Raw genomic sequence first — 54,197 nt, forward strand, 5'->3', positions numbered from 1 at the left:
TCGACGCCGAGACGACGCGACTTGCGGGTGACGGGTCCGGTATAACGAGCCATTTTCTAAATCTCCTCTAGACCCGGCGCCGCTTGGGCGGACGGCAGCCGTTGTGCGGCTGCGGCGTGACGTCGGAAATGGCGCCAACTTCGAGGCCGGCTGCCTGCAGTGAACGGATCGCGGTCTCGCGGCCCGAACCCGGGCCCTTCACGAAGACGTCGACCTTCTTGACACCGTGTTCCTGCGCCTTGCGGGCGGCGTTCTCGGCGGCCAGCTGCGCGGCGAACGGCGTCGACTTACGCGAGCCCTTGAAGCCCACGTGACCCGACGATGCCCAGGCGATGACGTTGCCCTGCTGGTCGGTGATCGAGACGATCGTGTTGTTGAACGTGCTCTTGATGTGAGCGGCGCCGTGCGGAACGTTCTTCTTTTCCTTGCGGCGCGTCTTCTGGCCCTTCTTGGGACCAGCCGCTCCACTCTTCTTGGCCTGTGCCATGTGCTTACCTGGCCTTCTTCTTGCCGGCGATGGTGCGCTTCGGGCCCTTGCGGGTGCGCGCGTTGGTCTTGGTCCGCTGGCCACGCACCGGGAGGCCGCGACGATGCCGCAGACCCTGGTAGCAGCCGATCTCGATCTTGCGTCGGATGTCGGCCTGCACCTCGCGGCGCAGGTCACCTTCGACCTTGATCTCGGAGTTGCTTTCGATGTAGTCGCGCAACTGCGACACCTGATCGTCGGTCAGGTCCTTGGTACGCAGATTGAAGTCGATGCCGGTGGCCGACAAGATTTCCTGCGAGCGGGTACGGCCGATGCCGTAGATGTAGGTCAGCGCGATCTCCATGCGCTTGTCACGCGGGAGATCGACGCCCAGTAGACGTGCCATCAGGCAGTGATTCCTTTTCGTTGCGGAGGTCTTGTCCCAGTCCGTTCCCCTCGCGGGGCCCGGCCTCCGTGCCGGGCGTGTAATGAGCAGCTCATCTGCTCACTGGTACTGGGATTTCATCATTCAGTTGTTGCGGTGCTGCGTTTGCGCGACGCGCAGACGACTAGCCCTGACGCTGCTTGTGGCGCGGGTCAGAGCAGATCACCATGACCCGCCGGTGGCGACGGATCACCCTGCACTTGTCGCAGATGGGCTTGACGCTCGGGTTCACCTTCACGGCGGTCGATCCTGTCTTGGTGTAGTTACTTGTAGCGGTAAACGATGCGGCCCCGAGTCAGGTCGTAGGGCGACAACTCCACCACGACGCGGTCCTCGGGCAGAATGCGGATGTAGTGCTGCCGCATCTTGCCGCTGATGTGCGCGAGCACCTTGTGTCCGTTCTCCAGCTCAATGCGGAACATCGCATTGGGCAGGGGCTCGACCACGCGGCCCTCGACTTCGATGGCACCGTCTTTTTTAGCCATGTCCTCCGTAATTCCCTGTCTGGCGCCGCAAGGGCCGCTCCGACTTCAAAACGTGAGCCGGATTCGTTAAATTCCAGGACAGGGCACGCAAGGAGCCGGCGCGGAAGCCGCACCGTTGGTCAATGGTACCCGCTCGTGCGCGCTCCCCAAAATCGCCGTCACCAGCAACGGCCGGGGGATGGCAAGATCGTTCGAGGGTCGACCGAAGGCCCGCGACGACGACGCTATACGAGCCCCGGGGGAACGTGTGACAGCTGCCTACCTCGCGGCGTTCATCGTCGGCGGGATAGCCGTGCTCTCGGCACTGTTGCTCGTCGACGTCGGCCACGGTGTCGGCCATGACGGCCTGCCCTTCCTCAGCCTCACCGGGCTGTCCGCCGCCCTGCTCGGCGCGGGGGCCGGCGGTCTGATCAGCTCCTGGGGCGGCCTGGGCGCCGTGGGCTCCGGGCTGGTCGCGGTCGGTGCAGCCGTCGCCCTGGTGCTCCTCTTCCAGGGGCTGCTACTGCCCTACCTGAGACGGCAGCAGTCGAACTCGCAAAAGTCGAGGACCTCCTACATCGGTCTGCTCGGCACCGTCACCTTGGACGTGCCCGTCGGCAGTTGGGGCGAGGTCGCGTTCGTCGACTCCGACGGCAACCGGGTGCGGGCGAGGGCCGTCACCGAAGAACCCGAAGCGCTGGTGAAGAACACCAGCGTCTACATCGCCGACGTCGACGCCGACTACCTGCACGTCGTCGCGGTACCCGACCACTAGCGCAGTCCCCGACCCACCAACGGAAGGCACCGACGTGTCCGTTTTCCTCATCGTCGCGATCGCGGTCATCGCCGGGCTCCTGCTCCTGGTGGTGCTGCCGATGATCTACGTGAAGAACTACATCAAGGTGCCACCCAATGAGGTAGCCGTGTTCACCGGTCGCGGTCAGCCCAAGGTGGTCCGCGGCGGGGCCCGCTTCCGGGTGCCGGGCATCGAACGCGTCGACATCATGAGCCTCGAGCCGTTCAACGTGAGCATCAACCTGCAGAACGCCCTGTCCAACAACGGCGTGCCGGTCAACGTCGAAGCCGTCGGCCTGGTGCGCATCGGTTCGGCCGACGAGGCCGTGCAGACCGCCGTGCAACGGTTCCTCACCTCCGACCTCAGCGAGCTGCAACGCCAGATCAACGAGATCCTGGCCGGCAGCCTCCGCGGCATCACCGCCACCATGACCGTCGAAGACCTCAACTCCAACCGGGACACCCTGGCCCGCAGCGTCGTCGAGGAGGCGGGCAGCGACCTCGCCCGCATCGGCATGGAGGTCGACGTCCTCAAGATCGCCGGGATCAGCGACGCCAACGACTACCTCAAGTCGCTCGGTCAGCGGCGCATCGCCGAGGTGAAGCGCGACGCCACCGTCGGCACCGCCGAAGCGGAGCGCGACGCGCAGATCCAGTCGGCGAAGGCGCGCCAGGCCGGGTCGGTCGCCCAGGCCGAAGCCGACACCGCGATCGCGATCGCCAACCAGAAGCGCGACGTCGAGCTTGCGCGGTTGCGCGCCCAAACCGAGGCCGAGAACGCTCAGGCCGACCAGGCGGGACCGCTGGCCAACGCAAGGGCCCAGAAGGACGTCGGCATCGCCACCGAACAGGCCGAGGCCGCCCGCATCCAGGCCCGCATCGAGGTGGAGCAGCGGCGCAGCGAGCAGGCCCAGGCCGCCCTGCAGGCCGACGTCATCGCCCCGGCCGAGGCCCAGCGCTCGGCCGACATCGCCCGTGCCGAGGGGCAGCGTCAAGCGGCGATCCTCGGCGCCGAAGCGCAGGCCGAGTCGGCGCGCCGCGCCGGCCAGGCCGAAGCCGACGCCCGGAAGGCGGCGGCCGACGCGTTGCGCGTGGAGAAGCAGGCCGAGGCGGACAGCCTGCAGGCCAAGCTGGTCGCCGAGGCGGCAGGCAAGAAGGAACTGGCCGACGCCACCCGGGTGGAACAGCTGGCCGAGGCGGCCGGCATCGAGGCCAAGCTGGTCGCCGAGGCGACCGGCAAGAAGGAGATCGCCGCGGCGCTCAACGGTTACACGTCCGAGGCGGCGCGCATGCTGATGCTCCCCGACGTGCTGGCGTCGGTCGTCAAGGCCACCGAGGCGGCGGCCGCGCCGCTCGCCGAGATCGACCGGCTGTCGATCATCGGCGGGTCGGGCGACGCCCAGGATGCGATGGGTGGACTGTTGGGCATCAGCCCCCTGGCCGTGGCCAAGATCGTCGAGGCGCTAAAGACCTCGGGAATCGACGTCGCCGGGATGCTGAATCGGTTCGGCGGCGAGAGCTCCACACCCGTCGCGGCTGCGGCGAACTCGCATCCGATTGCGCCCTCCGAGTAACCGGCACGTCTCCCCGTCGTCCAGGGTGAAATTGGGTGGACGACCAGCGCATAATTGATCTCGATGACCGGACCCACTTCGCAGCCCCGCCATCCCGTGATTCTGACGGTGGACGACGATCCCGCAGTGTCGCGCGCCGTCGCGCGCGACCTTCGCCGCCATTACGGCGAGCGGTACCGCATCGTCCGCGCCGAAAGCGGGCCCGACGCGCTGGCGACCCTCAAGGAACTCAAGCTGCGCGGTGACACCGTTGCCGTGCTCGTCGCCGACTACCGGATGCCGCAGATGAGCGGCATCGAATTCCTCGAAAAGGCGATGGACCTGTTTCCGCTGGCGAAACGGGTGCTGCTGACCGCATACGCGGACACCCACGCCGCCATCGACGCGATCAACGTCGTCGACCTCGACCACTACCTGCTCAAGCCGTGGGATCCGCCGGAGGAAAAGCTCTATCCGGTGATCGACGGGCTGCTCGAGGAGTGGCGCGCCGTCGGCGACCGCGCGATGCCCTACACCAAGGTGATCGGGCACCGCTGGAACCAGCGGTCGTGGGAGGTGCGCCAATTCCTGGCGCGCAACCAGTTCCCGTTCCGCGCCTACATGGCCGACGAACCGAAGGGCCTGCAGCTTCTCGACGCCGCGGGCCTCGACGGCCGTGACCTGCCCGTCGTGATCACCGAGAAGGGCGAGGCGATCGTCGAGCCGACCGACGGCCAACTGGCCGAGCTACTCGGCTTGTCGACCGAGCCGTCGCTGCCGATGTACGACCTCGCGGTCATCGGCGGCGGCCCCGCCGGGCTGGCGTCGGCGGTGTACGGCGCCTCCGAGGGGCTCGAGACCGTCCTCATCGAACGCACCACGACCGGCGGACAGGCCGGTCGCAGCTCGCGGATCGAGAACTACCTGGGCTTCCCGATCGGCGTGTCCGGAGCCGAGCTGACCAACTCCGCCCGCAGGCAGGCCGAACGGTTCGGCGCCGAGGTCATCACCACTCGCGACGTCGTCAAGCTTCACGTCGGCGAGGCGGCGCCGACGATCGAGTTCGAGGACGGCAGCACCATCGGCGCCCGCTCGGTCATCCTCGCGACCGGCGTCGAGTACCAGGAACTCAAGGTCGTCGGCTGCTGGAGTGACCCCGCCGATCCGGACGGCTGCAACTACGTCGGCCGCGGCGTCTACTACGGGGCCTCGGTGTCCGACGCCGAGGAGTGTCGCGGCGAGGACGTCTACATCGTCGGCGGCGCGAACTCGGCGGGCCAGGCCGCGATGTTCATGTCCAAGACCGCCAAGTCGGTGACGCTGCTGGTGCGCGGCCCCTCGCTGGAGGCGTCGATGTCGCACTACCTCATCGAGCAGATCGAGGGCAACGACAAGATCGACGTCAAGACCTGCACCGAGGTGGTCGACACGGTTGGCGAGGACGGTCACCTGTCCGGGCTGGTGCTGCTAAACCGGCAGTCGGGTGAGCGCGCCACGGTGCCCTCGGGACGGCTGTGCTGCTTCATTGGCGCGAGCCCTCGGACCGAGTGGCTCGACGGCGTTCTCGCCCTCGACGAGCGCGGCTTCGTGCTCGCCGGGCCCGACCTCAAGGACGTCTGCGGCTGGAATCGGGAACGTCCGCCGCACCACTTGGAAACAAGTGTGCCCGGTGTGTTCGTTGCAGGAGACGTGCGCTCTGAATCCGCGAAGCGGGTGGCGGCCGCCGTCGGTGAAGGGTCGATGGCCGTGATGCTGGTGCACCGCTACCTGGCCGAAGCGTGAGTGCCGGCGCCGCCGGCGAAGCCTAGAGAGAAGGATTGTCCCCATGGGCGAAACGTGTCTGCCCGACGAGCTTCGGACTCTGTTCCTGTTCGAGAAGCTGACCGACCGCCAGCTGCAATCGCTGTGCGCCCACGGACACCTTGCGCGGTTCGAGCCGGGTCCGATCTGCATCGAGGGTGAGGCTGCGACCTGCTTCTACGTCCTCATCGAGGGCGAGCTGGCGATGTCGAAGCGCTCCGGCGGTCTCGACATCGAAACCAACCGGACCTCGCAGCGCGGCGTGTACTGCGGTGCGTGGAGCGCCTACGTGGACGGCGTACCCCAGGTCTACGAGTCCTCGGTGCGCGTGACGAAGCCGTCGAAGTTCTTCGTCCTCGACGCGACCGCGTTCGGCGAGTTCGTCAAGGCCGAGCTTCCGATGGCGGTGCATCTGCTCGAGGGCCTCAAGGTCGGCGGTCTGCGCCAGCGGCAGATCATCGACCAGCGCGAGAAGCTCCTGGCGCTCGGTCAGCTGTCGGCGGGGCTGACCCACCAGCTCAACAATCCGGCCGCAGCCGCCGCCCGGGCGGTCTCCGATCTGCGCGAGAAGATCGCGGGCATGCGGCACAAGCTCGCAATGCTGGCCGACGGCAAGTTCAGCCCCGAGGGGTTGCGCGTCCTGGTCACCATCCAGGAGGAGGTGGCCGAGCAAGTCGCCAAGTCCAAGGCCCTCGAACTCACCGCGCTGGAGGCCTCCGATCGGGAGGACGCGATCGGCGACTGGTTGGAGGACCACGGCATCGTGGGGGCCTGGGACTACGCCCCGACCTTCGTCGAGGCCGGTCTGGACATCGACTGGCTGGAGCGCATCTCGGCCTCCGTCGACGCGGTCGACGCGACCGCGTCCCTGCAGGGAGCGATCGGCTGGCTGCGGTACACCATCGACACCGAGTTGATGATGAACCAGATCGCCGAGGCCAGCAGCCGCATCTCGGCGCTTCTGGCCGGCGCCAAGCAGTACTCGCAGATGGACCGCGCGCCGTATCAGAGCGCCAACGTCCACGAGCTGCTGCGCAGCACCATCATGATGTTCGGCGAGAAACTGGGCAAGGACAAGCCGGTGAAGCTGGTCAAGGAACTCGACCAGACGCTTCCCGAAATTCAGTGCTACCCAGGCGATCTCAACCAGGTCTGGACCAACGTCATCGACAACGCGATTCAGGCGATGGGTGGGCACGGCACGCTGACCATCCGTACCTCCGCGGTCGGTGAGGACGCCATCAAGGTGGAGATCTGCGACGACGGACCCGGCATCCCGCCCGACATCGCCGACCGCATCTTCACGCCGTTCTTCACCACCAAGGCCTTCGGGGAGGGCACCGGCCTCGGGCTGGACCTGGCCTGGCGCATCGTCGCCCAGAAGCACCACGGCAACATCCGGGTGGAGTCCAAGCCCGGTGACACCCGCTTCATCATCGTGCTCCCGCTGGTGGCTCCAAAGCCGGAGGAAGCTCCCGCCGACGCCGACGAATAGCCAAGCCTTCGGCTCAGGCTGATCGTGGCGGAATAGGCGCGACGACGCAACGGGTTGACCCAACCATGGCGAAACCAGAACTCGGCAAATTCGGCGTCTTCGGTCACTACGCGCAGTGGCAGCAGGTGCCACCCGACCAGCTTCGCGAGATCGAAGCCCTCGGTTACGGCGCCATCTGGGCCGGTGGGTCGCCGCCCGCCGAGCTCGACTGGGTGGATCCCATCCTGGGCGAGACCGACAAGCTGGCGTTGGCCACCGGCATCGTCAACATCTGGACCGCCGCGGCAGGCCCCGTCGCCGAGTCGTTCCACCGCATCGACGCGGCATACCCGAACCGGTTCCTGCTGGGCATCGGCGTCGGCCACCCCGAGGCCCACGCCGAGTACAAGAAGCCCTACGACGCCCTCACCGAGTACCTCGACGAGCTCGACCGGTACGGCGTCCCCAAGGATCGCCGCGTCGTCGCCGCCCTCGGACCGCAGGTGCTCAAGCTCTCGGCCCGTCGCAGCGCGGGCGCTCACCCGTACCTGACCACGCCCGAACACACAAGGCAGGCAAGGGAATTGGTGGGCCCCGACGCGTTCATCGCACCCGAGCACAAGGCCGTCCTCACCACGGACGCCGAGCAGGCCCGTGCCGTGGGACGCAAGGCACTCGAGATCTACCTCAACCTGGCCAACTACACCAACAACTGGAAGCGACTCGGCTTCACCGACGCCGACGTCGCGAAGCCGGGCAGCGACGCGCTGGTCGACGCCGTGGTGGCCCATGGCACTGTGGACGTCGTCGCCGCACGGCTCACCGAACACCTCACCGCGGGTGCCGACCATGTTCCGGTTCAGGTGCTGACGGGTACAGACAAGCTGGTGCCCGCGCTCGCCGAGTTGGCTGGACCGCTAGGGCTTCGATGACCGACCCCATCCGAAGGGACCGTTTCACGCATGACTGACGCAACCGATCTCAAGCCCAACCTCGGACGCTTCGGCGTCTGGACCGCAGGGCCCGTGACCCCCGAGCAGGCCAAGGAGATCGAAGGGTTGGGGTACGGCGCGGTGTGGGTCGGCGGCTCGCCGGCGGCCGACCTCGCCTTCGTCGAACCCCTTCTGGAGGCCACCAGCACACTGCAGGTGGCGACGGGCATCGTCAACGTCTGGTCGTCGCCGGCCGCCGAGGTCGCCGCCTCCTACCACCGCATCGAAAAGGCCTACCCCGGCCGCTTCCTGTTGGGCGTCGGCATCGGACACCCCGAGCACACCGACGACTACCGCAAGCCCTACGACGTGCTGGTCGAATACCTGGACGCCCTCGACGCCGCCAACGTCCCGACCAGCCGCCGCGTGCTGGCGGCACTGGGCCCGAAGGTGCTCAAGCTGGCCGCCGACCGCAGCGCCGGCGCCCATCCCTACCTGACCACGCCGGAGCACACCGCCCAGGCTCACGCGCTGATCGGCAACGCGGTGTTCCTGGCACCCGAGCACAAGGTGGTCCTCGCCAGGGACGCCGCCCAGGCACGCGAGATCGGTCGGCAGACCGTCGAGTTCTACCTCGACCTCAGCAACTACGTGAACAACTGGAAGCGCTTGGGGTTCACCGACGCCGACGTGCAGAAGCCCGGCAGCGACAAGCTCGTCGACGCGGTGGTGGCTCACGGCACCCCCGACGACATCGCCAAGCGCCTGCAAGAACACCTCGACGCGGGCGCCGACCACGTCTGCATCCAGGTGCTGGGCGGCCAGGACGCGTTGATCCCGACGTTGGCCGAACTGGCGGGACCACTGGGGCTCTCGCCCGCCGAGTAGACCGCGGCACCCGCTAGGTTCGTCACCATGCGATTGCTGGTCACCGGGGGTGCCGGTTTCATCGGTGCGAACTTCGTGCACGCGACCGTGCGGGAGCATCCGGAGGTTCGCGTCACCGTCCTCGACGCCCTGACCTACGCGGGCAGCCGCGAGTCGCTGGCACCGGTGGCCGACGCCGTGCACCTGGTGCACGGCGACGTCAGCGACGCCGATCTGGTCGAAAAGCTGGTCGCCGAGTCCGACGCGGTCGCGCACTTCGCCGCCGAGACCCACGTCGACAATTCGCTGGCCGACCCCGAGGCGTTCCTGCGCACCAACGTCGTCGGCACGTTCACCATCCTGGAAGCGGTTCGCAGGCACGGCATTCGACTGCACCACGTGTCGACCGACGAGGTGTACGGCGACCTGCCGCTGGGTGATTCCGTCCGGTTCACCGAGACCACGCCGTACAACCCGTCGAGCCCGTACTCGTCGACCAAGGCGGCGTCGGACATGCTGGTGCGATCGTGGGTGCGGTCTTACGGCGTGCGGGCGACGATCTCCAACTGCTCCAACAACTACGGGCCGTATCAGCACGTGGAAAAGTTCATCCCTCGACAGATCACCAACGTCCTGACCGGGCGACGCCCGAAGCTGTACGGCCTCGGCGCCAACGTCCGGGACTGGATCCACGTCACCGATCACAACCGTGCCGTGTGGCGAATCCTCTCGGACGGCGAACTGGGGAGGACGTATCTGATCGGTGCCGACGGTGAACGCGACAACCTCACGGTGATGCGCACGCTGCTGCGGCTGATGGGACGCGACCCCGACGACTTCGACCACGTCACCGACCGCGCCGGACACGATCTGCGGTACGCGATCGACCCGTCGGCGCTCCGCGACGAACTCGGGTGGACACCACTGCACGACGACTTCGAGTCCGGCCTCGCCGCGACGATCGCGTGGTACCGCGACAACGAATCGTGGTGGCGCCCCATGAAGGACGCGTCCGAGGCCATGTACGAGGAGCGCAACCAATGAGCTTCCGCGAGCTGTCGATCCCGGGCGCCTGGGAGATCACCCCGACCGTCCGCCCCGACCCCCGCGGCCAGTTCTTCGAATGGTTCACCGACGACGAGTTCACCGCGATGACCGGTCACCCGCTGAACCTGCGTCAGGCCAACGTGTCGGTGTCCGCGGCGGGCGTGCTGCGGGGCCTGCACTTCGCGCAACTGCCGCCGAGCCAGGCCAAGTACGTGACGTGCGTGCGGGGCGCGGTGTTCGACGTGGTCGTCGACGTCCGGGTGGGCTCGGCGACGTTCGGCCAATGGGATTCGGTGCTGCTCGACGACCGCGACCACCGAACCGTCTACCTGTCGGAGGGGCTCGCGCACGGATTCCTTGCGCTGGAAGACGATTCGACGGTGACCTACCTGTGCTCGGCGGGCTACTCCCCCACCCGCGAGCACGCCATCTGCCCTACCGACCCGGCGATCGGCGTCGACTGGCCACTGGTCGACGGGGCGGTGCCCAACCTCTCCGAGCGTGACGCGGCCGCTCCGAGTCTGGCCGACGTCTTGGCGGCGGGACTGTTGCCGACATGGGACGACGCGCAGGCCTTCGTCGAGGGCCTCGCGAGGCCCTAGCACCAGCAGCTGACCTCACGACAGCGTCCGTTCCTTCAGCGCGAGCGCCTGCTGCCCCTTGGTGTAGGACACCTCCCTGATCCCCAGCGCGTCGTGCAGTCGTCCCGGGGGCAGCGTCAGCGGCTTGGGTGCCGGCCCGTCACCGGGATGCGGCAGCGGGTACGCGGTGGTGGTGCCGCTGAAGAACGTGACATTGCCCTCGGTCTTCGAGAAGATTTGGTGCACATGACCGTTCAGGCATGTGACCGAGGCGAATCGGCGCAGGTACGACAGCGCCTCGACGGAGTCGTCGGTACCCCAACCCCAGTCTGGGTACATCGCGAACAGCGGGATGTGGCTGAACACGACGATCGGGGTGTCACTCGACAGGGGCGCCACGTCCTTCTTGACGAAGTCGAGTTGGTCCCGGCCGAGGTGCCCCAGCTTCGTCATGTTCAGCGTGTTCACCAACGCGATCACGTGCACTCCGGCGATGTCGAAGCTGTACCAGCCGTCGCCGCGGGTGCCTGCGCCGAATACGCTGCGGTATTTCTGGCCTGCGTCGTCCACCGAATCGTGCTCTCCGGGAACGGTGAACACGTGCGGCGTGCCGAGGCCGCTCATCATCTGCTTCACCTGGTCGAACTGCCCAGGTGTCGCGAGGTGGGTCAGGTCGCCCGTGTGGATGACGAAGTCCGGGGTGTAGCCGAGGCCGTTGATCTGCTCGACGGCGCGGGTGAACGAGCCGGTGACGTCGGTGTTGGCGGCGCCGGTGAAGCCGATGTGGCTGTCGCTGACCTGAGCGAACCGCAGCGTCGGCCTGTCCGGCGTGATGTCGGCGGCGCCCGCGACGTGGGAGATCACCTCACCGCCCACGACCGCCAGGCCGACTGCGGCACCGAACCACGCGCCGTGCCTGATGAGTTGGCGCCGGGTCATGGTGGTGGGGCTACGGTCCTCGGTCATGCGGTCACCACCACGGTGCCGTGCATGAACGGGTGAATCGAGCAGACGTAGTCGAACGTTCCCGGACGGGGGAAGGTGAACGAGAAGGTGCCGCCCGAGCCGAGCACCTGCGAACGGAAGGAGCCGTCGCCTGCCACGACGGTGTGGGGATCCTCGTCTCGGTTCGTCCAGGTGACGGTGTCTCCCACTCGAACCCCGAGAGACGCAGGGAGGAAGGCGAATCCGTCGATGGCGACCGCGTCGGGTCCCGCGGGCGGTGCGGATTCGGCCACCTGGGTCTGCGACGGCGCCACGCTGATGCCAGGCATGCTGCCCGTTCCCGCCATCCCGGGCGTGATGGACACGTCGCTGCTGAATGTCGGACTTGGTTGAGCTGCAGGATGATTGGCGGCGAAGCAGGCCGCCGTGAGGAATGACCCCATGGCGGCGGTGGACAGCGCGACGACGATGCGCTGAATTCGTCGGGACACGACGGTACCTCCGTTGTCGGTTGACGAGACCGCGGGCTGCGGATCTCTCGTCAACAGATAGGGAGGCGGGTTACACGGCTCAGGTCTGCTGATTGCCGCTCGGCGGCGCGAACACTTCGATGTTGCCGTTCACTTCGCGAACATTCAACGCCGGCAAGGGCTTCGGCGAAATCGGCAGCTGGTGGGCGAGCACTTGGCCGTCCTTCGAGAAGGACGTCGAGTGGCACGGGCAGCGCAGCCGGTCGTCGGGTGCGTCGAACCAGAGTTTGCAGCCCTGGTGGGTGCAGATGCCCGAGATGCCCTCCGGACGACCGTCGACCCGCCGGACGAAGCCCACGATCGAGCCGAGGTCGAATGGGCGCATCGCCCCCTCGGGCACCTCGGCGCTCGACGCGACCCGCTGCCACGCGCCCTTCGTCGGGACCAGATCCTGCGCCACGTCGACGTCGTCACCGTCGCCCGCCCCGAGTAGTCGGTCGACCGCCACCGCCGCCGTGGCCGCCGCCGACGTGCCCACGATGACCTGACGGCGGTTGGCCGCCAACCACGTCGGCGGAGCTTGCGTGGCGGCGGGCTCGTCGTCCATCTGCTCGGCGAGCCTGGCGTGCAGATCGTCGAGGAAGCCGGGACTGGGCTCGTCGGCGTGCTCCCGGGTGGCCGTGAGCTCGATGGCAGTGCGCATCTGTGCGGCCTCGAAGTCGTCCGGGGTGAAGCCCTTGGGCCTGCGGCCGCGCAGGAGGTCGTCGACGTACCTGTTCAACCCCTTCGCGTTCATGAGCCGCCCTTCTCGTTGACCTGTCCGGCGAGCCGAAGCGCCCGGTGTTGCAACACCTTGGCGTTTGCGACGCTGACGCCCATCTCCGTGGCCGACTCCTTGATCGTCCGGTTCTGCAGGAAGCGCAATTCCAGTATGCGGCGGTAGTTGTCGGGCAGGCAGCCCAGCACGGCCGCGACACGGCCGGGCGCGGTGCTGATCGCCTCCTCACTCTCGGGTGGCGCGGCGACGTCCTCGATCTCGGTGATCTCGCGACCCATGGTCTGCCGCCAGTGCGCCGCCAGCACCGTGCGCGCGGTGGCGCGCAGATACGCCCGCACCTCGGCGACACTCGCCGTCAGCCGCAACGGCCTCAGCGCCGCGAGGAACACCTCGGCGGTCAGGTCCTCGGCGTCGGCCCGGTTGCCGACCCTGGCGTAGATGGTGCGGTAGACCCACGTCGCGTTGTCCTGATAGACCGCCTCCCAGTCCGGGTAGCGACCGCCCGACACCACCAGGAGGGGGCGTGGGTGCGCGGGATCGCGTCGTGCCGTCACGTGTCGCCTGTCTTCGTCCGAGTTGGCCGTCCGACAAGGAATAGGGGCACGGGTTACAACCCGACTCGTCTCAGCGAAGCAGAGGTCGTGGTGGTGGGGGCCGGCGTGGTTCGGACTCCCAGCACCTTCACAGCGGGTCGAACCCCTTGCACGGTGCGCTGAATTTTTACTAGGATGTCCTAGTAATCGAATACCGTCGAAGGGCAGTCGTCATGACCACACAGATTCCGCACTTCATCGACGGCCGCCGGGTCGAGGGCCAGTCCGGCCGTACCGCCGACGTCCTCAACCCCAGCACCGGCGAGGTCCAGGCCCAGGTGCCGATGGCGTCCACCGCCGAGGTCGACTCCGCCGTCGAGATCGCCGTGGCGGCCCAGCGGGAGTGGGCGGCGTGGAACCCGCAGCGCCGCGCCCGCGTCATGATGAAGTTCGTCGAGCTGGTGAACGCCAACGCCAACGAGCTCGCCGAACTGCTCTCCTCCGAACACGGCAAGACCGTCGCCGACTCCCTCGGCGACATCCAGCGCGGCGTCGAGGTCATTGAGTTCGCGATCGGGATTCCGCACCTGCTGAAGGGCGAGTACACCGAGGGCGCCGGCGGCGGCATCGACGTCTACTCGCTGCGCCAACCGCTCGGCGTCGTCGCCGGCATCACCCCGTTCAACTTCCCCGCGATGATCCCGCTGTGGAAGGCGGGCCCGGCGCTCGCGTGCGGCAACGCCTTCATCCTCAAGCCCAGCGAGCGCGACCCCTCGGTGCCCGTCCGGCTGGCCGAGCTGTTCCTCGAGGCCGGGCTGCCCAAGGGCGTCTTCCAGGTGGTGCACGGCGACAAGGAGGCCGTCGACGCCATCCTCAACCACCCCGACATCCACGCCGTCGGCTTCGTCGGCAGCTCCGACATCGCGCAGTACATCTACTCGACGGCCGCGGCCAACGGCAAGCGCGCGCAGTGCTTCGGCGGCGCCAAGAACCACATGATCGTGATGCCCGACGCCGACCTCGACCAGGCCGTCGACGCCCTGATCGGGGCGGGTTACGGAAGCGCCGGCGAGCGATGCATGGCGATCAGCGTCGCGGTGCCGGTGGGCGAAGACACCGCAAATCGCCTGCGCGCCAGGCTCGTCGAGCGCGTCAACCAGCTGCGCGTCGGCCACAGCCTGGACCCCAAGGCCGACTACGGCCCGCTGGTCACCTCCGCGGCGCTGGCCCGGGTGAAGGACTACATCGGCCAGGGCGTCGAGGCCGGCGCCGAGATCGTCGTCGACGGTCGTGAGCGCGCCAGCGACGACCTCACCTTCGGTGACGCCAGCCTGGAGGGCGGCTACTTCATCGGGCCGACGCTGTTCGACCACGTCACGCCCGACATGTCGATCTACACCGACGAGATCTTCGGGCCGGTGCTCTGCATCGTGCGCGCCGACACCTACGAGGAGGCGCTGGCCCTGCCGTCGGAGCACGAGTACGGCAACGGGGTGGCGATCTTCACGCGCGACGGGGACACCGCCCGCGACTTCGTCTCGCGCGTGCAGGTCGGCATGGTCGGGGTCAACGTCCCGATCCCAGTTCCAGTGGCCTACCACACCTTTGGCGGGTGGAAGCGGTCCGGTTTCGGTGACCTCAACCAGCACGGCCCGGCGTCGATCATCTTCTACACCAAGGTCAAGACGGTCACCCAGCGTTGGCCCTCCGGCATCAAGGATGGCGCCGAATTCTCCATCCCCACCATGAAGTAGCGCCGGTTCATGGACTACTTCGGCCTCGACCCCGACGAACGCGTCATCGCCGAGACGGCGGCGGAGTTCACCGAGAAGCGAATCACGCCGTACGCCGTCGACTGGGACGCCACCAAGCACTTCCCGGTCGACGTCCTGCGGGCCGCCGCCGAGTTGGGCATGGCGGCGATCTACTGCTCGGAGGACGCGGGCGGCAGTGGTCTGCGCCGCCTCGACGGCGTACGGATCTTCGAGCAGATGGCCACCGGCTGCCCGACGATCTCGGCATTCCTGTCCATTCACAACATGTGCACCTGGATGGTCGACACCTACGGCACGGCCGAACAACGCAAGGCCCTGGTGCCGCGGCTCGCGTCGATGGAGCTGGTCGCCAGCTACTGCCTCACCGAACCGGGCGCCGGCTCGGACGCGGCAGCGTTGCGCACCAAGGCAATTCGGGATGGCGAGCACTACGTGATCGACGGGGTGAAGCAGTTCATCTCCGGAGCCGGCGTGTCCGACGTCTACGTCGTGATGGCACGCACCGGCGGTAGCGGACCGCGCGGCATCTCGGCCTTCGTCGTCGACAAGGACACGCCCGGCGTCGGCTTCGGCGCCGAAGAGGTCAAGATGGGCTGGAACGCCCAGCCCACCGCGCAGGTGGTGTTCGACGGCGTCCGGGTGCCCGCCGAGGCGATGCTGGGCGGCGCCGACGGCGAGGGCACCGGCTTCGGCATCGCGATGAACGGGCTCAACGGCGGCCGGATCAACATCGCCGCGTGCTCGCTCGGTGGTGCGCAGGCGGCCTACGACAAGGCGGTGTCGTACCTGGCCAGTCGCGAGGCGTTCGGCATCACCCTGCTCGACGAGCCGACCATTCGATTCACCCTCGCCGACATGGCCACCAAGCTGGAGACGTCACGGAACCTGTTGTGGCGGGCGGCGACCGCGCTCGACACCGGCCATCCCGACAAGGTCGAGTTGTGCGCGATGGCCAAGTTGTACGTCACCGACACCTGCTTCGAGGTGGCCGACCAGGCGCTGCAGTTGCACGGCGGCTACGGATACCTCCACGAGTACGGCATCGAGAAGATCGTCCGCGATCTGCGGGTGCACCGGATACTCGAGGGAACCAACGAGATCATGCGGGTGGTGATCGGGCGGTCGGAATCAGCCCGACGCCGCGCGTCTTAATTCAGGAGGTCTAGATGGCGACGATCGCGTTCTTGGGGCTGGGCAACATGGGTGGCCCGATGGCCGCCAACCTGGCCGCCGCCAACCACACGGTGCGCGGTTTCGATCTCGTCGCGTCGTTGAAGCACGCGGCAGAAGCCAAGGGCATCAGCGTGTTCGACAGCGGAGCCGAGGCCGCCAGTGAAGCCGAGGTGGTGATCACCTCGCTGCCGAACGGTGCCATCGTCAAGGCGTGCTACGCGGAGGTGCTGCCCGCCGCCAAGCCGGGCACGCTGTTCGTCGACACCTCGACCATCTCCGTCGACGACGCCCGGGCCGTCAACTCCCAGGCAGAAGAACACGGCCACGCCCAGGTCGACGCACCGGTCTCCGGTGGCGTCAAGGGCGCGACGGCCGGCACGCTGGCGTTCATGGTCGGCGGCACCGACGCCGCCGTCGAGCGTGCCAGGCCGGTGCTGGAACCCATGGCGGGCAAGATCATTCACTGTGGCGGCTCCGGCAACGGTCAGGCCGCCAAGGTGTGCAACAACATGGTCCTCGCCGTGCAGCAGATCGCCGTCGGCGAGGCGTTCGTCCTGGCGGAGAAGCTCGGCCTCTCGGCCCAGTCGCTCTTCGACGTCATCACCGGGGCGACGGGCAACTGCTGGTCGGTGCACACCAATTGCCCGGTGCCAGGGCCGGTTCCGACGTCGCCGGCCAACAACGACTTCAGGCCGGGCTTCGCGACCGCGCTGATGAACAAGGACCTCGGACTGGCGATGGCGGCCGTGAACTCGACCGGCTCGGCGGCACCGCTGGGCACCCACGCCGCGGAGATCTACGCCGAGTTCGCGACCGACCACGCCGACAAGGACTTCAGCGCCGTCATCGAGCTGCTACGCGGCAGCTGACCGGCTCCCCCGCACCCACGGCTCGGCGTGCAGCCGCCGGCAGTCGGCGACGCGCAGACCGTCGTAGTCGGCGCGGGCACCGGCCACCTCGGGGTCGACCAGCACCGCGGGCATGCCGGCAGCGGCCGCGCCGCGTACCCCGTCGCCGGAGCCGGTGAACGCCAGTGAATCGTGTGCCGGCGCACCCATCTCGGCCAGCGCCATCCGGAAGCCGGCACCGAGCGGGGCGGTCGGGGGGAGATCGTCGGCGGTGACGACCGTCTGGATCAGGCCGTCGCCGACCAATTGCCGCACCAGCGGTTCGACCCATTGACGGCGACCGGTGCTGACGACGCCGACGGCCACCCCCGCGGTGAACGCGTCGGTGACCAGGTCGACCAGACCGGCCCTGGCGTCCAGGTCGGCGCCGAGCATCACCGCGTCGAGCAGCCGGGACTTGGTCGCGCAGATCTGCTCGACGAGAACCTTGAGCAGGACGTCGCACTCGGTACAGACGCCCCTCGCGCGGAGTTCCGCCGCGACCCGCTGCCGCTCGTCGGGCAGCGCCAGCAGCTTGCGGTACCGCGTTGCCGACCAGGTCAGGCCGAGCCCGTGCGCGGCGAAGGCGGCGTTGAACGCCAGCCGGTGCCCCCCGCACTCGACGTCGCCGAGGGCGTCGAGGTCGAAGACCACCGCGCTCAGCGGGTGCGAGTCCGCCGGGCTGGGGCGCGACGAGTCCCACCAGAACCGGCCTGCCCGCCACGCTTTGTCCGGTGTGATCGTCATGGCTCACACAGTGGTCCACGTCACATGCCAGGCGCCTCCCCCATCCGGGGGATTGAACGGGTCAACTTGGGCTGCCGGCCGGGAGACCGGTCCTATGCTCGGGCCATGCCGACCACCGCCCATCCTCCGGTGCGGCTCGTCCTGGTCGACGACCACGAGATGGTGATCGAAGGACTCAAGGCGATGCTGACCGCGTTCGCCGACCGCGTCGAGGTCGTCGGCCAGGCCGTCGGCGCCGAACGGGCGATGAACGTGGTGGCCGAGCTGGATCCCGACATCGTCCTGTGCGACGTGCGCATGCAGGGGTCGAGCGGGCTGGACCTGTGCGCCGCCCTGCGGGAGCGGGAACCACACCGCAGGGTCGTGATGCTGTCGGTCTACGACGACGAGCAGTACCTCTTCCAGGCGCTGCGGGTCGGGGCGTCGGGATACCTGTTGAAGAGCATCAGCAGCGACGAGCTGGTGCGCCAGCTCGAGTTCGCGCACGCGGGTGAGACCGCGATCGATCCCGGCATGGCGGCGCGGGCCGTCGACACCGCCGCCCGGCTGCAACGTGACGAGTTCTGGCCCGGCGCCCGCCAGGGGCTCACCCAGCGCGAGAGCGAGATCCTGTCCTACGTCGTCAACGGGTTGTCCAACCGTGGCATCGCGACCAAGCTGGTGATCGGCGAGGAGACGGTCAAGACCCACCTGCGCGCCATCTATCGCAAGCTCGACGTCGCCGACCGCACCGGCGCCGTGGCCACGGCACTGCGCGAGGGGATCTACCGGTGAGACCCGGGCGGTCCTCGGCGCGGCGTGGGGCCAACGCCGTCCGGGACCTGGTCGACGCCGACCGCGAGCTGGCCCTGCTCCGCGAACTCATTCAGGCCGCCTCGAGCGGCCCCGGCGTGGAGCCGCTGGCCGAGGCCGCCGCCCGCATGATCACCGCCGCGACGGGTACCGACGTGTGCTTCGTGCACGTGCTCGACGACGCCGAGAGGTCCCTGACCCTCACGGGCGCGACGCCGCCGTTCGACTCCGAGGTCGGCAAGATCCGGCTGCCACTGGGGCGGGGCGTGTCGGGGTGGGTGGCCAGCCACCGAGAACCCGTGGTGATCGTTCATGACAAGGAGTCCGACCCGCGTTATCTGCCCTTCGAGTCACTGCGCGGCTCGGACTTCACCTCGATGGTGTCGGTGCCGATGGAGACCGATCCCGGCGGCTTGGTCGGCGTGCTGAACGTGCACACCGTGGCCCGTCGCGACTTCACCGCCCGCGACGTGGAGCTGCTGTTGGTGATCGGCCGGCTGATCGCCGGTGCGATGCATCAGGCCCGGCTGCACCGCCGGCTGGTGGCCCGCGAGCGCGCGCACGAGAACTTCGTCGAGCAGGTCATCGAGGCGCAGGAGATGGAGCGCCGTCGGCTCGCCGGCGACATCCACGACGGCATCTCGCAGCGGCTGGTCACGCTGTCCTACCGGCTGGACGCCGCGACCAGGGCCGTCGGGGTCGACGCCGACGCGGCCGCCGAGCAGCTGGGCAAGGCCCGGGAGTTGGTCGACCTCACGCTGCAGGAGGCGCGGGCGGCGATCGGTGGTCTGCGCCCGCCGGTGCTCGACGACCTGGGCCTCGCCGGCGGCCTCGCCAGCCTCGCCAGGTCCATCCCGCAGGTGGAGATCGGCGTCGACCTGGCCGACACCCGGCTGCCCGACCACGTCGAGATCGCGATCTACCGCATCGCCCAGGAGTGCCTGCAGAACGTGGTCAAGCACGCTCAGGCCACCCACGCCAGCCTCACGTTCTCGGTGGGCGAGCACACCGCCCGGCTGGAGATCGTGGACGACGGCCGTGGTTTCGACACCCTCGAGAACCCGCTGGGCGGTGACGAGATGGGCGGCTACGGGCTGCTGTCGATGGCCGAGCGTGCCGAGATCGTCGGCGGCAGGCTCAACATCCGGTCCCGCCCCGGGGTGGGGACGGCGGTGACGGCGACGATCCCGCTGCCACCTTCTCCCGCGCGCGAGGGAGTGGAGCTGCTCTAGCTGCCCTCGCAGTCGTCGAGGTGTTCCCCGAGCGCGGCGAGCACGTCGTCGGAGGCCGCCTTGAGGACTGCCAGCCGCTCGGGTCCGACGACCTCGACGAAGAGTTCGCGCACCCGGGCGGCGTTCGCCGGGGCCGACGCGGCGATGGCCGAGCGGCCGGCGTCGGTCAGCACGACGTCCGGGTAGCGGGCGTCGGAGGCCTCGCGCCGGACCAGCCCCCGCTTCTCCATCCGGCTCAGATGGTGCGACATCCGGCTCTTCTCCCACTGTGTCGCACGGCCGAGTTCGAACGCGCGCAGCCGACCACCGGGGGCCTCGGAGAGGTTGACGAGGATCTCGAAGTCGGAGTCCGAGAGCCCGAAGTCCCGTTGCAGGTGCTTGACCAGGTGTCGCTCCAGGTGGTGCTGCATGTCCACGAAGCTCCGCCACGCCGACAGCTCGTCGTCGTCGAGCCCACCCGCATCCGTCATGCCGCCACCTTAGTCCATCGGGTTGACATATCAACCCAATGGACTATCGTCGTAGTTGGGTTGACACATCAACCCGAATCGAGATGGGAGACGTCATGACGAACGAGAAGCTGATCGCGGTGGTCGGGGCCACGGGATCACAGGGTGGCGGCCTGGTGCGGGCCATCCTCGAGGACCCGCATCACGAGTTCCGGGTGCGGGCCCTGACCCGCAGCGCCCGCTCCGAGAAGGCCCGCGAGCTGGCCGACGCGGGAGCCGAGGTGGTGGAGGCCGACCTCGCCGACGGGCCGAGCATGCGACGCGCCTTCGAGGGTGCCGACAGCGCCTTCGTGGTCACCAACTACTGGGCCGAGCGCACCCCCGAGGAGGAGGCCAGCCGGACCCGCGCCGCGATGGAACTCGCCCAGGCCGACATCGCCGCGTTGGCCGCCAAGCAGGCGGGCGTCGGCCACGTGATCTGGTCGACGCTCGAGGACACCCGGGAGTTCTTCGGGACCGACCACGGCGTGCCGGACGTCGACGGGGCCTACAAGGTGCCCCACTTCGACGCCAAGGGCGAGGCCGACGCGGTGTTCCGCGAGTACGACGTCCCCACCACGTTCCTGCGGACCACGTTCTTCTTCGAGGGCTTCGCCGGGGGCCTCGCCCCGTCGCGCGGCGACGACGGCAAGCTGGTGCTGACCCTCCCGATGGCCGATCAGTTGATGTCGGGCATCGCCGTGGGCGACATCGGCCGGACGGCGCTTGGCGTCTTCCGGCGCGGCACGGAGCTCGTCGGCGCGACGGTGTCCATCGCCGGCGATCACCTCACCGGCGAGCAGTATGCGGCGGCCCTGGGCGACGCCCTTGGCGAGGACGTTCTCTATCGGCCGCTCGGCTGGGACGAATTCCGCGCTCAGGGTTTCCCCGGCGCGGTCGAGATGGGCAACATGTTCCAGTACTACGCCCAGAACTCGGCCCGCTTCGTCGGCGACCGCGACCTGTCCGCGGTCCGGGCGCTAAATCCCGGACTCTTGTCCTTCCGCGACTGGCTTGCCCTGCCGGACAACGCCATTCGGGCGCAGTGAGTCAGAAGTCCCCGGCCTGGCGGCGCAGCGTCTCGATGGCCGAGGCCAGTGCGGCCGACTCGTCGGCGGAGATCCCGATGTCGGCGAACACCTCGTCGTTGAGGGTGGCCGTCGCGTCCTCCACCGTCGAGCGGCCCAGCTCGGTGAGCCTGACCAGTGTGGTGCGGCCGTCGGTCGGGTGTGGCGTCCGCTCCACCAGACCGTCCCCCTCCAACCGGCGGATGGCGTGCGTGACGCTGGTGACGTGGACCTGCAGCCGGTCGGAGGCCTTGGTGATGGGCAGTGCCCCGCTGCTGCTGAACGCCAAGAGTCGCAGGAGTTCGTAGCGCGAGAAGCTCAGGTCGTACGGGCGCAGCGCCGCCTCGACGCGGGCCAGCAGAATCTGGTGGGCCCGCATCACCGACGTGACGGCGACCATGCCGTCGGCGACCGCACCCCAGCCGGCGCGTTCCCAGTTGGTGCGGGCGAGCGCAATGGGATCACGCTCCGTCGGCTGAGAGGACACGCCCCTTCATACCGCACCGGCGGGCGGAACCGCTCACGTCGGGCGTTCGAGCAACACCTGCCCGGTGTCGGCGGAGACCAACTGCACCGACGCGATCCGATCCTTGGGCATCGGGGTGTTGCCACTGGGCAGCGCGGTGGCGCCGGGCAGTCCGAGCCAGGTGGCCACCTGGGTGCGGCTGCCGTCGCGGCCGACCACCACCATGCCGAGGTTGCTCGGCGGACCGTCCGATCCGCCGGACCATTGGCCGTAGGTGCAGGCCATGTCGATGCGGGTGCCCCAGGCGAAGCTGCTCAGCGCGACGGTCGCGCTGAACGGAGTCGGCGCCAACTTGTTCATCTCCAGCTGCGCCACGGGTTGCTCCGTCTCGCCGTTGCGCAAGCCCATCAACTCGGGCCGGACGGCGACCACGAGCCCGACGGCGAGCAGGGCGGCCGCCACGGCCACCGACGTCGTCGTCAGCCATCGCGACCGGCGCCGGCGCCACCGCACCTTGTCCAGGACCGACGCCAGCACCTCGTCGCGCAGCGGCGGCGGTTCGGGGTGCTCGCCGTCCAGACCTCGGACGTCGTCCTCACTGAGCAGGCCAAGAAGTGCCGGCATGCCACTGAGCTCGGCGACGGCCGCGCGGCACCGGTCGCACGTCTGGAGGTGCGCTTCGAACTCGCGGCGCTCGGCACTCGAGAGCGCACCGAGGACGTACGCCGCGTCCCACGTCGCGTAACCGTCGCCGTCGACCACGTCGAGACCATGGCCGCCGTTGGAATAGGTCATCGCGTCACCCCCATTTCCTGCAAGTTGAGCCGCAGCGCCCGCATTGCGTAGTGCAGCCGGGACTTGACCGTGCCCTCGGCGATGTTCAGGTCCGCGGCGGTTTGCGCCACGCTCCACCCCTGGTAGTACGCGCGGAGGATCACCGCTCGGTGGTCCTCGGAGAGTTGGCTGAGCGCCGTGCCGAGAAGCAGCTTGTCCAACGCCGTGTCGACCTCGTCGGGACCGGCATAGTCGGCGACCGCCTCCACGTCGGCGGTGCCGGATTCGTGGCGAAACCTCGCGCTGCGTCTCTCGTCGATGATGAGGTTGCGGGCGACGGTGAACAGCCACGCTCGCGCCGAGCGTTCGACGTCGTCGGTGACCTCGGGATGCCGCCACGCCCGCAGCAACGTCTCCTGGACGACGTCCTCCGCGCGCGCCTGGTCGCCGGTGAGGCGCAACGCGTACCGCCACAGCGCGGCGGCGTGCTCGGCGTAGAGCACGCGCATCATCGCTGCCTCCGGATCGTCCACGAGCACCTCCACTACTTATACGCAGTGGGCGTCCGACCGGTTCACCTCAGAGTGTGAGGATGCGGGGCCCGTCGTCGGTGGCGGCAACGGTGTGTTCCCAGTGTGCGGCCCGGGTGCCGTCGGCGGTGATCACGGTCCACTCGTCTTCCAGCACGATGGTCTTCGTGGTGCCGAGGGTCAGCATCGGTTCGATGGCCAGGACGGAGCCGGCGGCGAGGTGCGGCCCGCGGCCCGGTGATCCCTCGTTGGGCAGGAACGGGTCCATGTGCATGCTTCTGCCGATGGCGTGTCCGCCGTAGCCCTCGACGATGCCGTACTTGCGGTCGTGGCGAGCCTCGGCGGCGTGCGTCCCCACCTCGATGGCGTGGCTGACGTCTGTGAGGCGGTTGCCGGGCACCATGGCGGCGATGCCGGCCTCCATGGCCGAACGGGTGGCCTCCGACAGGGCCTCGTCGGCGGGGATGAGCGGGCCGACGCCGAAGGTCACCGCCGAGTCGCCGTGCCAGTCGTCGAGGATGGCACCGCAGTCGATGGACACCAGGTCGCCGGCGGCCAGAACCTCGTCGGCCGACGGGATGCCGTGGACCACGCGGTCGTTGACCGACGAGCAGATACTGCCGGGAAAGCCGTGGTAGCCGAGGAACGACGGGACACCACGGCCGTCGCGGATGACCGACTCGGCAATCTGGTCGAGCTCGAGGGTGGAGACACCCGGTTGGGCCGCCTGCCGGACCGCGCGTAGCGCGGCGGCGACGAGGGCTCCGGCCGCGGCCATCGCGTCGAGTTCACCCGCGGTTCGCTGCGGGACGACCTTGCGGCCGCGCAGGCTGGACAGTCCGATCATCGGACTACTTGCCGAGTGCGCGCAGCGCGCGGGCGAACACCTCGTCGGGATCGCCGACGGCGTCGACGGTCTTGAGTTCGTCGGAGTAGTAGTCCAGCAGTGGTGCCGTCTCGGCCCGGTAGACGTTCATCCGGTTGAGGATGACCTCTTCGGTGTCGTCGGCGCGTCCCCGGCTCTTCAGCCGCTTGAGCAGCTCGTCCTCGGAGACCCGGAACTCCAGGACCGCGTCGAGCTGCAGGTTGCGCTTGGCCAGCATCTCGCGCAGGGCCTCGGCCTGCTCGACCGACCGCGGGAAGCCGTCGAGGATGAAGCCGTCGGCCACGTCCTCGTCGTCGAGCCGGTCGTCGACGAGTGCGTTGGTGAGAGTGGCGGGCACCAGGTCGCCGGCGTCGAGGTACTTCTTGGCCTCGACGCCGAGTTCGGTGCCGGTGCTGATGTTGTGCCTGAAGAGGTCGCCGGTGGAGACCTGCGGAATCCCCAGCTTCTCGACGAGCTTCTCGGCCTGCGTCCCCTTGCCTGCGCCGGGCGGTCCAAGCAACACGATTCTCACTTGAGGAACCCTTCGTAGTTGCGCTGCATCAGCTGGCTCTCGATCTGTTTGACGGTGTCCAGTCCGACACCGATCATGATCAGAACCGCGGTGCCGCCGAAGGGCAGGTTCTGCACGCTTCCGGTGTTGCCGATCTCCAAGAACAAGTTGGGCAGAACGGCGATCACACCGAGATAGATCGAGCCGGGCAGGGTAATTCGGCTCAGAACGTATCGCAGGTAATCCGCCGTCGGCTTGCCAGGTCGGATGCCGGGAATGAAGCCGCCGAACTTCTTCATCTCGTCGGCACGTTCGTCGGGGTTGAACGTGATCGACACGTAGAAGTACGTGAAGAACACGATCAGGCCGAAGTAGATCGCGATGTACACCGGGCTCGCGGGGTTGGTCAGGTAGTCCGCGACGAACTTGTCCCACCACCCCGTTCCCGGGCTGGACTTGCCACTACGGATCAACTGGGTGATCAGGTTCGGGATGTAGATCAGCGACGACGCGAAGATGACGGGGATGACGCCGGCCTGGTTGACCTTCAACGGCAGGTAGGTCGACGTGCCGCCGTACATGCGCCGCCCGACCATGCGCTTGGCGTACTGGACGGGGATGCGTCGCTGGCCCTGCTCGACGAACACGACGCCCACGATGATGATCAGGGCGGCGATGCAGACCATGGTGAAGACGGTCGGTCCGCGGCCGTCGAGGATCATCTTGCCCTCGCCGGGGATGCGGGCCGCAATGCCGGCGAAGATCAGCAGCGACATGCCGTTGCCGATGCCGCGCTCGGTGACCAGCTCGCCCATCCACATGACCAGCGAGGCGCCTGCGGTCAGCACCAGCACGATGACCACGAGGGTGAAGATCGACGAGTTGGAGATGATGTCGAGGGTGCAGCCCTGCAGCAGCCCGCCATTGGCGGCCAGCGCCACGATCGAGGTGCCCTGCAGCAATGCCAGGGCCACCGCGAGGTAGCGGGTGTACTGCGTCATCTTGGCCTGGCCGGATTGGCCTTCCTTGCGCAGCTGTTCGAACCGCGGGATGACCACGGTCAGCAGCTGCACGATGATGCTGGCGGTGATGTAGGGCATGACGCCCACCGCGAAGACCGACAGCTGGAGCAGCGCGCCGCCCGAGAACAGGTTGATCAGCGAGTAGATCTGCGCCGAGTCACCGCCCTGGACCTGCTGGATGCACTGCTGGACGTTGGGGTAGTTGACGCCGGGAGACGGCAGCGTGGCACCGACCCGGTAGAGGATGACGATGCCGAGGGTGAAGAGAATCTTCCGTCGGAGGTCGGCCGTCCGCAGTGACGAGATGAAAGCCGAAAGCACTCTTCCTCCTGCGCAGCCGGATCGAGTCGCGGCGTGCCGATGGGGCTGGTCCAACCAGCGCGTTATGGGTAAGTCCCGAGCGATCCGTCAGCCGGTGCGCAGGCATGCCTGCAGCCAGCGCAATCGCGCGTTGGAACAGTCTACGAGGGTAACAGTTGACGCCGGTCGGACCCTCATCCGATCGACGTGGCCGCGGCCCGGTTGGCGTGTCAGCTTCGAAGCGTACAGTCGGCACCGGCTCATTACATCAGCTAACTAATAGTTGGAGCACCGATGACCGACACCGAATCCAAGCGTTTCGACGGCGACGAGTGGGACCTCGCCTCCAGCGTCGGGGCGACGGCCACCATGGTCGCCGCCGCCCGCGCACTGGCCTCCCGCGAACCCGATCCGCTCATCGACGACCCCTACGCCGCTCCCCTGGTCCGCGCGGTCGGCGTCGACTTCTTCGTCAAGCTGGTCGACGGCACCCTCCCGCTGGACGCCGAGGGAGCCGGAGCCGGAGCGTTGCTGGCCGAGGTGATGGCCGTCCGGACCCGCTTCTTCGACGACTTCTTCTTGTCTGCGACCGAGGCCGGGGTCCGCCAGGCGGTGATCCTGGCGTCGGGCCTCGATTCCCGGGCGTACCGACTGCCCTGGCCGTCGGGCACGACGGTCTTCGAGATCGACCAGCCCGCAGTGCTGGGCGCGAAGTCCGCGGCGATGGCCGACCTCGGTGCCACACCCACCGCCGAACGGCGCGCCGTCGCGGTCGACCTGCGCGACGACTGGCCGGCGGCACTCGCCGCCGAGGGGTTCGACGCGACGGCGCCGACGGCGTGGAGCGCCGAGGGGCTACTCGTCTACCTCCCGCCGGAGGCGCAGGACCGCTTGTTCGACGACATCACCGCGGTGTCGGCGCCCGGCAGTCGCCTCGCGACCGAGTACCACCCGGACGGGGGCGCGGCGCTCGGCGGCCGCGCCGGCGCGCTGGCCGAGCAGTGGCGCGCTCACGGCTTCGACGTGAACATCGCCGACCTTGCCTACGGCGGCGAACGCACGCCCGTCGTCGACTATCTGACCGCGAAGGGCTGGCGGGTCTCGGCCCGCCCCCGCCCCGACGTGTTCGCCGACTACGGCCGCCAGTTCCCCGACTCCGAGGCCCTCGTGGCCTTGCGCAATTCCCTGTCGGTCATCGCCACCCTCGAAGGAGAAGATTCATGACACGCACCGCCGACGACAGCTGGGACCTCGCCTCCAGCGTGGGCGCCACCGCCACCGCGGTCGCCGCCACCCGCGCGACGGCGTCCCAAGGCCCCGACGCCCTCCTCGACGATCCGTGGGCAGAACCGCTCGTGCGCGCCGTCGGCATGGAGACGTTCGTCAAGGTCGTCGACGGGGAACCGCTCGGCGACGACGACGATCCCCTGCTGAACCGGCGGGCGATGAACGAGCAGATGGCCGTCCGCACCCGTTACTTCGACGACTTCTTCACCGCGGCCACCTCGGCGGGCATCCGCCAGGCCGTCATCCTCGCGTCCGGCCTCGACACCCGGGCCTACCGCCTGGCATGGCCCGCCGGGACCGTCGTGTACGAGATCGACCAACCGGAGGTCGTCGAATTCAAGACGCGCACGCTGGCCGGACTCGGCGCCGAACCCACCGCGGAACGCCGCACCGTGGCGATCGACCTTCGCAACGACTGGGCCAGTGCGCTACGGCAGGCCGGTTTCGACCCCACCGCCCCGACGGCGTGGAGCGCCGAGGGCCTGTTGGTGTACTTGCCGCCGGAAGCGCAGGACCGGTTGTTCGACGACATCACGGCGCTCTCGGCACCGGGCAGCCGGATTGCGACCGAGCACATGGACCTGGCCGCGATTCCCGCCGACTGGGCCGAGAAGCTCACCGAGCGGACCAAGCGGCTCGGGTCCGAGATCAACCTCGCCGAGCTGTTCTACACCGGTGAGCGCAACAGTGCCGCGGACTATCTCGCGACACACGGATGGTCCAACGTCATCCTGTCGACCGCAGACGCCTACGCCGCCAACGGTTTCCAACTCCCCGACGACGAGCTCGCCTCGTTCGGTGGCGGCTCCGGTTACCTCACGTCGACGTTGAACTAGGGAGACACCATGGCGAGAACAAGCGGCGACAGCTGGGATCTGGCCTCCAGTGTGGGAGCGACCGCGACGATGGTGGCCGCGCAGCGCGCGCTGGGCCACCGCGAGAAGTTGATCGACGATCCCTACGCCGAACCGTTGGTGCGGGCGGTCGGCGTCGACCTGTTCACCCGGATGCTCGACGGCGACGTCGACTTCACCGCCGTCGACCCGGCGTTCACGCCGCGTCGAGCGGCGGAGGGCATGGCGGTGCGCACCAGATTCTTCGACCAGATGTTCCTGGACGGCGCCGCCGCCGGCGTGCGCCAGGCCGTGATCCTCGCCGCCGGTCTCGACGCCCGTGGGTACCGACTGCCGTGGCCGGACGGCACGGTGGTCTACGAGGTGGACCAGCCCGAGGTGGTCGAGTTCAAGACGACGACGCTGAGCGGAATCGGCGCCGAACCGACGGCCACCCGTCGCACGGTGGCGGTCGACCTACGCGAGGACTGGCCGAAGGCGTTGCGGGACAATGGTTTCGATTCGACACGGCCAACGTCCTGGAGCGCGGAGGGTCTGTTGATCTACCTGCCGCCGGAGGCGCAGGACGCGTTGTTCGACAACATCACCGCGCTGTCTGCGCCGGGTAGCCGGCTCGCCACCGAGCACGTGCCCGACCTCACCGCCTTCACCGACGAGCGCTCGCAACTCCTGCGGGAGCGCCTCAAGCAGATGGGCTCCGACATCGAGATGGCCGACCTGGTCTACCAGGGTGAACGGCACGACCCCGTCGAGTACCTCCGCGCCCACGGCTGGGAGGTCACGGCGCTGCCGAACCGGGAGGCCTACGCGGCCGACGGCTTCGACTACCCCGACGACGAGCTGTCGAAGATGATGGGCGACCTGCGCTACGTCAGCGCGGTGTTCGCGGGCTGACCCGACGGATCAGAACCTCTGATCGCCCAACCACAACGCGTTCACCCCGGTCAGCGAGCGCTCGGCCTGGGTGAGGAAGGCCGCGGCCGAGCGGCCGACGAGCGAGCCGAAGGCATCCGGCAACGACGCGGCGGCTGGCTGCGACGACGGCTTCGGGCGAAGCGCGTCGAGCAGTGACGTGCCGGGGAGCGCGACGAGCTTGACCTCGGCGTCCGCGTCGAGTCCGGCGAGCACCTTGGCGCGGTCGAGCGCCGCGCGGAGTCCGCCGAGTTCGTCGACCAGGCCCCGGGCCAGGGCGTCGGCCCCGGTCCAGACCCGCCCGCGCGCCACGGCGTCCACCTCCTCGACGGTCATGCCCCGGCCGTCGGCCACCCGCTGCACGAAGTCGGTGTAGAACAGGTCGGCCTCGGCCTCGACGTGCTGGTGCTGCTCGTCGGTGAACGGTGCGTTCACCGACCACGCGTCGGCATTGTTGTTGGTGCGCACCGAATCCGAGCCGATTCCCAGGCGCTCCTTGAGGTCGCGGGCGACGAGCTTGCCGGTGACCACCCCGATCGAGCCGGTCAGCGTGCCCGGGTTGGCGACGATCGCGTCGGCGGCCATCGACACGTAGTAGCCGCCCGAGGCGGCGACGGCGCCCATCGACGCCACGATCGGCGTGCCCGCGTCGCGAAGCCGGACCACCTCGCGCCAGATGGTCTCCGAGCCGGTGACCGATCCGCCCGGGCTGTCGACCCGCAGCACGACGGCGGCGACGTCGTCGTCGGCGCCCGCCTCGCGCAGCGCCGCGGCGATCGTGTCGCCGCCGGCGCTCGAGGTTCCCAGCGGCGACAGGGTCCGGCCGCCGCGGCCGCTGACGATGGGTCCGGCCAGGGTCACGACGGCGATGGTCGGCTTGGAGGTGCGGCCGGGCAGCGAGGGCACCGACGGCGCCCCGCCCGCGCGGGCGTAGCGCGACAGGTACAGCCGTGCCGGGGCCTCCGGGTCGTCGGCCGAAACACCCGACGCCCCAGCGAGTTCCACGATCCGGGCATACGCCTCGTCGCGGAAGCCGATGCGGTCGACGAGCCGCCCGGTGACCGCGTCGTCGCGCAGCAGCGGTGCCCGGTCGGCCAGCGCGTCGAGCTCGGCGACGTCGACGTGCCGGGATTCGGCGACCGCCGCGAGGACCTGGTCGTGCAAGCTCTCGACGAGCCGGCCGTCGGCTTCGCGGTGGGCGTCGGTGTAGCTCTCCTGGGTGAACATGTTGGCCGCGGACTTGTACTCCCCGCGGGCGATGAATTGCGCTTGGATGCCTGCCTTTTCGAGGGCGTCGCGCAGGAAGAGCGCATTGGTCGCGAAGCCGACCAGACCGACGGTGCCAGACGGCTGCATCCACACCTCTCGGAACGCCGAGGCCAGGTAGTAGGACATCGTCCCCGGATAGGTTTCGGCCCATGACAATGAGGGCTTGACGTCGCTGAACGCCACGATGGCCTGACGCAACTCCTGCACCGGGCCCGCCGAGGCGGCCGGCAGCTGCACCCGCGCGATCAGCGCCGAGACCCGGTCGTCCTTGGCCGCGCGGTGAATGGCGGCCACCGCCTCGCGCAGCAGCAGCGGCTTGCCGTTTCCGTTGATCATGGCAAGGGGGTCGAAGCCGCCGGTCTCCTGTGGCACCGACTGCAGGTCGAGTTCCAGCACGCAGCCGCTGGGCACACCGCGGTGACGCGCGGTGTCGACCTTGCGGACGATCGCACGCAGTTCGTCGGTGCCGGGGACGTCTGACAGGAAGCTGAACATGGAGACGAGCCTACCGACGGCGCGCGGGCGGCAGCTCCGTCCACAGACGACGGTCGTAACGTGGAGTCGATGAGGTACTCGATCTCCCTGCCCCAGCTCGACCTGGACGGCTTCGACGCCGAGGGCTTCAAGGACTACGTGGCGCGCGCCGAGGAACTGGGCTTCGAGGCGGGGTGGACCTTGGAGCAGACGATCGGTGCCGAGCCGTTGATCGCGCCGTTGGAGCTGTTGTCCTACGCCGCGGCGTGCACGACCCGGATGCGGTTGGGCGTGGCCGTGATGGTCACCTCCCTGCACGACCCCCTGCAGCTGGCGTCGGCGGCGACGGCCGTCGACCGGCTCAGCCACGGCCGACTCGACCTCGGGGTGGCTCCGGGTGGCGGCTTTCGACGCTTCGACGCCTTCGGGATCGAGCCCAAGACGTTCATCAGCAGCTTCACCGAGGGCCTCGAGCTGATGAAGGCGGCGTGGTCCGACGCGGAGCGGGTGACGTTTCACGGGCGGTTCCGCGACGTCGACGACCTGCCGATCGAACCGAAGCCGGTTCAGCGGCCGCATCCGCCAATCTGGTTCGGCGGCACCGCACCTGCCGCACTAGCCCGTGCGGTCCGGCTCGGCGACTCGTTCCTGGGTGCGGGCTCGTCCACTACCGACACCTTCACCACGGTGGCCGCCACGGTGCGTCGCGAACTCGACGCCCAGGGCAAGGACGCCTCGGGCTTCACCGTCGGCAAGCGCGTGTACCTGATGATCGACGACGACGCCGGCCGGGCACGCGAGCGGGTCGTCGCCGGCCTGCACCGCAAGTACGGCGGCATGCGCGGCATCGAGGACGTGCCGGTGTCGGGCACGCCCGCCGAGGTGGCTGCGGGTCTACGGGCCGTCGTGGCGGCGGGTGCCGAGATGATCCTGCTCAACCCGCTGGGCGACGGCGTCGCTGAGGATCGCGAGCAGATGGAGCGGCTGGCCGCCGAGGTGCTGCCGCAGCTCGACTGACGACCGCCCGACGCAGAGGGCCCCGCACGCCGAAGCGTGCGGGGCCCTCCCACGTGGACGTGCTTACAGCTCGGTGACCGAACCGCCTGCGGCGCTGATCTTCTCGCGCGCGCTGCCACTGAACTTGTGTGCGGTCAGGTCGACCTTGACGGAGATCTTGCCGTCGCCGAGAACCTTCACCAGCGAATTCTTGCGAACCGCGCCAGCGGCGACGAGCTCGTCGACGCCAACGGTGCCACCCTTGGGGAACAACCGGTCGAGGTCGGCGACGTTGACCACTTCGTACTCGGTACGGAAGCGGTTCTTGAAGCCCTTGAGCTTCGGCAGCCGCATGTGGATGGGCATCTGCCCACCCTCGAACGTCACCGGAACGTTCTTGCGGGCCTTGGTGCCCTTGGTACCGCGGCCGGAGGTCTTACCCTTCGAGCCTTCACCACGACCCTTGCGGGTGCGTGCGGTCTTCGACCCGGGCGCTGGGCGCAGGTCGTGCAACTTGATGGTCATTACGCCTCCTCAACGGTGACGAGGTGGTTGACGACGGCGAGCAGGCCACGCGTCTGAGCGTTGTCCTCGCGGACGACGGTCTGACGGATCTTGCGAAGTCCGAGACTCCGCAGGCTCTCCTTCTGCTTCCAGCGCGCACCGACGGTGCCCCGCACCTGGGTGATCTTCACTTCAGCCATGACTATGCCGATCCTTCACGCGCTGCCGCAGCGGCCAGCGCTTCGCTCTCGCGTCGCGCCTTGAGCATGCTCGGCGGGGCGACGTCCTCGATCGAGAGGCCACGACGTGCGGCGACCTCTTCGGGGCGCTGGATCATCTTCAGCGCGGCAACGGTGGCGTGCACCACGTTGATCGCGTTGTCGCTGCCCAGTGACTTGGCCAGGATGTCGTGCACGCCGGCGCATTCCAGCACCGCACGGCACGCGCCACCGGCGATCACGCCGGTACCTGCGCTGGCGGGGCGCAGCATGACCACGCCCGCGGCCGCTTCACCCTGGACGGGGTGGACGATGGTGCCACCGATCAGCGGAACGCGGAAGAAGCTCTTGCGGGCCTCTTCGACGCCCTTGGCGATCGCGGCGGGAACTTCCTTGGCCTTGCCGTAGCCGACACCGACCATGCCGTTGCCGTCACCGACGATGACCAGCGCGGTGAAGCTGAAGCGCCGGCCACCCTTGACGACCTTGGACACGCGGTTGATGGCGACGACGCGCTCGAGGAAGTTGCTCTTCTCTCCGCCGTCGCGGCCACCACGGCCGCCGCGGTCGTCACGACGACCGCGTCCGTCGCGATCGCCACCGCCGCCGCCCCGCGGGGGCCGGCTGCCGGTGGCGCCCGTTCCTCCGGCGCCGGTTCCGGTTCCTGCTGTTGGCTGATCGGCCATCACGCAGTCCTTCCGTTTCGAGTCTTCATCAGAATTTCAGTCCGCTCTCGCGGGCGGCGTCGGCCAGAGCCGCGATGCGACCGCCGTAGGTGTAGCCGCCGCGGTCGAAGACCACGGTGTCCACGCCTGCTGCCTTGGCGCGCTCGGCGATCAGCTGTCCGACGCGGATGCTGTGCGCCTTCTTGTCGCCGTCGACCGCACGCACGTCGGCTTCGATGGACGACGCGGCGGCCAGCGTGGTGCCGGTCTGGTCGTCCACCAACTGCACGTGGATGTGGCGCGAGGACCGGTTGACCATCAGGCGGGGACGCTCGGGAGTGCCCGCGACCTTCTTGCGCAACCGCGCGTGGCGACGCAGTCGGGAAGTCCGACGCGTCTCGGAGACGCTCTGCCCCAACGGCTTCCGCTTGGGAGCTGCTGTATCAGTCTTGGTGTTGGCCATGGCTTACTTACCCGTCTTTCCGACCTTGCGGCGGATCTGCTCGCCTTCGTAGCGAACGCCCTTGCCCTTGTACGGGTCCGGGCGGCGCAGGCGGCGGATGTTCGCCGAAATCTGGCCGACTTGCTGCTTGTCGATGCCCGTGATCGAGAACTTGGTGGGCGTCTCCACCGCGAACGTGATGCCTTCGGGGGCTTCGATGACGACCGGGTGGCTGTATCCGAGTGCGAACTCGAGGGTGTTGCCCTTGAGTGCGACGCGGTAGCCGACACCGAAGATCTCCATCTTCGTGGTGTAGCCCTCGGTTACACCGGTGACCAGGTTGGCGACCAGCGTCCGCGAGAGGCCGTGCAGCGAACGGCTGCGGCGCTCGTCGTCGGGGCGGGTGACCAGGATGGCACCGTCGTCATCGCGGTCTACGGTGATCGGCTCGGCAACGTCGAGGGTCAGGGTGCCCTTGGGGCCCTTGACCGAGACGTTGCGTCCGTTGATCGTGACGTCGACCCCGGATGGAACCGGGACCGGCTGCTTTCCAATGCGTGACATGTCTTCTTCCCCTACCAGACGTAGGCGAGGACTTCGCCGCCCACGCCTTGTCGAGCTGCCTGACGGTCGGTGAGCAGACCCGAGGACGTGGAGATGATCGCCACGCCCAGGCCACCGAGAACGCGGGGCAAGTTGGTTGACTTCGCGTACACGCGCAGGCCGGGCTTGGAGACCCGCTTCAGGCCCGCAATGCTGCGTTCGCGACTGGGTCCGTACTTGAGTTGCACCACGAGCGCCTTGCCAACCCGAGCATCCTCGGTGTGGAAGTCGGTGATGTAGCCCTGCTCCTTGAGGATCTCGGCAATGTGCACCTTGATCTTCGAGTGAGGCAGGGTCACCTCGTCGTGGTACGCCGAATTGGCGTTGCGCAGACGTGTCAAGAAGTCTGCGATCGGGTCCGTCATGGTCATGACAGCCAGCTCACCTTCCTCGCGACGGTTCCCGCCGGGTTCAACACCCTTGGGGGCCTACCGCGTGCTTTCCTAGTTATGTCTGTTGGTTAGGGGGTTACCAGCTGGACTTCTGGACACCGGGCAATTCGCCGGCATGCGCCATCTCCCGCAGGCAGATGCGGCACAGGCCGAACTTGCGGAACACCGCGTGCGGACGTCCACACTTGTTGCAACGCGTGTAACCGCGCACCTTGAACTTCGGCTTCTTGTTGGCCTTGTTGACCAGCGCCTTCTTTGCCATCTGCTCAGTTCTCCTTGAACGGGAAGCCCAGCGCACGCAGCAGCGCCCGGCCTTCGTCGTCGTTGGTCGCCGACGTGACGACGGTGATGTCCATGCCGCGCGGACGATCGATGCTGTCCACGTCGATCTCGTGGAACACCGACTGCTCGGTCAGGCCGAAGGTGTAGTTGCCGCTGCCGTCGAACTGCTTGGGCGACAGGCCGCGGAAGTCGCGGATACGCGGGAGGCTGATCGAGACCAGCCGGTCGAGGAACTCCCACATGCGGTCGCCGCGCAGCGTCACGCGGGCGCCAATGGGCATCCCCTCGCGAAGCTTGAACTGGGCGATGGACTTGCGGGCCTTGCGGATTTCCGGCTTCTGGCCGGTGATCAGCTGCAAGTCGGTGACCGCGCCGTTGATCAGCTTTGCGTCGCGGGCGGCGTCACCGACACCCATGTTGACGATGACCTTGACCACGCCGGGGATCTGCATGACGTTGTCGTAGGAGAACTGCTCGTTGAGCGAGCCCTTGATCTCGTCGAGGTAGCGCTGCTTGAGGCGGGGCAGCGTCTTGGTCTCTGCGGTAGTCATCTCTAGATGTCCTTGCCGTTCTTCTTCGACACGCGGACCTTCTTGCCGGTCTCTTCGTCGAAGCGGTAGCCGATGCGGGTGGGGTTGCCATCGGAGTCGACGACCATCACGTTGGAGACGTGAATCGGCGCCTCCTGCGTGACGATGCCGCCCGAGGATGCACCACGCTCGTTCTGAGAGACGGCGGTGTGCTTCTTGATCCGGTTCACGCCCTCGACGAGGACCTTCTCGCGGGTCGGGTAGGCAACCAGGACCTTGCCCTTGGCGCCCTTGTCCTTGCCAGAGATGACCAGGACGGTGTCACCCTTGTGCACCTTCATTTACAACACCTCCGGGGCAAGCGAGACGATCTTCATGAAGCGCTTCTCGCGCAGCTCGCGACCGACCGGTCCGAAGATGCGGGTTCCGCGCGGATCGTTGTCGGGCTTGATGATGACGGCGGCGTTCTCGTCGAACTTGATGTAGCTGCCGTCGGCACGCCGGCGCTCCTTGACGGTGCGCACGATGACGGCCTTGACGACCTCACCCTTCTTGATGTTGCCACCGGGGATGGCGTCCTTGACGGTCGCCACGATGACATCGCCGATGCCGGCGTAACGCCTACCCGAGCCACCGAGTACGCGAATGCACAAGATCTCCTTGGCGCCCGTGTTGTCGGCGATCTTGAGCCGCGATTCCTGCTGAATCACTAGATCTCCTCGAATCGATTGCACGACGAACAGCAATGAACTGCTCGACATGCGCGGTCTTCGTCACCGAAGGGCACGCAGGGTGTCCGCTCACTTGCGAAAGCGACCACCGAGGTCTGCCCTGGGCAACCCCTACATAGTAGGGGCGCGAGGTCCGTGCACCAAATCGTCCCACGGGACCCCTCGGGGCAGGGTGACCGCGACGTCCGCGGTCGGAGTGATTCAGAGGTCGACGACGCAGCGAAATCCGATGTGCGTGGTGGAGCTGTCCTGCGACTGCGACGACCGGGCGGCGGGCCGGTAGCGGTGGCAGTACTCCGGGGCGCACAGGTGGGAGCCACCCTTCAGCGTTTGGTTGACGCTCGGGTCGGGTTCGTGGGACGGCGTGCAGCAGCCCTTCCCCGGTCGCTCCGCTCCTGCCCGCCGGTGCTGATCCCCCGGTCGCTCCGCTCCTGCCCGCCGGTGCTGATCCCCCCGTCGCTCCGCTCCTGCCCGCCGGTGCTGATCCCCCGGTCGCTCCGCTCCTGCCCGCCGGTGCCGCATCGTGTACCGAGTCGACGTCCACTCCCACACGTTGCCGATCATGTCCACGAGCCCGAAACCGTTCGGGGGGAACTCCCCCACCGGCGACGTGCCGACCCAGCCGCGGGCACCGTCGTTGCGGTAGGGAAAGCGGCCCTGCCACGTGTTGGCCATCAGTTCCCCGTCGACCGTGGCCTGCTCACCCCACGCGTAGGTGGTGCACGCCCCGCCCCGCGCCGCGTACTCCCATTCGGACTCCGTCGGCAGGCGACGCCCCGCCCAACTGGCGTAGGCGGCGGCGTCGGGATACGAGATCTGCACGACGGGGTGGTCGAGCCGATCGTCGACCGTGCTGCCGCATCCGCCCGGGTGCCGCCAGGACGCGTCCGGTGCCCAATCCCACCATTGCCGCCAGTCCCGCAGGTCGACGGGGCCGGAAGTCGGCCGGAAGACCAGCGCGCCGGGAACCAGGTCGGCCTCGGCCACCCCGGGATAGGCCTCCGGGTCCAGTGGGCGTTCGGCGACCGTGACGTATCCGGTGTCCTCGACGAACCGGGCGAACTGCGCGTTGGTGACCGGATGCCGCTCGACGGCCAGGGCGCCGACGACCGCGGTGTGGACGGGGGTTTCCTCGGGGTAGAACGCCGTCGACCCCATCTGAAACGCTCCGCCCGGCAGCTCGATCAGCTCCGTCAGCATGCCGTTCAGGGTAGGCCTGGCGTCAGTCCTTGGAGAACGCCTGCGCCAGTTCCCGTTCCACGTCCCGGTAGGGCGTACCCGATACGTCGATTACCACCTTGGCGATCGTGCCGCCCGTAAAGGGGTACGGCGCCCGATACGCGGTCGACACAGCTTGGCCTGGGTTGCGGCCCACGGCCACTCCCCCGCCAGCCAGGCCGAACATCCCCGGGTGCGTTCGGACGGCCGCCCTGGTGGCGACTGTCTGCTCGTCGACGAACAGCGTGACCTCGCCGAGCGGGGTATGACCGCCCTCCACGGTGCCCGTTCTGGTGTAGCTGACGCCGAAGACGTGGCTGCCCAAGGGAATTCGGTCGGCCGCGATGACGCGCTGTTCGTCCTCCCCCATGAAGTTGTAGACGTACTGGAGCTTGCCGTCCTGGACGAACAGGACGTGACCCCCGTGACCGGCGCCCTGCTTGACCAACACCCCGTCGGCGTCGGCGTCCTCGACGGTGACCTCAGCCAGCACCGTGAAGGACTGACCCCTGAGCTCGACCGCGGCTCCTATCCCGACTTCGGCGGTGCCGGGATAGTAGGTGAAGGTCTGTCGGCCCTCGGACAGGTATGGCCGCCACCCCGACAGGGTTTCGATCATTCCGAGGTCGGCCAGCGGGAGACCGTTGTACTTGGCCGCCTCGGCGAACCAGAGCGCCTTGAGTTCCTCGAGCTTCTCGGGCTGCTCCCCCGCAAGGTCGTGGCATTGACTGCGGTCGGCCTCGATGTGGAACAGCTCCCAGCGATCCTGGTCGAAGTGCGACCAGCCCGACGGGCTGGCGGCGTGCACCGTGTTGGCGAACCACCCGTCGTGCCAGATGCCCCGGGTGCCGAGCATCGTGTAGAACTGCGTCGTCTTGCCGGTGTCGGCGTCCGGGTCGGCGAGCGCGGCCTTGAAGCTGATGCCGTCCAGCGGCTTCTGCGTGATGCCGCCGACCTCGTCGGGCGGGGTGATGCCGAGCAGGTCGTAGATCGTCGGCGTCACGTCGCAGACGTTGACGTAGGTGTCGCGCACCTCGCCATGGGCGTCGATTCCGTTGGGCCAGGAGATGATTGCGGTGTCGGCGATGCCGCCCTCGTGCGAGGCGTAGCGCTTGAACAGCTTGTACGGCGTGTTGAACGCCATCGCCCACCCGATGGGGTAGTGGTTGTAGGTCTCGGGGCCGCCCAATTGGTCGTAGAAGCGGAGGCTCTCCTCGACGGTGTCGATGTACCCGTTGAAGAACTTGACCTCGTTGACCGAGCCGTTCGGACCGCCCTCGCCGCTGGCTCCGTTGTCGGAGATGACGACGATGATGGTGTCGTCGAGCTGACCCGACTCCTCGAGGTAGTCGAGGATCCGGCCGATCTGCGCGTCGGTGTAGGACAGGAAGCCGGCGAACACCTCGGCCATCCGGCTGAACAGCCGCTTCTCCTCGTCGTTCAGGGTGTCCCACGGCCGGACGGTGTCCTGGTACGGCCAGGCTTCGCCGTTGGGGCCCGTGACGTCGAGATACGGGTTGACGGGTGACAGTTCGGTGTCCGGTGGCACGATGCCGAGCTTCTTCTGATTCTCGAGGACGATCTCGCGGTACGCCTCGTATCCCATGTCGAAGCGGCCGGCGTACTTGTCGGCCCACTCCTTGAAGACGTGATGTGGAGCGTGGCCCGCACCGGGGCACAGGTAGTTGAACCACGGCTTGTCGGGCGCGATCACCTTGGCGTCGCGGATGAACTCAATGGTCTTGTCGGCCAAATCCTTCGAGAGGTGGTAGCCGTCCTCGGGCGTGGCCGGCGGGGGCACGGGATGGTTGTCGTAGACCAGCTCGGGATACCACTGGTCGGTCTCGCCGCCCATGAATCCGTAGAAGCGTTCGAAGCCCCGGCTGAGGGGCCAATGCCGTTTGGCGGCAGCGAGATTGGATTCCTCGAGTGGGGTGAGGTGCCACTTGCCGACGCAGTAGGTGTTGTATCCCCGCTCGGCGAGCACCTCCGAGAGGAGGGCGGTGTCCCTGGGGATGCGGCCGTTGCAGTTGGGGAATCCGTTGGTGAACTCCTCGACGGTCGCCATTCCGACTGTGGTGGCGTTGCGTCCGGTGAGCAGCGAGGCCCTGGTCGGCGAGCACAGGGCGGTGGTGTGGAACTGCGACAGGCGCACGCCCCGTTCGGCGATCCGGCTCATGGCGGGCATCTCGACGAGTCCGCCGAAGCAGTCCCACGTCGCGATGCCGGTGTCATCCCACACCAGGTACAGCACGTTGGGCGAATCGGGCGGTGCCACGGGCGCCTGGTAGGGGCCCCAGTCCGGCGAGGAGTCGCGGATGTCGAGTTCGATCTTGCCCGTGAAGTCCGTCATCGCGCCCCGTCCAGGTCGGTGGATCGCCTGGTCTCGACGATCGCCAGGAGAGTACACCCGGGCCCGTCCAGACGACCGGCATATTGACGACACTGCCGGTCCCGCAGGGCGGCCACGACGCGCGTCGGTCGTCTCAGAACACGTTGTCCGCCAACGGCTCGCGCTACCGGCGGTTGCCGTCGCCGTTGCGCGTCCCGGTCGCGGGCGGCGGGCCGCCGTTGCCGCCGGGTTTGCGGTAGACGCGCCTGCGCCGTTTGGCCTTGGTCGCGTACATCGCCGAGTCCGCGTCGCGCAGGATCTCGATGGCGGTGCGCTCGTCGTCCGGCGCCACGACGGTGACGCCGATGCTGCCCTGCGTGCGCACGGTGGCCGCGCCGAGCTTCATCGGTTCGGCGAGGTTGCGCTCCAACCGGATGACGTACGAGGCGAGCTCGGCGGGGCTGACGTCACCCGCGACCAGGGTGACGAACTCGTCGCCGCCGAGCCGGCCCACGACGTCGTTCGGCCCGACGGACGCGCGAAGACAGCGGCCGACGCCCTGCAGCAGCTCGTCACCGGAGTCGTGGCCCAGCGAGTCGTTGATCGCCTTGAGGTTGTCGAGGTCGATGAAGAGCACCGCGCCGAGGCGGCGATCTCCGTGGGCGCGAAGGGAATCGGCGATCTGGTTGAGGATCGCCGCGCGATTGGGAAGGCCGGTCAGGGCGTCGTGGGTGGCTCGGTAGGTCAGCCGCTCGCGAGCAACCTGCTCGGCGGTGATGTCGGAGAATGACACCAGGATCGCGGTCCCGTGGCGGTCGTCGGTGTCCAGCGGCCGGCAGCTCACCCGAAGCCAGGTCCGCCGCCCGTCGGGACGGTCGATTCCGATGATCGACCCCTGAAAGGGCCGCCCGGTTCGGACGGTCTGCGCGACGGGGTGGTCTCGTGGGTCGATGGGATGGCGGCTGGCGTCGTACATCGGGATCCGGTGCACCGCGCGCCCGTCTCCCCCGATCATCGTCGCGGCCGACTGGCCGAGGATCCGCTCGGCCGCAGGATTGACCGAGGTGACGCTGCCCGTCCCGTCGACGACGAGGATGCCTTCCTCGAGGGAGTTGACGATCTTGCGGAGAAGTCGTTCTCCGCCACGGGACTTGGTTTCGTCGGTGCACGCCAGGACGTAGCCGGTGTCCAAGGGGGAGATCGACATTCGGACGATCAACGGCTGACCGTCGGCCGTGTGGTGCGAGGCCAGCACCACGCCGCCGCTCTCCACCACCGCCGCGGGGTCGAAGGTGGCGCCGACTGCTTCGCCGATCGGGGTGGCCAACGCATTGGCGGCGGGGCGCTGGTAGATGACCTCCGCGGCTCGGTTCCACTTCGTCACCAGACCGGTGACCGTGGTCGCGATGATGGCGACGTCGACGCGGTCGACCAGGGCTGCTTGGTAGCGCAGACTGCGTTGTGCGGTGCGGACGAACGTCAGGTCGCGCAGGGTCACGTGGTAGGCGGGTGAACCTTCCCAGGTGGTCAGCGTGGTGACCGTCTCGACGTCGAGCGTCGTCCCGTCCAGGCGCAACAGCACTCCCTCGGACGCGCGGGTCACGTCGCCGTCGTGACGCAGCGCCGCCATCCGGGTGAGCACCGACTCGATCGAGTCGGCGTGGATGAAGTCCACCAACGGCTGGCCGAGCACCTGGTCGGAGTATTGGGCGCCCACCCAACGCACCGCCGTCAGGTTGGCGTAGACGACGCGACCGTCCTGATGCACGACGATGCCGTCGGGACTCTTGTCGACGAGACGGCGAAACGGTGCGTCACCGAAGTTGCCGTCCCCGTGGGCACTACGACCGTTGCGACGGGTCGCTCCGTCGTGACGGGTGCTGAAGTCGGGGTTGGCCATCGCGATCAGCCGTCCGGACGGCCAGGATGTCGCCGAGTGCGACGCATTACCGCACCCTGTTCAGCAAGGCCGAGGCCACCGCGGTGACGACAGTGCGGTCGTGGGTGACGACGAAGTCGAACTCGCGGTCGTCGTCGGCCGTCGGGACCTGGCCACGGCGTTCCCGGGCGACGAGCGCGGCGGCGGTGTGGGGGCCCAGCGTGACGACCACCCACTGCGAACCAAGCGTGTCGGTTGCGTCGAGCGTGACGACCCGCACTCCGACGGGGTGGTTGGGGGCGATGTTGGTGCCGAAGACGGCCACCAGCGGGCTGGTCGCCGCCAGGGCTTCGTAGCGGCGGCGGGTGGGCAGACCGAAGTGCACTCCGTCCTGAAGGGCGGTCAAGACCATCGGGGTGTCCTCGCGATGGCGTGCCTGCTCCTCGAGGTGCCGGGAGATCGTCATCAGAGTGGGCTTGCGCGCCGTCCGCATCGACGGGTCGTCGGCGACCACGTCGAACGGGGTGTCGAAGGAGGTGAGGACACCCGGCCGGACGGTGGGCGGCGACCAGGCTCCCGTCGTGGCGTGCAGGGGCAGCGGGCTTGGCTTGCCGAAGAGGAATCCCTGCCCCAGGGTCGCCCCCCACGCGAGCGCCTGCTCGACGTGCTCGTCGGTCTCGATGCCCTCGGCGACGATCAGGGTTGCCCGCCGCTCGCGGTGAGCCATGATCGCGGCGCTGGTCTTGGCGGTGTCGGCGTTCGGCGGGTCCTGAATCAGCTTGTTGGCCAGCTTGATGACCTCCGGACTGACGATGTCCAAGAGTGCCAACGACTCCGGGTTGTCTCCTACGTCGTCGAGCGCGATCGCGATGCCGTCGGCCCGCAACGCCGCGACCTTGCGGAGAAGCGTCGGCAGGTGACCAAGCAGGTTTCGTTCGGTGAGCTCGTAGATCAGGGCGAACTCGTCGTGCCCACGCTGGACGATCTCGCTGTCGGCGCGACCGGTGTAGTCGCTCGCCGGCTCGGAGTTCACCCCGAGGAACGCACCCTTGCTGAGGCCGCCGCGCAGGGCGGCGTCGATCGCCCTGTCGATGCAGACCCTGTCGAGCTCGGTGACCTGCCGGGTGGCGGCGGCGTAGGCGAACACCTCCTGAGGGCCGAGCTGCGGTTGCCGCGGCCAGCGCGCCAGTGCCTCGAATCCGACGACGGTCCCCGACGGCAACGACACGATGGGCTGGAAGAAGGGTGCGACGCCCTCGCCGGTGACGGCGTCGTCCAGGTCGGAGTGCGCGCCGCTGACGTCCCACTGCACTCCGTTGCCACTCACCCGCGACCCGCCTTCCTCGAGGTCCGGACGCCAGGAGGGCCGGGCCCTCGTGCCCAAGCCGTCCTGTCCGTCGTCGCATCGCCAGCCGTGCAGTTAATCCACGGGCCCTGCGCCAAGGGCATCATAGCGGTCGGCCGAACCATAGTGCTTCATCTCGGGGTCCGTTGCCTGCCGCGTGCCCAGACGTTGTTATACAACTAGGAGACGTTGCGAAGCCACGGTTCGGTGTTTGCCGCCACGGTGACCCATGTCGCGCGACGGGATCTTGGCTCGCTGCGGTCAGCAACACCTTCGCCGGCGGTCCATCGACGAAGAAACCCCCGCACGCCTAGGGCGTACGGGGGTCTCCAGAGCTGTGGTGCTACTTGGCGCGCTCGAGCACCTCGACCAGGCGCCAACGCTTGGTCGCCGACAGCGGCCGGGTCTCCATCAGCGAGACGCGGTCGCCGACACCGGCGGTACCGTTCTCGTCGTGGGCCTTGACCTTGGTCGTGGTACGGATGATCTTGCCGTACAGCGGGTGCTTGGAGCGGTTTTCCAGTTCGACCACGATGGTCTTCTGCATCTTGTCGCTCACCACGTAGCCGATGCGCGTCTTGCGCTGTCCGCGTGGCTTTTCGGTGCGCGCGGTGTGCTGGGCACCGGCCGGCGCGTCTTGGGTGTTCTCTGCCATTACGAATCCTCACCAACGGGTCCGGAGGCCAGACCCAACTCACGTTCACGAAGCACGGTGTACACGCGTGCGATCTCTTGGCGCACTACGCGCAGCCGACGGTTGTTGGCCAGCTGGCCGGTCGCCGTCTGGAACCGAAGGTTGAACAGCTCCTCCTTCGACTCGCGCACCCGTGCGGTGAGCTCCTCGTCGGTCAGCTCGCGCAGTTCGCCAGGCGAAACTCCTACTGCCATCAGAACTGCTCCTCTCGGGTGATGATGCGTGCCTTGATCGGCAACTTGTGGATGGCGCGCGTCAGGGCTTCCTTCGCGACCTTCTCGTCGGGGTAGCTGATCTCGAAGAGAACGCGACCCGGCTTGACGTTGGCGACCCACCACTCCGGCGAACCCTTGCCGGAACCCATGCGGGTCTCGGCGGGCTTCTTGGTCAGCGGGCGGTCGGGGAAGATGTTGATCCACACCTTGCCGCCACGCTTGATGTGCCGGTTGATGGCGATACGAGCGGACTCGATCTGCCGGTTGGTGACGTAGGCGTGCTCGAGAGCCTGGATGCCGTAGTCACCAAAGCTCACCGCGGTGCCGCCACTGGCGATGCCACGCTGGCGTGGGTGGTGTTGCTTGCGGTGCCTGACCTTGCGGGGAATCAACATGGTTAGCTCTCCGTGCTCTCTGCTGCCACCGGAGCCACAACGGCTTCGGGTGCAGCGGACGTATCAGCGGCGGACGTGTCGGCGGCGGGGGTTTCCTCGCTCGCGGCACGACCGGCTTCGGTGCTCGTCGCCGTGGTGCCCGAGGCGCCACTGCGGCGCGGACGGGTGGCCCCGGTGGGACGGTCACGACGCGGACGCTCTGCGCCTGCGGCTGCCGGGGCGGCCAGCTCGCGCTTGCCGCCGACGACGTCGCCCTTGTAGATCCAGACCTTCACTCCGATGCGGCCGAAGGTGGTCTTGGCCTCGTAGAGGCCGTAGTCGATGTCCGCGCGCAGCGTGTGCAGCGGAACCCGACCTTCGCGGTAGAACTCCGAGCGGCTCATCTCGGCACCGCCGAGGCGGCCCGAGCACTGCACCCGGATGCCCTTGACGTTCGGCTGGCGCATGGCGGACTGAATCGCCTTGCGCATCGCACGACGGAAGGCCACGCGGTTGCTGAGCTGTTCGGCGACGCCCTGGGCGACCAGCTGGGCCACCGACTCGGGGCTCTTCACCTCGAGGATGTTCAGCTGAACCTGCTTGCCGGTCAGCTTCTCCAGCGTGCCGCGGATGCTGTCGGCTGCCGCGCCGCGGCGGCCGATGACGATGCCGGGGCGGGCGGTGTGGATGTCCACGCGAACGCGGTCACGGGTGCGCTCGATCTCCACCTTGGCGACGCCGGCCCGCTCGAGCTCGACGTTGCGCTCACCGGGGATGACGAACGGCGCGAACAGCCTGCGACGGATCGCGACGTCTTCCTTGACGTAGTCCGAGTACTGCTTGTCTGCGTACCAGCGGGACTTCCAGTCGGTGGTGATGCCGAGGCGGAAGCCGTGGGGGTTGATCTTCTGGCCCACTACTCCGAGCCTCCCTTCGAATCAGAAGTCTCAGTAGCCGTTTCCGGCGCCGCCTTGGTGGCGGCCGCCTTCTTGGCCGGTGCCTTCGTGGCGGGAGCAGTGGCGGCTGCCTTGCTGCCCTGTGCGCGACGCGCCCTGGTCGACGCCGAGGATGACGCACCCTTGGTGCCGCGCTCCTTCGGGGGACGACTCTCGACGATCACCGTGATGTGGCTGGTGCGCTTGCGGATTCGGAATGCACGCCCCTGGGCGCGCGGCCGGATGCGCTTGGCGGTCGGGCCCTCGTCGGCGTAGACCGCGGCCACCACCAGGGTCGCCGGGTCGAGGCCGTCGTTGTTCTGCGCGTTGGCGGCAGCGCTCGCGATGACCTTGGCGACGGGCTCGCTGGCCTGCTGTGGTGCCCACCGCAGGATGTCGAGCGCCTCGGCGACGGACTTGCCGCGCACCAGGTCGATTACACGGCGCGCCTTGGATGCCGAGACGCGCACGAAGCGCGCCTTGGCAACCGCGGACGGATACTCAATCGTCGTGGTCATTACCGCCGCTTCGCTTTCCGGTCGTCCTTGATGTGACCCTTGAAGGTCCGGGTCGGGGCAAATTCGCCCAGCTTGTGACCGACCATGGCCTCCGAGACGAACACCGGTACGTGCTTGCGACCGTCGTGGACGGCGAAGGTGTGACCGATGAAGTCGGGGATGATGGTCGACCGACGGGACCAGGTCTTGATGACCTGCTTGGTGTTCTTCTCGTTCTGGACGTCGACCTTCTTCAGAAGATGGTCGTCGACGAACGGGCCCTTCTTCAGGCTGCGTGGCATCGCTGGATACTCCTAGCGCTTGTTCTTGCCGGTGCGCCGGCGTCGGACGATGAGCTTGTCGCTCGGCTTGTTCTTGCGGGTGCGGCCCTCGGGCTTGCCCCACGGGCTGACCGGGTGGCGGCCACCGGAGGTCTTGCCCTCGCCACCACCGTGCGGGTGGTCGACCGGGTTCATGACGACACCACGGACGGTCGGGCGCTTGCCCTTCCACCGCATGCGTCCGGCCTTGCCCCAGTTGATGTTGCCCTGTTCGGCGTTGCCGACCTCGCCGACGGTGGCGCGGCAGCGCACGTCGACGCGGCGGATTTCACCACTGGGCATGCGCAGCGTGGCGTAGGTGCCTTCCTTGCCGAGCAGCTGGATGCTGACACCGGCGGAGCGGCCCATCTTGGCGCCGCCGCCCGGCCGCAGCTCCACGGCGTGGATGACGGTACCGGCGGGGATGTTGCGCAGCGGCAGGTTGTTGCCGGGCTTGATGTCGGCGTTCGGCCCCTGCTCGATGCGATCGCCCTGCGACAGTCCCTGCGGCGCGATGATGTAGCGCTTCTCGCCGTCGACGTAGTGCAGCAGCGCGATGTTCGCGGTGCGGTTGGGGTCGTACTCGATGTGCGCGACCTTGGCGTCGACGCCGTCCTTGTCGTGGCGACGGAAGTCGATCACGCGGTAGGCGCGCTTGTGGCCGCCACCCTTGTGACGGGTCGTGATGCGTCCGTGGGCGTTACGGCCACCGGTGCTGTGCAGCGGGCGAATCAGCGACTTCTCCGGCGTCGACCGAGTGACCTCGGCGAAGTCGGAGACGCTGGACCCGCGACGACCGGGGGTCGTCGGCTTGTACTTGCGTAAAGGCATGTCTGTCTAGTCCTCTGTGCTTCCGCCGGCGGTTACGCCGGTGCTCCGAACAGGTCGATTGGCTTGCTACCCGCGGTCAGGGTCACGATGGCGCGCTTGGTGCTCTTGCGCTGGCCGTAACCGCTGCGGGTGCGCTTGCGCTTGCCCTGTCGGTTCAACGTGTTCACCGAGTCGACCTTGACGCTGAAGATCTTCTCGATCGCGATCTTGATCTGCGTCTTGTTCGAGTCCGGGTGCACCACGAACGTGTAGGTGTTGTCTTCGATCAGCCCGTAGGACTTCTCGGAGATCACCGGCGCCAAGATGATGTCGCGGGGATCAGTGACGGTCGCCATCAGGCCGTGACCTCTTCCTTGTCGGCGGTGTGCGCCTGGATGTAGGCGTTGAGTGCCTCCACGCTGAACACCACGTGATCGGCGTCGAGCACGTCGTAGGTGTTGAGCTGCTCCGGCGAGATCACTCGAACGTCCGGCAGGTTGCGCACGCTCTTGGCACCGACCTCGTCGCTGCGGCCGATGACGATCAGCACCTTGCGCTGGTTGGTCACCAGCGCCTCGAGGAACGCCTTGACGGACTTGGTCGACGGCGTCTGGCCGCTGATCAGCTCGGTGACCGCGATGATCCGGTCGTTGCGGGCCCGATCAGAAAGAGCGGAGCGCAAAGCCGCGGCGATCATCTTCTTCGGGGTCCGCTGGCTGTAGTCGCGCGGCTTCGGGCCGTGCACGATGCCACCGCCGGTGAACTGCGGTGCACGCGTCGAACCCTGACGGGCGCGGCCGGTGCCCTTCTGGCGGTACGGCTTCTTGCCGCCACCGGAGACCTCGGCGCGGGTCTTGGTCGAGTGCGTGCCCTGGCGCTTGGCGGCCAGCTGAGCCGTCACCACCTGGTGCATCAGGGCGATGTTGGGCTCGGCGTCGAACAGCGCGGCGGGCAGGACGACGTTGCCGTCGGTCTTGCCGTCCGGCGTACGGACGTCAATGGTCTTGTCAGCCATTACTTCTCACCTCGTTTGATCGCAGTGCGAACGACGACGAGTCCACCGTTGCGGCCTGGGATGGCGCCCTTGATCAACAGCACACCGTTCTCGGCGTCGACCTTGTGCACCTTCAGGTTCTGGGTCGTGATGCGGTCACTGCCCATCCGGCCGGACATGCGGGTGCCCTTGAAGACGCGACCCGGGGTGGCACAGCCACCGATCGAGCCGGGCCGGCGGTGCACTGCCTGCGCGCCGTGGGAGGCGCCCTGGCCCTTGAAGCCGTGACGCTTCATCGTGCCGGCGAAGCCCTTGCCCTTGGACGTGCCGGTGACGTCGACGTAGCTGCCGTCGGCGAAGATCTCGGCGGTCAACTCCTGGCCGACCTCGTAGTCGGCGGCGGTTGCCTCGTCGTCGAACCGGAGTTCGGCCAGATGCCTGCGGGGGTTGATGCCCGCCGCGGCGTACTGACCGGTGACCGGCTTGTTGACCTTGCGCGGGCTGATCTCGCCGTAGGCGAGTTGTACGGCGCTGTAGCCGTCGCGCTCGGTGGTGCGGATACGGGTCACCACGTTGGGACCGGCCTTGACGACCGTGACTGGGACGACCTTGTTGTTCTCGTCGAACACCTGCGTCATGCCCAGCTTGGTGCCCAGAATGCCTTTGCGTGCCATTGGTTCTGGTCTCTCCTACTGGATGTTGACGTCGACGCTCGCCGGCAGATCGATGCGCATGAGAGCGTCAACGGTCTTCGGCGTCGGGTCGAGGATGTCGATCAGGCGCTTGTGGGTGCGCATCTCGAAGTGCTCCCGCGAGTCCTTATACTTGTGCGGCGAGCGGATGACGCAATAGATGTTCTTCTCCGTCGGCAGCGGCACCGGGCCAACGACGCTCGCGCCCGTCCGGGTGACCGTCTCGACGATCTTGCGCGCCGAGGCATCGATCGCCTCGTGGTCATAGGCCTTGAGCCTGATGCGGATCTTTTGTCCCGCCACGCTTGTCCTACCTCACTATTAACGGGCCCACTGAATGGGCCTGGTCTTCGTGCGCTCTACCCGTTGGGTAGTGCGCTGGCTATGCCGCCGCTGTTTACCTGTCTGTGGTCCACCGACCCCCGCGCTCGGGCGTGTCGCCTTCGCGCACACTCTTCCGCGTCTAGAATCCGCCGCAGTCGAGGTGGGGACCGGACGCGCCGGTAAAGGCGCTGGTCGGTCGCCTAAGCCAGGCATGCTCCAGATCAAGCATCGTCCCGGCTCAAGGCAACCCGAACAGTATGCCTCAGATCCCCGCGTGCTCCAAATTCCTGGCCGTGCCCCTCGGCGCACGCGGATCGCGTGGCGCTCGGGCATGCCGACGTCGCCACCCGGGTCACGCCGGCGGGCTCGGGTCCTACTCCCGATAGGTGCCGTGACCCTCGCGGACCAGGTCCCCGTCGAACATCAGGATCTCGTTGACCAGGCCGCCTCGCTCGTTGCGGTAGTTGACCACCAGCACCGACTCACCCCGGTAGACGTCCACGAGCTCGAAGTGCAGATCGGGTAGGACCCGGAGCGCCGTCAGCCAGTACTCCCGTAGGGCCGCCTTGCCGCGGACCACTCCCCCGCTCTCCGGAATCACCCGTGCGGCGACGGGTGAGGTGAAGACGACGTCGTCGTCGAAGTGGCGGAGCACCGCCTCCACGTCGTGCTCGTTCCACGCCCGCGTCCAAGCGTCGGCGAACGCCGCCGCGTCCGGTGTCGGCATGGGCTACTCCTCGAGGCCGGCCCAGAACGGGCATTGACGCGCTTGGTCGAAGTTGGTGTCCACCCTGCTGCCGTCGGGCCGCAAGGACAACCGCTTTTCCTGCGCGTCGAAGGCGGGCCAGTCGTCACCGGGGTGCCCGTCGCGGACGAACTGGCTCCACGCGTCGATCATCTGGTCCGAGAGCACCCGCTGGTCGGGGTTGAGCGGCGGGGCCCCGCCGATGTCGAAGAGGTACCGCAGTTCCAGCGAGTGGCTGGCGCCGACCGGAAAGGGCAGGTTGCGCAACGGGTCCGGCGCGGGTGCCCCCCGGTCGTCGAACTCGTAGGCGTACACCGAATCCTCCTTGGCGAGGCCTTCGGTGATCCTGTCGGCCACGCAGGCGAACACCCCGTCGGTGACGGCCGCGGAGTAGGCGAGCGGCACGCTGCCCCCGTAGCGACTCAACGGGTAGTGCGTCGCCACCTCGGCGGCGTGCCGGCCGAACGTCTGGGCCAGCAATTGCGGATACTGCGCCTCGGTGTAGGGCTTCTTCTGCCGCAGGTATTCCAGGGCCACGAACAAGGTGAACTCGTCGTGGTTCGTGCCGATCAGCACGGGGACCTTGGCGGCGCGGCCCTCGGCGATCTCCGTCATCGGATCCACGGGAAGCACCTTGGTTCCCGTGACGGGACCGCTCAACGCGTCGTCGCCGATGCGGTAGTACCACACGGGTTTTCGCAACTTCTCGGCCGGCAGTGCGCGCAGGCAGGCGGCCACGGTACGCATGTCCCCGCACCCCGCGGCGCGCGCGTAGTCGACGCTGGCCCGCTGCGCGTCGGGCAACGCGAGCTGCGCCTGGCAGGGCCCGCTCTGGATGATCGCCGCACGGAAGAGTCCCTCGGAGCCCGGGGCGACGAGGTGGTCGCACACCGACATCCCGCCCGCGGACTCGCCGGCGATGGTGACCGCGTCCGGGTCGCCGCCGAAGTTGGCGATGTTGTCGTGCACCCACCGCAGTGCGGCCTGCTGGTCGGCGAGCCCGTAGTTGCCGACGGCCCCCGGCGGTCCCAGCGCCGGGTGCGCGAGGAAGCCCAGCGCCCCGAGCCGGTAGTTCAGCGTGACTACGACGACGTCGCCGCGGGTGGCCAGCCATCGCGAGTCGTAGATCCCGCTGCTGCCGTTGATGAACGCGCCGCCGTGAATCCACACCATCACCGCGCGCTTGGCATCCGAGGGCGGCGGCGTCCACACGTTGAGCGTCAGACAGTCCTCCGAGGTCTGTCGGCCCATCTCCAGATCGCTGCCGTCCTGCATGCACCGCGGTCCGGTGTGGGTCGCGTCGCGTACCCCCGGCCACGACTGCGCGGGTGCGGGGGGCTGCCACCGCAGGGGGCCGACGGGCGGTGCCGCGTAGGGAATTCCGGCGAAGAGTCGGTGATCGGGTGCGACGGTCCCGCGGACGGTTCCGGTCGCGGTGTTGGCGAGCGCGGGGTCGGCGGGCGGTGCCGTGGGCGTCGTCGCGGCGGGGCCGTCGTCACGGGCGCAACCCGCAATCAGCACGAGCACGGCGACCAGGATCGTCGTCGCGCGACGACCAAACGATTCTCGGCGCATCTCGACCGAGCCTACCGATGCGGGTTCGGCCGGCGGCCGGGCAGACGGGGCGGGGATCCGCGGGATGTGAGCCAGCGCACTCCGAGGCCACCTAGACTGACGCCTTGACACCCGTCAAGTACAGCCCGCGTACCAGGAGTCCGATGAGCACACCGACCGACGACCCGACGAAGGTCCTCGCCGACCCGACCGCCTACGCCGACGACGAGCGCTTGCACGCGGCACTCACCGAGTTGCGGGCCCACCATCCCGTTGCCTGGGTCGACCATCACCGATACCGACCGTTTTGGGCGATCACCAAGCACGCCGACATCATGGCCATCGAACGCGACAACGAACTCTTCCTCAGCGAGCCGCGCCCGCTGCTGGCCACCGCGGCCGCCGACGACATGGCCAAGGAGCAACTCGAGGCGGGCATCGGTCTGCGAACGCTGATCCACATGGACGACCCGCACCACCGCAAGGTCCGCCAAATCGGTGCCGACTGGTTCAGGCCCAAGGCCATGCGCGACCTGAAGGTCCGCGTCGACGAGCTGGCCACGCGCTACGTCGACAAGATGGCCGACATCGGACCCGAATGCGACTTCGTCACCGACGTCGCCGTCGACTTCCCGCTGTACGTGATCATGTCGCTTCTCGGTCTGCCCGAATCCGACTTCGGTCGGATGCACTCCCTGACCCAGGAGATGTTCGGCGGCGACGACGACGAGTACAAGCGCGACGCGGGATCGCTGGAGGACCAGTTCGCGGTGCTGCTCGACTTCTTCGCCTACTTCAACGAACTGACCGCGTCGCGTCGAGAGCAGCCGACCGGCGACCTGGCCTCGGCGATTGCCAACGGCCTCGTCGACGGGGAGCGGCTGTCCGACGTCGACACCGCGTCGTACTACGTGATCGTCGCCAGCGCCGGGCACGACACCACCAAGGACGCGATCTCGGGCGGGATGCGGGCGCTGATCGAGAACCCCGGTGAACTGCAGCGGCTGCGGGACGATCCGGGGCTGATGCCGACCGCCGTCGAGGAGATGATCCGATGGTCCACTCCGGTCAAGGAATTCATGCGGACGGCCGCGGCCGACACCACGGTGCGCGGCGTGGACATCGCCGCGGGTGAGTCCGTGTACCTGGCGTACGTGTCGGGCAACCGGGACGAGGAGGTCTTCGCCGACCCGTTCCGATTCGACGTCGGCCGCGATCCGAACAAGCACGTCGCGTTCGGGTACGGCGTGCACTTCTGCCTGGGTGCCGCGCTCGCCAGGATGGAGATGAACAGCCTGTTCACCGCACTGGTGCCGCGACTGCAGTCGGTCGAATTGGCCGGTGTGCCAGAGCTTTCCGCGACGACGTTCGTCGGCGGGCTCAAGCACCTTCCGATTCGCTACTCGATGCGGTAGCCCCGTCGGTCTTCTTGGCGAAGGTCAGCAGGAACCCGTCGACCGCCGCCACCGCCACCTTCTCGTAGTCGAATTCGGCGAGCGTGCTGAGCCGCCCGAAGGCCAGCGGCCCGATCAGCAGGGCGAGGGCGACGGCGCGGTCGACGTCGTCGAGTTCGGCGGCGGCCTGTGGGCCGTCGAAGATCACGTCGAACGGCGCCGCATATTGCTGCGCGATGCGTTCCCGCAGCGACCGCATCTCGGGGCTGCCCGCGTCGGCGGGCTGCGTCAGCGGCAGCGGTCCGATGTCCGGGCCCAGCGACAGCCACGCCATGGCGGTCAGCGTCGTCGGCGCCTCGGCGATCGACTGCGCCCACGCCACCACGATTGCCAACAACCGCTCGCGCAGTGAGCCGTCGTCCGGCGGCATCGGTGGCGGCGGTATCAGGCTGGTGAAGCTGGCGGCGAGGAGGTCGTTGGCACTGGAGAAGTGTCGGTAGAGCGTGGCCCTCGCGACGTTGGCGGTGCGGGTGACCGCGTCGACGGTGACCGCGCTCGGCCCGCCCGACCTCAGCAGCACGGTGGCCGCTTCGAGCAGCCGGGCCCGAGAACGCGCGGGTCGCGGATCGGAGCGCTCGGCCGACATCGGATATCTCGCCTCCAGCGAAGGGGTTTCGGACCTCCGAGACTATCGGTCTCTCACCAAGACTGTTAGTCTCGAAAATAGCCCAGCCCGAAGGAGTGACGCCCATGGTCGACTCCTACGTGCCGTCCGACCAGGATATCGACCATCGGTCCGACGGGCCGTCCGCGCGGGCGCGAGTCTGGTTGCTGGTGGTCGCGTGCCTTGCCGTCTCGATGGTCATCTCGTCGATGGTGGCGCTGAACGCCGCGCTCCCCGACATCGCCGTGGAGACCTCTGCCACCCAGTCCCAGCTGACGTGGGTCATCGACGGCTACACCCTGGTGCTGGCGTGTCTCCTTTTGCCCGCCGGAGCGTTCGGCGACCGGTACGGCCGGCGGGGGGCGTTGCTCATCGGGCTCGCCGTGTTCACCGTGGCGTCGCTCGCTCCGATCTTCGTCGACGGACCCGTCGCGCTCATCGCGGCCAGGGCCGTCTCCGGTGCGGGCGCCGCCTTCGTCATGCCGGCGACGCTGTCCCTGCTCACGGCGGCCTATCCAAAATCGCAGCGCAACAGGGCTGTTGGCATTTGGGCCGGCGTGGCGGGCTCGGGCGCCGTGGTCGGGTTCCTGGTCACCGGCATCCTCCTGCAGTTCTGGTCCTGGCAGTCCATCTTCTGGGCCTTCGCCGGGGCGGGCGCGCTGCTCTTCGCCTTGGCGCTCACCGTCACGTCCTCGCGCGACGACGACGCCGCTCCCCTGGATTGGCCGGGAGCGGTGCTCATCGGCGCCGCGGTGGCGATCTTCGTCTTCGGCGTGGTGGAGGCGCCCATGCGGGGCTGGGGCCATCCCGTGGTGTGGGGCTCCATGGCGGCGGGGGTGGCGTGCTCGGTGGCGTTCACCGCCGTCGAACTCCGGCGCCGCCATCCGCTGCTCGACATGCGATTGTTCGCCAGGCCGGACTTCGCCACCGGCGCGCTCGGCGTCACCATCCTCTTCTTCGCCAACTTCGGGTTCTTCTTCGTCGTCATCCAGTACGTGCAGCTGGTGATGGGATACAGCCCGCTTGGCACGGCGTTGGCCCTGGCACCCCTCATCGTGCCGATCTTCATTCTCAGCATCGCCACCGGCTGGTACCTCCCGAAGGTCGGACTGCGCGTCGCGGTGACGGTCGGCCTGCTTCTCATCGCGGCGGGTCTGCTGTGCTTGCGATTGCTCGAGGTCGGGTCGTCCTACCTCGACCTGGCGTGGCCGCTGCTGGTGCTGAGCACCGGAGTCGGCTTCTGCACGGCGCCAACCACTTCCGCCATCATGGG

66 protein-coding genes (2 of these 66 only partly in view) are annotated in these 54,197 nt (G+C 68.2%); 20 read left to right on the forward strand and 46 right to left on the reverse strand.

Features of this window, described 5'->3' with window-relative positions:
- The 5 genes from rpsD to infA form a co-directional block, all read right to left on the reverse strand.
- On the reverse strand, positions 1-53 hold the start of the coding sequence (rpsD, locus tag H7J06_RS01345) for a 30S ribosomal protein S4 (protein WP_149480243.1). It extends 553 nt beyond the left edge of the window; 53 of the gene's 606 nt are visible here — the first part of the coding sequence; its start codon is at positions 51-53; its stop codon lies beyond the left edge, outside the window.
- 14 nt (positions 54-67) lie between these two features.
- Positions 68-487 carry a 30S ribosomal protein S11 gene (gene rpsK, locus H7J06_RS01350; RefSeq protein WP_056557104.1) on the reverse strand — a complete coding sequence of 140 codons (420 nt, stop codon included), beginning with the start codon at positions 485-487 and terminating at the stop codon, positions 68-70.
- A gap of 4 nt (positions 488-491) precedes the next feature.
- Positions 492-872 carry a 30S ribosomal protein S13 gene (gene rpsM / locus H7J06_RS01355; RefSeq protein ID WP_056557107.1) on the reverse strand — a complete coding sequence of 127 codons (381 nt, stop codon included), beginning with the start codon at positions 870-872 and terminating at the stop codon, positions 492-494.
- 163 nt (positions 873-1,035) lie between these two features.
- Positions 1,036-1,149, reverse strand: coding sequence for a 50S ribosomal protein L36 (gene rpmJ / locus H7J06_RS01360; protein WP_079925868.1), 114 nt, complete (start codon positions 1,147-1,149; stop codon positions 1,036-1,038).
- A 25-nt stretch (positions 1,150-1,174) separates the two neighbouring features.
- Complete coding sequence (infA, locus tag H7J06_RS01365; protein ID WP_005140011.1) at positions 1,175-1,396, reverse strand: translation initiation factor IF-1; 222 nt, start codon at positions 1,394-1,396, stop codon at positions 1,175-1,177.
- Positions 1,397-1,643: 247 nt separating this feature from the next.
- On the opposite strand from infA, the gene H7J06_RS01370 reads away from it, so the two are divergent.
- The 8 genes from H7J06_RS01370 (at position 1,644) to rfbC (ending at position 10,445) form a co-directional block, all read left to right on the forward strand.
- Entirely contained in the window at positions 1,644-2,150 is a 507-nt protein-coding gene (locus H7J06_RS01370) for an NfeD family membrane protein (RefSeq protein WP_264036297.1), read from the forward strand.
- 100 nt (positions 2,151-2,250) lie between these two features.
- On the forward strand, positions 2,251-3,744 hold the full coding sequence (locus H7J06_RS01375; protein WP_275078851.1) for a flotillin family protein: 1,494 nt from the start codon (positions 2,251-2,253) through the stop codon (positions 3,742-3,744).
- 63 nt (positions 3,745-3,807) lie between these two features.
- A complete protein-coding gene (locus tag H7J06_RS01380; RefSeq protein WP_264036299.1) occupies positions 3,808-5,505 on the forward strand; it encodes a response regulator in 1,698 nt (565 codons plus the stop codon).
- Between the two features lie 43 nt (positions 5,506-5,548).
- Complete coding sequence (locus H7J06_RS01385) at positions 5,549-7,018, forward strand: ATP-binding protein (RefSeq protein WP_264036300.1); 1,470 nt, start codon at positions 5,549-5,551, stop codon at positions 7,016-7,018.
- Between the two features lie 65 nt (positions 7,019-7,083).
- Positions 7,084-7,929, forward strand: coding sequence for an LLM class F420-dependent oxidoreductase (locus H7J06_RS01390; protein ID WP_264036302.1), 846 nt, complete (start codon positions 7,084-7,086; stop codon positions 7,927-7,929).
- Positions 7,930-7,959: 30 nt separating this feature from the next.
- Positions 7,960-8,817, forward strand: coding sequence for an LLM class F420-dependent oxidoreductase (locus H7J06_RS01395; RefSeq protein ID WP_264036305.1), 858 nt, complete (start codon positions 7,960-7,962; stop codon positions 8,815-8,817).
- Positions 8,818-8,844: 27 nt separating this feature from the next.
- The gene (gene rfbB / locus H7J06_RS01400) at positions 8,845-9,840 is read left to right on the forward strand and encodes a dTDP-glucose 4,6-dehydratase (RefSeq protein ID WP_264036307.1); all 996 of its coding nucleotides are present in this window, start codon (positions 8,845-8,847) and stop codon (positions 9,838-9,840) included.
- Complete coding sequence (gene rfbC / locus H7J06_RS01405) at positions 9,837-10,445, forward strand: dTDP-4-dehydrorhamnose 3,5-epimerase (RefSeq protein ID WP_264036308.1); 609 nt, start codon at positions 9,837-9,839, stop codon at positions 10,443-10,445. Before rfbB ends, rfbC begins: the two co-directional genes overlap by 4 nt.
- A gap of 15 nt (positions 10,446-10,460) precedes the next feature.
- On the opposite strand, the gene H7J06_RS01410 is transcribed toward rfbC, so the two are convergent.
- The 4 genes from H7J06_RS01410 to H7J06_RS01425 all read right to left on the reverse strand — a co-directional run bounded on the left by H7J06_RS01410 (position 10,461) and on the right by H7J06_RS01425 (position 13,171).
- A complete protein-coding gene (locus tag H7J06_RS01410) occupies positions 10,461-11,390 on the reverse strand; it encodes a metallophosphoesterase family protein (RefSeq protein ID WP_264036309.1) in 930 nt (309 codons plus the stop codon).
- Complete coding sequence (locus tag H7J06_RS01415) at positions 11,387-11,860, reverse strand: cupredoxin domain-containing protein (protein WP_372515206.1); 474 nt, start codon at positions 11,858-11,860, stop codon at positions 11,387-11,389. The genes H7J06_RS01410 and H7J06_RS01415 overlap by 4 nt, the downstream gene beginning before the upstream one ends.
- A gap of 79 nt (positions 11,861-11,939) precedes the next feature.
- Positions 11,940-12,635: a Rieske (2Fe-2S) protein gene (locus H7J06_RS01420; protein WP_264036310.1), complete on the reverse strand. Its 696-nt coding sequence runs from the start codon at positions 12,633-12,635 to the stop codon at positions 11,940-11,942.
- A complete protein-coding gene (locus tag H7J06_RS01425) occupies positions 12,632-13,171 on the reverse strand; it encodes an RNA polymerase sigma factor (RefSeq protein WP_372515207.1) in 540 nt (179 codons plus the stop codon). The genes H7J06_RS01420 and H7J06_RS01425 overlap by 4 nt, the downstream gene beginning before the upstream one ends.
- Positions 13,172-13,383: 212 nt before the next feature.
- Here H7J06_RS01425 and H7J06_RS01430 point away from each other — a divergent pair, with 212 nt between their 5' ends.
- From H7J06_RS01430 to mmsB, 3 genes are read left to right on the forward strand one after another with little or no spacing between them, the layout of a single operon-like run.
- Entirely contained in the window at positions 13,384-14,904 is a 1,521-nt protein-coding gene (locus H7J06_RS01430) for a CoA-acylating methylmalonate-semialdehyde dehydrogenase (protein WP_264036312.1), read from the forward strand.
- Between the two features lie 9 nt (positions 14,905-14,913).
- Positions 14,914-16,077 (forward strand): acyl-CoA dehydrogenase family protein, encoded by a 1,164-nt coding sequence (locus tag H7J06_RS01435; protein ID WP_264036314.1) that lies wholly within the window; start codon positions 14,914-14,916, stop codon positions 16,075-16,077.
- A 14-nt stretch (positions 16,078-16,091) separates the two neighbouring features.
- Positions 16,092-16,967 carry a 3-hydroxyisobutyrate dehydrogenase gene (mmsB, locus tag H7J06_RS01440; protein ID WP_264036316.1) on the forward strand — a complete coding sequence of 292 codons (876 nt, stop codon included), beginning with the start codon at positions 16,092-16,094 and terminating at the stop codon, positions 16,965-16,967.
- Here the strand turns inward: mmsB and H7J06_RS01445 are convergent.
- Positions 16,953-17,732 carry an HAD family hydrolase gene (locus H7J06_RS01445; RefSeq protein ID WP_264036318.1) on the reverse strand — a complete coding sequence of 260 codons (780 nt, stop codon included), beginning with the start codon at positions 17,730-17,732 and terminating at the stop codon, positions 16,953-16,955. The genes mmsB and H7J06_RS01445 overlap by 15 nt on opposite strands.
- Before the next feature lie 105 nt (positions 17,733-17,837).
- Between H7J06_RS01445 and H7J06_RS01450 the strand changes: the two genes are divergently transcribed.
- The gene (locus tag H7J06_RS01450; RefSeq protein WP_264036319.1) at positions 17,838-18,506 is read left to right on the forward strand and encodes a response regulator; all 669 of its coding nucleotides are present in this window, start codon (positions 17,838-17,840) and stop codon (positions 18,504-18,506) included.
- Positions 18,503-19,756 carry a GAF domain-containing sensor histidine kinase gene (locus H7J06_RS01455; RefSeq protein ID WP_264036321.1) on the forward strand — a complete coding sequence of 418 codons (1,254 nt, stop codon included), beginning with the start codon at positions 18,503-18,505 and terminating at the stop codon, positions 19,754-19,756. Before H7J06_RS01450 ends, H7J06_RS01455 begins: the two co-directional genes overlap by 4 nt.
- On the opposite strand, the gene H7J06_RS01460 is transcribed toward H7J06_RS01455, so the two are convergent.
- Entirely contained in the window at positions 19,753-20,226 is a 474-nt protein-coding gene (locus H7J06_RS01460) for a MarR family winged helix-turn-helix transcriptional regulator (protein WP_264036323.1), read from the reverse strand. The genes H7J06_RS01455 and H7J06_RS01460 overlap by 4 nt on opposite strands.
- 95 nt (positions 20,227-20,321) lie before the next feature.
- Between H7J06_RS01460 and H7J06_RS01465 the strand changes: the two genes are divergently transcribed.
- Positions 20,322-21,293, forward strand: a complete 972-nt coding sequence (locus H7J06_RS01465) for an NmrA/HSCARG family protein (protein ID WP_264036325.1) — start codon at positions 20,322-20,324, stop codon at positions 21,291-21,293.
- 1 nt (position 21,294) lies between these two features.
- On the opposite strand, the gene H7J06_RS01470 is transcribed toward H7J06_RS01465, so the two are convergent.
- The 6 genes from H7J06_RS01470 to secY are packed head-to-tail and all read right to left on the reverse strand — an operon-like array spanning position 21,295 to position 25,800.
- Positions 21,295-21,798 carry a MarR family transcriptional regulator gene (locus tag H7J06_RS01470; RefSeq protein ID WP_264036327.1) on the reverse strand — a complete coding sequence of 168 codons (504 nt, stop codon included), beginning with the start codon at positions 21,796-21,798 and terminating at the stop codon, positions 21,295-21,297.
- Between the two features lie 33 nt (positions 21,799-21,831).
- Complete coding sequence (locus H7J06_RS01475; RefSeq protein ID WP_264036329.1) at positions 21,832-22,572, reverse strand: anti-sigma factor family protein; 741 nt, start codon at positions 22,570-22,572, stop codon at positions 21,832-21,834.
- The gene (locus H7J06_RS01480) at positions 22,569-23,084 is read right to left on the reverse strand and encodes a sigma-70 family RNA polymerase sigma factor (RefSeq protein WP_308205670.1); all 516 of its coding nucleotides are present in this window, start codon (positions 23,082-23,084) and stop codon (positions 22,569-22,571) included. Before H7J06_RS01480 ends, H7J06_RS01475 begins: the two co-directional genes overlap by 4 nt.
- A 46-nt stretch (positions 23,085-23,130) precedes the next feature.
- Positions 23,131-23,928: a type I methionyl aminopeptidase gene (gene map, locus H7J06_RS01485; protein ID WP_264036332.1), complete on the reverse strand. Its 798-nt coding sequence runs from the start codon at positions 23,926-23,928 to the stop codon at positions 23,131-23,133.
- A gap of 4 nt (positions 23,929-23,932) precedes the next feature.
- The gene (locus tag H7J06_RS01490) at positions 23,933-24,478 is read right to left on the reverse strand and encodes an adenylate kinase (protein ID WP_264036334.1); all 546 of its coding nucleotides are present in this window, start codon (positions 24,476-24,478) and stop codon (positions 23,933-23,935) included.
- Positions 24,475-25,800, reverse strand: coding sequence for a preprotein translocase subunit SecY (secY, locus tag H7J06_RS01495; protein ID WP_264036336.1), 1,326 nt, complete (start codon positions 25,798-25,800; stop codon positions 24,475-24,477). The genes H7J06_RS01490 and secY overlap by 4 nt, the downstream gene beginning before the upstream one ends.
- 273 nt (positions 25,801-26,073) lie before the next feature.
- On the opposite strand from secY, the gene H7J06_RS01500 reads away from it, so the two are divergent.
- Genes H7J06_RS01500 through H7J06_RS01510 form a run of 3 tightly spaced genes read left to right on the forward strand, consistent with a single transcriptional unit; the run spans position 26,074 to position 28,814 of the window.
- Entirely contained in the window at positions 26,074-27,003 is a 930-nt protein-coding gene (locus H7J06_RS01500) for a class I SAM-dependent methyltransferase (protein ID WP_264036338.1), read from the forward strand.
- On the forward strand, positions 27,000-27,902 hold the full coding sequence (locus H7J06_RS01505) for a class I SAM-dependent methyltransferase (RefSeq protein WP_264036340.1): 903 nt from the start codon (positions 27,000-27,002) through the stop codon (positions 27,900-27,902). Before H7J06_RS01500 ends, H7J06_RS01505 begins: the two co-directional genes overlap by 4 nt.
- A gap of 9 nt (positions 27,903-27,911) precedes the next feature.
- Positions 27,912-28,814, forward strand: coding sequence for a class I SAM-dependent methyltransferase (locus H7J06_RS01510; RefSeq protein ID WP_264036341.1), 903 nt, complete (start codon positions 27,912-27,914; stop codon positions 28,812-28,814).
- A gap of 9 nt (positions 28,815-28,823) precedes the next feature.
- On the opposite strand, the gene sppA is transcribed toward H7J06_RS01510, so the two are convergent.
- Positions 28,824-30,596, reverse strand: coding sequence for a signal peptide peptidase SppA (gene sppA, locus H7J06_RS01515; RefSeq protein WP_264036343.1), 1,773 nt, complete (start codon positions 30,594-30,596; stop codon positions 28,824-28,826).
- 69 nt (positions 30,597-30,665) lie between these two features.
- On the opposite strand from sppA, the gene H7J06_RS01520 reads away from it, so the two are divergent.
- Complete coding sequence (locus H7J06_RS01520) at positions 30,666-31,592, forward strand: LLM class flavin-dependent oxidoreductase (RefSeq protein WP_264036344.1); 927 nt, start codon at positions 30,666-30,668, stop codon at positions 31,590-31,592.
- Positions 31,593-31,655: 63 nt separating this feature from the next.
- Here H7J06_RS01520 and rplO read toward each other — a convergent pair whose 3' ends face one another.
- The 27 genes from rplO to H7J06_RS01655 form a co-directional block, all read right to left on the reverse strand.
- Positions 31,656-32,096 (reverse strand): 50S ribosomal protein L15, encoded by a 441-nt coding sequence (gene rplO, locus H7J06_RS01525; protein WP_264036346.1) that lies wholly within the window; start codon positions 32,094-32,096, stop codon positions 31,656-31,658.
- Positions 32,096-32,275, reverse strand: coding sequence for a 50S ribosomal protein L30 (rpmD, locus tag H7J06_RS01530; protein WP_149480271.1), 180 nt, complete (start codon positions 32,273-32,275; stop codon positions 32,096-32,098). The genes rplO and rpmD overlap by 1 nt, the downstream gene beginning before the upstream one ends.
- A gap of 2 nt (positions 32,276-32,277) precedes the next feature.
- On the reverse strand, positions 32,278-32,979 hold the full coding sequence (gene rpsE / locus H7J06_RS01535; RefSeq protein WP_264036349.1) for a 30S ribosomal protein S5: 702 nt from the start codon (positions 32,977-32,979) through the stop codon (positions 32,278-32,280).
- 28 nt (positions 32,980-33,007) lie between these two features.
- Entirely contained in the window at positions 33,008-33,421 is a 414-nt protein-coding gene (gene rplR / locus H7J06_RS01540) for a 50S ribosomal protein L18 (protein ID WP_275078832.1), read from the reverse strand.
- 3 nt (positions 33,422-33,424) lie between these two features.
- Positions 33,425-33,964: a 50S ribosomal protein L6 gene (rplF, locus tag H7J06_RS01545; RefSeq protein ID WP_264036351.1), complete on the reverse strand. Its 540-nt coding sequence runs from the start codon at positions 33,962-33,964 to the stop codon at positions 33,425-33,427.
- An 11-nt stretch (positions 33,965-33,975) separates the two neighbouring features.
- Entirely contained in the window at positions 33,976-34,374 is a 399-nt protein-coding gene (rpsH, locus tag H7J06_RS01550; RefSeq protein WP_056557199.1) for a 30S ribosomal protein S8, read from the reverse strand.
- A gap of 97 nt (positions 34,375-34,471) precedes the next feature.
- Positions 34,472-34,657: a type Z 30S ribosomal protein S14 gene (locus tag H7J06_RS01555; protein ID WP_056557202.1), complete on the reverse strand. Its 186-nt coding sequence runs from the start codon at positions 34,655-34,657 to the stop codon at positions 34,472-34,474.
- A 4-nt stretch (positions 34,658-34,661) separates the two neighbouring features.
- On the reverse strand, positions 34,662-35,228 hold the full coding sequence (rplE, locus tag H7J06_RS01560; RefSeq protein WP_149480274.1) for a 50S ribosomal protein L5: 567 nt from the start codon (positions 35,226-35,228) through the stop codon (positions 34,662-34,664).
- 2 nt (positions 35,229-35,230) lie between these two features.
- Positions 35,231-35,548: a 50S ribosomal protein L24 gene (rplX, locus tag H7J06_RS01565; protein WP_149480275.1), complete on the reverse strand. Its 318-nt coding sequence runs from the start codon at positions 35,546-35,548 to the stop codon at positions 35,231-35,233.
- On the reverse strand, positions 35,549-35,917 hold the full coding sequence (gene rplN, locus H7J06_RS01570) for a 50S ribosomal protein L14 (RefSeq protein WP_149480276.1): 369 nt from the start codon (positions 35,915-35,917) through the stop codon (positions 35,549-35,551).
- Positions 35,918-36,139: 222 nt separating this feature from the next.
- Positions 36,140-37,138, reverse strand: coding sequence for a formylglycine-generating enzyme family protein (locus H7J06_RS01575; RefSeq protein WP_264036357.1), 999 nt, complete (start codon positions 37,136-37,138; stop codon positions 36,140-36,142).
- Positions 37,139-37,160: 22 nt separating this feature from the next.
- Positions 37,161-39,509, reverse strand: a complete 2,349-nt coding sequence (locus H7J06_RS01580) for an arylsulfatase (RefSeq protein WP_264036359.1) — start codon at positions 39,507-39,509, stop codon at positions 37,161-37,163.
- A gap of 163 nt (positions 39,510-39,672) precedes the next feature.
- Positions 39,673-41,388 (reverse strand): diguanylate cyclase domain-containing protein, encoded by a 1,716-nt coding sequence (locus H7J06_RS01585; protein ID WP_264036361.1) that lies wholly within the window; start codon positions 41,386-41,388, stop codon positions 39,673-39,675.
- Between the two features lie 46 nt (positions 41,389-41,434).
- Positions 41,435-42,694 (reverse strand): sensor domain-containing phosphodiesterase, encoded by a 1,260-nt coding sequence (locus H7J06_RS01590; protein ID WP_264036362.1) that lies wholly within the window; start codon positions 42,692-42,694, stop codon positions 41,435-41,437.
- Positions 42,695-43,055: 361 nt separating this feature from the next.
- Positions 43,056-43,367 carry a 30S ribosomal protein S17 gene (rpsQ, locus tag H7J06_RS01595; protein WP_264036364.1) on the reverse strand — a complete coding sequence of 104 codons (312 nt, stop codon included), beginning with the start codon at positions 43,365-43,367 and terminating at the stop codon, positions 43,056-43,058.
- On the reverse strand, positions 43,367-43,600 hold the full coding sequence (rpmC, locus tag H7J06_RS01600; protein ID WP_056557231.1) for a 50S ribosomal protein L29: 234 nt from the start codon (positions 43,598-43,600) through the stop codon (positions 43,367-43,369). Before rpmC ends, rpsQ begins: the two co-directional genes overlap by 1 nt.
- The gene (gene rplP, locus H7J06_RS01605) at positions 43,600-44,016 is read right to left on the reverse strand and encodes a 50S ribosomal protein L16 (protein ID WP_149480282.1); all 417 of its coding nucleotides are present in this window, start codon (positions 44,014-44,016) and stop codon (positions 43,600-43,602) included. The genes rpmC and rplP overlap by 1 nt, the downstream gene beginning before the upstream one ends.
- 2 nt (positions 44,017-44,018) lie before the next feature.
- Positions 44,019-44,912, reverse strand: coding sequence for a 30S ribosomal protein S3 (rpsC, locus tag H7J06_RS01610; protein WP_264036367.1), 894 nt, complete (start codon positions 44,910-44,912; stop codon positions 44,019-44,021).
- The gene (gene rplV / locus H7J06_RS01615; RefSeq protein WP_264036369.1) at positions 44,912-45,448 is read right to left on the reverse strand and encodes a 50S ribosomal protein L22; all 537 of its coding nucleotides are present in this window, start codon (positions 45,446-45,448) and stop codon (positions 44,912-44,914) included. Before rplV ends, rpsC begins: the two co-directional genes overlap by 1 nt.
- The gene (gene rpsS, locus H7J06_RS01620) at positions 45,448-45,729 is read right to left on the reverse strand and encodes a 30S ribosomal protein S19 (RefSeq protein ID WP_057167020.1); all 282 of its coding nucleotides are present in this window, start codon (positions 45,727-45,729) and stop codon (positions 45,448-45,450) included. The genes rplV and rpsS overlap by 1 nt, the downstream gene beginning before the upstream one ends.
- A gap of 12 nt (positions 45,730-45,741) precedes the next feature.
- Positions 45,742-46,578, reverse strand: coding sequence for a 50S ribosomal protein L2 (gene rplB, locus H7J06_RS01625; RefSeq protein ID WP_079925906.1), 837 nt, complete (start codon positions 46,576-46,578; stop codon positions 45,742-45,744).
- Between the two features lie 32 nt (positions 46,579-46,610).
- On the reverse strand, positions 46,611-46,913 hold the full coding sequence (rplW, locus tag H7J06_RS01630) for a 50S ribosomal protein L23 (protein ID WP_264036372.1): 303 nt from the start codon (positions 46,911-46,913) through the stop codon (positions 46,611-46,613).
- On the reverse strand, positions 46,913-47,572 hold the full coding sequence (gene rplD / locus H7J06_RS01635; RefSeq protein WP_264036374.1) for a 50S ribosomal protein L4: 660 nt from the start codon (positions 47,570-47,572) through the stop codon (positions 46,913-46,915). The genes rplW and rplD overlap by 1 nt, the downstream gene beginning before the upstream one ends.
- Positions 47,572-48,225 (reverse strand): 50S ribosomal protein L3, encoded by a 654-nt coding sequence (rplC, locus tag H7J06_RS01640; protein ID WP_264036376.1) that lies wholly within the window; start codon positions 48,223-48,225, stop codon positions 47,572-47,574. The genes rplD and rplC overlap by 1 nt, the downstream gene beginning before the upstream one ends.
- A gap of 15 nt (positions 48,226-48,240) precedes the next feature.
- Positions 48,241-48,546, reverse strand: coding sequence for a 30S ribosomal protein S10 (rpsJ, locus tag H7J06_RS01645; protein WP_003925843.1), 306 nt, complete (start codon positions 48,544-48,546; stop codon positions 48,241-48,243).
- Positions 48,547-48,940: 394 nt separating this feature from the next.
- Entirely contained in the window at positions 48,941-49,294 is a 354-nt protein-coding gene (locus tag H7J06_RS01650) for a nuclear transport factor 2 family protein (RefSeq protein WP_264036378.1), read from the reverse strand.
- A gap of 3 nt (positions 49,295-49,297) precedes the next feature.
- On the reverse strand, positions 49,298-50,887 hold the full coding sequence (locus H7J06_RS01655) for a carboxylesterase/lipase family protein (RefSeq protein ID WP_264036380.1): 1,590 nt from the start codon (positions 50,885-50,887) through the stop codon (positions 49,298-49,300).
- 143 nt (positions 50,888-51,030) lie between these two features.
- On the opposite strand from H7J06_RS01655, the gene H7J06_RS01660 reads away from it, so the two are divergent.
- Positions 51,031-52,281: a cytochrome P450 gene (locus H7J06_RS01660; protein ID WP_264036381.1), complete on the forward strand. Its 1,251-nt coding sequence runs from the start codon at positions 51,031-51,033 to the stop codon at positions 52,279-52,281.
- Here the strand turns inward: H7J06_RS01660 and H7J06_RS01665 are convergent.
- Positions 52,247-52,906, reverse strand: a complete 660-nt coding sequence (locus H7J06_RS01665) for a TetR/AcrR family transcriptional regulator (RefSeq protein ID WP_264036383.1) — start codon at positions 52,904-52,906, stop codon at positions 52,247-52,249. The two genes, H7J06_RS01660 and H7J06_RS01665, sit on opposite strands and share 35 nt — an antisense overlap.
- 104 nt (positions 52,907-53,010) lie before the next feature.
- Between H7J06_RS01665 and H7J06_RS01670 the strand changes: the two genes are divergently transcribed.
- A protein-coding gene (locus tag H7J06_RS01670; RefSeq protein ID WP_264036385.1) for an MFS transporter crosses the window boundary here: on the forward strand, positions 53,011-54,197 show its 5' portion. Its footprint extends 400 nt past the window's final position; the window shows 1,187 of its 1,587 coding nt (coding positions 1-1,187); its start codon is at positions 53,011-53,013; the stop codon falls past the right edge of the window.

The sequence above is a fragment of the Mycolicibacterium hodleri genome (assembly GCF_025822245.1).
Taxonomy (GTDB): domain Bacteria; phylum Actinomycetota; class Actinomycetes; order Mycobacteriales; family Mycobacteriaceae; genus Mycobacterium; species Mycobacterium hodleri.

Bases quoted from the DNA above. Each gene is read 5' to 3' on its own strand.
- rpsK (WP_056557104.1), bottom strand. From the start codon at position 487: ATGGCACAGGCCAAGAAGAGTGGAGCGGCTGGTCCCAAGAAGGGCCAG.
- rpsM (WP_056557107.1), bottom strand. From the start codon at position 872: ATGGCACGTCTACTGGGCGTCGATCTCCCGCGTGACAAGCGCATGGAG.
- infA (WP_005140011.1), bottom strand. From the start codon at position 1,396: ATGGCTAAAAAAGACGGTGCCATCGAAGTCGAGGGCCGCGTGGTCGAG.
- H7J06_RS01375 (WP_275078851.1), top strand. From the start codon at position 2,251: ATGATCTACGTGAAGAACTACATCAAGGTGCCACCCAATGAGGTAGCC.
- H7J06_RS01380 (WP_264036299.1), top strand. From the start codon at position 3,808: ATGACCGGACCCACTTCGCAGCCCCGCCATCCCGTGATTCTGACGGTG.
- H7J06_RS01385 (WP_264036300.1), top strand. From the start codon at position 5,549: ATGGGCGAAACGTGTCTGCCCGACGAGCTTCGGACTCTGTTCCTGTTC.
- H7J06_RS01390 (WP_264036302.1), top strand. From the start codon at position 7,084: ATGGCGAAACCAGAACTCGGCAAATTCGGCGTCTTCGGTCACTACGCG.
- H7J06_RS01395 (WP_264036305.1), top strand. From the start codon at position 7,960: ATGACTGACGCAACCGATCTCAAGCCCAACCTCGGACGCTTCGGCGTC.
- rfbB (WP_264036307.1), top strand. From the start codon at position 8,845: ATGCGATTGCTGGTCACCGGGGGTGCCGGTTTCATCGGTGCGAACTTC.
- rfbC (WP_264036308.1), top strand. From the start codon at position 9,837: ATGAGCTTCCGCGAGCTGTCGATCCCGGGCGCCTGGGAGATCACCCCG.
- H7J06_RS01410 (WP_264036309.1), bottom strand. From the start codon at position 11,390: ATGACCGAGGACCGTAGCCCCACCACCATGACCCGGCGCCAACTCATC.
- H7J06_RS01420 (WP_264036310.1), bottom strand. From the start codon at position 12,635: ATGAACGCGAAGGGGTTGAACAGGTACGTCGACGACCTCCTGCGCGGC.
- H7J06_RS01430 (WP_264036312.1), top strand. From the start codon at position 13,384: ATGACCACACAGATTCCGCACTTCATCGACGGCCGCCGGGTCGAGGGC.
- H7J06_RS01435 (WP_264036314.1), top strand. From the start codon at position 14,914: ATGGACTACTTCGGCCTCGACCCCGACGAACGCGTCATCGCCGAGACG.
- mmsB (WP_264036316.1), top strand. From the start codon at position 16,092: ATGGCGACGATCGCGTTCTTGGGGCTGGGCAACATGGGTGGCCCGATG.
- H7J06_RS01445 (WP_264036318.1), bottom strand. From the start codon at position 17,732: ATGACGATCACACCGGACAAAGCGTGGCGGGCAGGCCGGTTCTGGTGG.
- H7J06_RS01450 (WP_264036319.1), top strand. From the start codon at position 17,838: ATGCCGACCACCGCCCATCCTCCGGTGCGGCTCGTCCTGGTCGACGAC.
- H7J06_RS01460 (WP_264036323.1), bottom strand. From the start codon at position 20,226: ATGACGGATGCGGGTGGGCTCGACGACGACGAGCTGTCGGCGTGGCGG.
- H7J06_RS01465 (WP_264036325.1), top strand. From the start codon at position 20,322: ATGACGAACGAGAAGCTGATCGCGGTGGTCGGGGCCACGGGATCACAG.
- H7J06_RS01475 (WP_264036329.1), bottom strand. From the start codon at position 22,572: ATGACCTATTCCAACGGCGGCCATGGTCTCGACGTGGTCGACGGCGAC.
- map (WP_264036332.1), bottom strand. From the start codon at position 23,928: ATGATCGGACTGTCCAGCCTGCGCGGCCGCAAGGTCGTCCCGCAGCGA.
- H7J06_RS01500 (WP_264036338.1), top strand. From the start codon at position 26,074: ATGACCGACACCGAATCCAAGCGTTTCGACGGCGACGAGTGGGACCTC.
- H7J06_RS01505 (WP_264036340.1), top strand. From the start codon at position 27,000: ATGACACGCACCGCCGACGACAGCTGGGACCTCGCCTCCAGCGTGGGC.
- H7J06_RS01510 (WP_264036341.1), top strand. From the start codon at position 27,912: ATGGCGAGAACAAGCGGCGACAGCTGGGATCTGGCCTCCAGTGTGGGA.
- sppA (WP_264036343.1), bottom strand. From the start codon at position 30,596: ATGTTCAGCTTCCTGTCAGACGTCCCCGGCACCGACGAACTGCGTGCG.
- H7J06_RS01520 (WP_264036344.1), top strand. From the start codon at position 30,666: ATGAGGTACTCGATCTCCCTGCCCCAGCTCGACCTGGACGGCTTCGAC.
- rplO (WP_264036346.1), bottom strand. From the start codon at position 32,096: ATGACCATCAAGTTGCACGACCTGCGCCCAGCGCCCGGGTCGAAGACC.
- rpmD (WP_149480271.1), bottom strand. From the start codon at position 32,275: ATGGCTGAAGTGAAGATCACCCAGGTGCGGGGCACCGTCGGTGCGCGC.
- rpsE (WP_264036349.1), bottom strand. From the start codon at position 32,979: ATGGCCGATCAGCCAACAGCAGGAACCGGAACCGGCGCCGGAGGAACG.
- rplR (WP_275078832.1), bottom strand. From the start codon at position 33,421: ATGGCCAACACCAAGACTGATACAGCAGCTCCCAAGCGGAAGCCGTTG.
- rplF (WP_264036351.1), bottom strand. From the start codon at position 33,964: ATGTCACGCATTGGAAAGCAGCCGGTCCCGGTTCCATCCGGGGTCGAC.
- rpsH (WP_056557199.1), bottom strand. From the start codon at position 34,374: ATGACCATGACGGACCCGATCGCAGACTTCTTGACACGTCTGCGCAAC.
- H7J06_RS01555 (WP_056557202.1), bottom strand. From the start codon at position 34,657: ATGGCAAAGAAGGCGCTGGTCAACAAGGCCAACAAGAAGCCGAAGTTC.
- rplE (WP_149480274.1), bottom strand. From the start codon at position 35,228: ATGACTACCGCAGAGACCAAGACGCTGCCCCGCCTCAAGCAGCGCTAC.
- rplX (WP_149480275.1), bottom strand. From the start codon at position 35,548: ATGAAGGTGCACAAGGGTGACACCGTCCTGGTCATCTCTGGCAAGGAC.
- H7J06_RS01575 (WP_264036357.1), bottom strand. From the start codon at position 37,138: ATGCTGACGGAGCTGATCGAGCTGCCGGGCGGAGCGTTTCAGATGGGG.
- H7J06_RS01580 (WP_264036359.1), bottom strand. From the start codon at position 39,509: ATGACGGACTTCACGGGCAAGATCGAACTCGACATCCGCGACTCCTCG.
- H7J06_RS01585 (WP_264036361.1), bottom strand. From the start codon at position 41,388: ATGGCCAACCCCGACTTCAGCACCCGTCACGACGGAGCGACCCGTCGC.
- rpsQ (WP_264036364.1), bottom strand. From the start codon at position 43,367: ATGGCAGAGAACACCCAAGACGCGCCGGCCGGTGCCCAGCACACCGCG.
- rpmC (WP_056557231.1), bottom strand. From the start codon at position 43,600: ATGGCAGTAGGAGTTTCGCCTGGCGAACTGCGCGAGCTGACCGACGAG.
- rplP (WP_149480282.1), bottom strand. From the start codon at position 44,016: ATGTTGATTCCCCGCAAGGTCAGGCACCGCAAGCAACACCACCCACGC.
- rplV (WP_264036369.1), bottom strand. From the start codon at position 45,448: ATGACCACGACGATTGAGTATCCGTCCGCGGTTGCCAAGGCGCGCTTC.
- rpsS (WP_057167020.1), bottom strand. From the start codon at position 45,729: ATGCCACGCAGCCTGAAGAAGGGCCCGTTCGTCGACGACCATCTTCTG.
- rplB (WP_079925906.1), bottom strand. From the start codon at position 46,578: ATGCCTTTACGCAAGTACAAGCCGACGACCCCCGGTCGTCGCGGGTCC.
- rplW (WP_264036372.1), bottom strand. From the start codon at position 46,913: ATGGCGACCGTCACTGATCCCCGCGACATCATCTTGGCGCCGGTGATC.
- rplD (WP_264036374.1), bottom strand. From the start codon at position 47,572: ATGGCTGACAAGACCATTGACGTCCGTACGCCGGACGGCAAGACCGAC.
- rplC (WP_264036376.1), bottom strand. From the start codon at position 48,225: ATGGCACGCAAAGGCATTCTGGGCACCAAGCTGGGCATGACGCAGGTG.
- H7J06_RS01650 (WP_264036378.1), bottom strand. From the start codon at position 49,294: ATGCCGACACCGGACGCGGCGGCGTTCGCCGACGCTTGGACGCGGGCG.
- H7J06_RS01655 (WP_264036380.1), bottom strand. From the start codon at position 50,887: ATGCGCCGAGAATCGTTTGGTCGTCGCGCGACGACGATCCTGGTCGCC.
- H7J06_RS01660 (WP_264036381.1), top strand. From the start codon at position 51,031: ATGAGCACACCGACCGACGACCCGACGAAGGTCCTCGCCGACCCGACC.
- H7J06_RS01665 (WP_264036383.1), bottom strand. From the start codon at position 52,906: ATGTCGGCCGAGCGCTCCGATCCGCGACCCGCGCGTTCTCGGGCCCGG.